The organism is Arthrobacter zhaoxinii (assembly GCF_025244925.1).
GTDB lineage: Bacteria > Actinomycetota > Actinomycetes > Actinomycetales > Micrococcaceae > Arthrobacter_B > Arthrobacter_B zhaoxinii.
Window position 1 is genome coordinate 3246758 of sequence record NZ_CP104275.1, and the last position, 55228, is coordinate 3301985.

Annotated in this window: 57 protein-coding genes, 1 pseudogene and 1 riboswitch (2 of these 59 cut by a window edge); of the genes and pseudogenes, 22 read left to right on the forward strand and 36 right to left on the reverse strand. The window is 65.9% G+C overall.

The window, feature by feature from the left end; genetic code table 11:
- The 4 genes in view from N2K95_RS15150 to N2K95_RS15165 are tightly spaced (at most 58 nt apart) and all read left to right on the forward strand, a layout consistent with a single transcriptional unit that may run on beyond the window.
- Positions 1–231 carry the end of a hypothetical protein gene (locus tag N2K95_RS15150; RefSeq protein ID WP_260652221.1) on the forward strand. 381 nt of this gene lie to the left of the window's left edge, so 231 of the gene's 612 nt are visible here — the last part of the coding sequence; its start codon lies off the left edge, out of view; it ends in the stop codon at positions 229–231.
- Between the two features lie 58 nt (positions 232–289).
- Positions 290–634, forward strand: coding sequence for a hypothetical protein (locus N2K95_RS15155; RefSeq protein ID WP_260652222.1), 345 nt, complete (start codon positions 290–292; stop codon positions 632–634).
- Positions 635–665: 31 nt separating this feature from the next.
- Positions 666–914, forward strand: a complete 249-nt coding sequence (locus N2K95_RS15160) for a hypothetical protein (protein WP_260652223.1) — start codon at positions 666–668, stop codon at positions 912–914.
- Positions 911–1477 carry a hypothetical protein gene (locus N2K95_RS15165; RefSeq protein WP_255791122.1) on the forward strand — a complete coding sequence of 189 codons (567 nt, stop codon included), beginning with the start codon at positions 911–913 and terminating at the stop codon, positions 1475–1477. The genes N2K95_RS15160 and N2K95_RS15165 overlap by 4 nt, the downstream gene beginning before the upstream one ends.
- Here N2K95_RS15165 and N2K95_RS15170 read toward each other — a convergent pair.
- Positions 1464–2309: an aldo/keto reductase gene (locus tag N2K95_RS15170; protein ID WP_260652224.1), complete on the reverse strand. Its 846-nt coding sequence runs from the start codon at positions 2307–2309 to the stop codon at positions 1464–1466. The two genes, N2K95_RS15165 and N2K95_RS15170, sit on opposite strands and share 14 nt — an antisense overlap.
- A gap of 396 nt (positions 2310–2705) precedes the next feature.
- On the opposite strand from N2K95_RS15170, the gene N2K95_RS15175 reads away from it, so the two are divergent.
- Positions 2706–3587, forward strand: a complete 882-nt coding sequence (locus tag N2K95_RS15175; RefSeq protein ID WP_260652225.1) for a CPBP family intramembrane glutamic endopeptidase — start codon at positions 2706–2708, stop codon at positions 3585–3587.
- 33 nt (positions 3588–3620) lie between these two features.
- On the opposite strand, the gene N2K95_RS15180 is transcribed toward N2K95_RS15175, so the two are convergent.
- Positions 3621–4022, reverse strand: a complete 402-nt coding sequence (locus N2K95_RS15180) for a VOC family protein (protein ID WP_260652226.1) — start codon at positions 4020–4022, stop codon at positions 3621–3623.
- 165 nt (positions 4023–4187) lie between these two features.
- On the opposite strand from N2K95_RS15180, the gene N2K95_RS15185 reads away from it, so the two are divergent.
- Positions 4188–4940 (forward strand): glucose 1-dehydrogenase, encoded by a 753-nt coding sequence (locus N2K95_RS15185; RefSeq protein WP_260652227.1) that lies wholly within the window; start codon positions 4188–4190, stop codon positions 4938–4940.
- A 47-nt stretch (positions 4941–4987) separates the two neighbouring features.
- Here N2K95_RS15185 and N2K95_RS15190 read toward each other — a convergent pair whose 3' ends face one another.
- The 3 genes from N2K95_RS15190 to N2K95_RS15200 all read right to left on the reverse strand — a co-directional run bounded on the left by N2K95_RS15190 (position 4988) and on the right by N2K95_RS15200 (position 6748).
- The gene (locus N2K95_RS15190; RefSeq protein WP_260652228.1) at positions 4988–5791 is read right to left on the reverse strand and encodes a MerR family transcriptional regulator; all 804 of its coding nucleotides are present in this window, start codon (positions 5789–5791) and stop codon (positions 4988–4990) included.
- Positions 5792–5885: 94 nt separating this feature from the next.
- Positions 5886–6128, reverse strand: a complete 243-nt coding sequence (locus N2K95_RS15195) for a hypothetical protein (RefSeq protein WP_260652229.1) — start codon at positions 6126–6128, stop codon at positions 5886–5888.
- 245 nt (positions 6129–6373) lie between these two features.
- Complete coding sequence (locus tag N2K95_RS15200; RefSeq protein ID WP_260652230.1) at positions 6374–6748, reverse strand: hypothetical protein; 375 nt, start codon at positions 6746–6748, stop codon at positions 6374–6376.
- A 399-nt stretch (positions 6749–7147) separates the two neighbouring features.
- Between N2K95_RS15200 and N2K95_RS15205 the strand changes: the two genes are divergently transcribed.
- The 3 genes from N2K95_RS15205 (at position 7148) to N2K95_RS15215 (ending at position 8912) form a co-directional block, all read left to right on the forward strand.
- The gene (locus N2K95_RS15205; RefSeq protein WP_260652231.1) at positions 7148–7702 is read left to right on the forward strand and encodes a hypothetical protein; all 555 of its coding nucleotides are present in this window, start codon (positions 7148–7150) and stop codon (positions 7700–7702) included.
- An 85-nt stretch (positions 7703–7787) separates the two neighbouring features.
- Positions 7788–8117 carry a hypothetical protein gene (locus N2K95_RS15210; protein WP_260652232.1) on the forward strand — a complete coding sequence of 110 codons (330 nt, stop codon included), beginning with the start codon at positions 7788–7790 and terminating at the stop codon, positions 8115–8117.
- Positions 8118–8183: 66 nt separating this feature from the next.
- Positions 8184–8912, forward strand: coding sequence for a GAF and ANTAR domain-containing protein (locus N2K95_RS15215; RefSeq protein ID WP_260652233.1), 729 nt, complete (start codon positions 8184–8186; stop codon positions 8910–8912).
- A 36-nt stretch (positions 8913–8948) separates the two neighbouring features.
- On the opposite strand, the gene N2K95_RS15220 is transcribed toward N2K95_RS15215, so the two are convergent.
- From N2K95_RS15220 to N2K95_RS15230, 3 genes are all read right to left on the reverse strand, one after another.
- Positions 8949–10076, reverse strand: coding sequence for a serine hydrolase domain-containing protein (locus N2K95_RS15220; RefSeq protein WP_260652234.1), 1128 nt, complete (start codon positions 10074–10076; stop codon positions 8949–8951).
- Between the two features lie 97 nt (positions 10077–10173).
- On the reverse strand, positions 10174–10740 hold the full coding sequence (locus tag N2K95_RS15225) for a GNAT family N-acetyltransferase (protein ID WP_260652235.1): 567 nt from the start codon (positions 10738–10740) through the stop codon (positions 10174–10176).
- Positions 10741–10796: 56 nt separating this feature from the next.
- A complete protein-coding gene (locus N2K95_RS15230) occupies positions 10797–11204 on the reverse strand; it encodes a RidA family protein (RefSeq protein WP_260652236.1) in 408 nt (135 codons plus the stop codon).
- Positions 11205–11287: 83 nt separating this feature from the next.
- Between N2K95_RS15230 and N2K95_RS15235 the strand changes: the two genes are divergently transcribed.
- From N2K95_RS15235 to N2K95_RS15260, 5 genes and pseudogenes are all read left to right on the forward strand, one after another.
- Positions 11288–11662, forward strand: coding sequence for a winged helix-turn-helix transcriptional regulator (locus tag N2K95_RS15235; RefSeq protein ID WP_260652237.1), 375 nt, complete (start codon positions 11288–11290; stop codon positions 11660–11662).
- A gap of 79 nt (positions 11663–11741) precedes the next feature.
- The gene (locus N2K95_RS15240) at positions 11742–12362 is read left to right on the forward strand and encodes a hypothetical protein (RefSeq protein ID WP_260652238.1); all 621 of its coding nucleotides are present in this window, start codon (positions 11742–11744) and stop codon (positions 12360–12362) included.
- 271 nt (positions 12363–12633) lie between these two features.
- Positions 12634–12738 (forward strand): annotated as a pseudogene (locus N2K95_RS15250) (sulfite exporter TauE/SafE family protein); the annotation flags it as partial.
- A gap of 160 nt (positions 12739–12898) precedes the next feature.
- Positions 12899–14629 carry an MDR family MFS transporter gene (locus tag N2K95_RS15255; RefSeq protein ID WP_407080094.1) on the forward strand — a complete coding sequence of 577 codons (1731 nt, stop codon included), beginning with the start codon at positions 12899–12901 and terminating at the stop codon, positions 14627–14629.
- Position 14630: 1 nt separating this feature from the next.
- Positions 14631–15095, forward strand: a complete 465-nt coding sequence (locus N2K95_RS15260) for a MarR family winged helix-turn-helix transcriptional regulator (protein WP_260652240.1) — start codon at positions 14631–14633, stop codon at positions 15093–15095.
- Here N2K95_RS15260 and N2K95_RS15265 read toward each other — a convergent pair.
- The 3 genes from N2K95_RS15265 to N2K95_RS15275 all read right to left on the reverse strand — a co-directional run bounded on the left by N2K95_RS15265 (position 15079) and on the right by N2K95_RS15275 (position 18282).
- Positions 15079–16695 (reverse strand): ATP-binding protein, encoded by a 1617-nt coding sequence (locus N2K95_RS15265; RefSeq protein ID WP_260652241.1) that lies wholly within the window; start codon positions 16693–16695, stop codon positions 15079–15081. The two genes, N2K95_RS15260 and N2K95_RS15265, sit on opposite strands and share 17 nt — an antisense overlap.
- Positions 16692–17504, reverse strand: coding sequence for an alpha/beta fold hydrolase (locus N2K95_RS15270; protein WP_260652242.1), 813 nt, complete (start codon positions 17502–17504; stop codon positions 16692–16694). Before N2K95_RS15270 ends, N2K95_RS15265 begins: the two co-directional genes overlap by 4 nt.
- A gap of 295 nt (positions 17505–17799) precedes the next feature.
- Positions 17800–18282, reverse strand: coding sequence for a MarR family winged helix-turn-helix transcriptional regulator (locus tag N2K95_RS15275; protein WP_260652243.1), 483 nt, complete (start codon positions 18280–18282; stop codon positions 17800–17802).
- A gap of 94 nt (positions 18283–18376) precedes the next feature.
- Between N2K95_RS15275 and N2K95_RS15280 the strand changes: the two genes are divergently transcribed.
- Positions 18377–20260, forward strand: coding sequence for an ABC transporter ATP-binding protein (locus tag N2K95_RS15280; protein ID WP_260652244.1), 1884 nt, complete (start codon positions 18377–18379; stop codon positions 20258–20260).
- On the opposite strand, the gene N2K95_RS15285 is transcribed toward N2K95_RS15280, so the two are convergent.
- The 9 genes from N2K95_RS15285 to ctaD all read right to left on the reverse strand — a co-directional run bounded on the left by N2K95_RS15285 (position 20257) and on the right by ctaD (position 31535).
- Positions 20257–20622, reverse strand: a complete 366-nt coding sequence (locus tag N2K95_RS15285) for a VOC family protein (protein ID WP_260652245.1) — start codon at positions 20620–20622, stop codon at positions 20257–20259. The two genes, N2K95_RS15280 and N2K95_RS15285, sit on opposite strands and share 4 nt — an antisense overlap.
- Before the next feature lie 33 nt (positions 20623–20655).
- The gene (locus tag N2K95_RS15290) at positions 20656–21015 is read right to left on the reverse strand and encodes a VOC family protein (RefSeq protein WP_260652246.1); all 360 of its coding nucleotides are present in this window, start codon (positions 21013–21015) and stop codon (positions 20656–20658) included.
- A 192-nt stretch (positions 21016–21207) separates the two neighbouring features.
- Entirely contained in the window at positions 21208–23724 is a 2517-nt protein-coding gene (locus N2K95_RS15295; protein WP_260652247.1) for an MMPL family transporter, read from the reverse strand.
- Positions 23717–24415 (reverse strand): TetR/AcrR family transcriptional regulator, encoded by a 699-nt coding sequence (locus tag N2K95_RS15300; protein ID WP_260652248.1) that lies wholly within the window; start codon positions 24413–24415, stop codon positions 23717–23719. Before N2K95_RS15300 ends, N2K95_RS15295 begins: the two co-directional genes overlap by 8 nt.
- A 58-nt stretch (positions 24416–24473) precedes the next feature.
- On the reverse strand, positions 24474–25451 hold the full coding sequence (locus N2K95_RS15305; RefSeq protein ID WP_260652249.1) for an aldo/keto reductase: 978 nt from the start codon (positions 25449–25451) through the stop codon (positions 24474–24476).
- 32 nt (positions 25452–25483) lie between these two features.
- Positions 25484–26368 (reverse strand): DUF2231 domain-containing protein, encoded by an 885-nt coding sequence (locus N2K95_RS15310; protein WP_260652250.1) that lies wholly within the window; start codon positions 26366–26368, stop codon positions 25484–25486.
- A 143-nt stretch (positions 26369–26511) separates the two neighbouring features.
- Positions 26512–27915 carry an FAD-binding oxidoreductase gene (locus N2K95_RS15315; RefSeq protein ID WP_313771113.1) on the reverse strand — a complete coding sequence of 468 codons (1404 nt, stop codon included), beginning with the start codon at positions 27913–27915 and terminating at the stop codon, positions 26512–26514.
- A 61-nt stretch (positions 27916–27976) separates the two neighbouring features.
- A complete protein-coding gene (locus N2K95_RS15320; protein WP_260653839.1) occupies positions 27977–29626 on the reverse strand; it encodes an L-lactate permease in 1650 nt (549 codons plus the stop codon).
- A 154-nt stretch (positions 29627–29780) separates the two neighbouring features.
- Positions 29781–31535, reverse strand: a complete 1755-nt coding sequence (gene ctaD / locus N2K95_RS15325; protein WP_260652251.1) for an aa3-type cytochrome oxidase subunit I — start codon at positions 31533–31535, stop codon at positions 29781–29783.
- A gap of 212 nt (positions 31536–31747) precedes the next feature.
- Between ctaD and N2K95_RS15330 the strand changes: the two genes are divergently transcribed.
- Positions 31748–32518, forward strand: coding sequence for an SDR family oxidoreductase (locus N2K95_RS15330; RefSeq protein ID WP_260652252.1), 771 nt, complete (start codon positions 31748–31750; stop codon positions 32516–32518).
- A 60-nt stretch (positions 32519–32578) separates the two neighbouring features.
- Complete coding sequence (locus N2K95_RS15335) at positions 32579–33232, forward strand: hypothetical protein (RefSeq protein ID WP_260652253.1); 654 nt, start codon at positions 32579–32581, stop codon at positions 33230–33232.
- A 36-nt stretch (positions 33233–33268) separates the two neighbouring features.
- On the opposite strand, the gene N2K95_RS15340 is transcribed toward N2K95_RS15335, so the two are convergent.
- The 8 genes from N2K95_RS15340 to gcvP all read right to left on the reverse strand — a co-directional run bounded on the left by N2K95_RS15340 (position 33269) and on the right by gcvP (position 43108).
- The gene (locus N2K95_RS15340) at positions 33269–33691 is read right to left on the reverse strand and encodes a ChaB family protein (protein WP_260652254.1); all 423 of its coding nucleotides are present in this window, start codon (positions 33689–33691) and stop codon (positions 33269–33271) included.
- Positions 33684–33899: a hypothetical protein gene (locus tag N2K95_RS15345; RefSeq protein WP_260652255.1), complete on the reverse strand. Its 216-nt coding sequence runs from the start codon at positions 33897–33899 to the stop codon at positions 33684–33686. Before N2K95_RS15345 ends, N2K95_RS15340 begins: the two co-directional genes overlap by 8 nt.
- A 167-nt stretch (positions 33900–34066) precedes the next feature.
- Positions 34067–35617 (reverse strand): alanine/glycine:cation symporter family protein, encoded by a 1551-nt coding sequence (locus N2K95_RS15350; RefSeq protein WP_260652256.1) that lies wholly within the window; start codon positions 35615–35617, stop codon positions 34067–34069.
- 130 nt (positions 35618–35747) lie between these two features.
- On the reverse strand, positions 35748–37163 hold the full coding sequence (locus tag N2K95_RS15355; protein WP_260652257.1) for an L-serine ammonia-lyase: 1416 nt from the start codon (positions 37161–37163) through the stop codon (positions 35748–35750).
- A gap of 11 nt (positions 37164–37174) precedes the next feature.
- Positions 37175–38482: a serine hydroxymethyltransferase gene (gene glyA, locus N2K95_RS15360; RefSeq protein WP_260652258.1), complete on the reverse strand. Its 1308-nt coding sequence runs from the start codon at positions 38480–38482 to the stop codon at positions 37175–37177.
- Positions 38479–38856: a glycine cleavage system protein GcvH gene (gene gcvH, locus N2K95_RS15365; protein WP_227919961.1), complete on the reverse strand. Its 378-nt coding sequence runs from the start codon at positions 38854–38856 to the stop codon at positions 38479–38481. The genes glyA and gcvH overlap by 4 nt, the downstream gene beginning before the upstream one ends.
- Positions 38857–39115: 259 nt before the next feature.
- Positions 39116–40246, reverse strand: coding sequence for a glycine cleavage system aminomethyltransferase GcvT (gene gcvT, locus N2K95_RS15370; RefSeq protein ID WP_260652259.1), 1131 nt, complete (start codon positions 40244–40246; stop codon positions 39116–39118).
- A 12-nt stretch (positions 40247–40258) separates the two neighbouring features.
- The gene (gene gcvP / locus N2K95_RS15375; RefSeq protein WP_260652260.1) at positions 40259–43108 is read right to left on the reverse strand and encodes an aminomethyl-transferring glycine dehydrogenase; all 2850 of its coding nucleotides are present in this window, start codon (positions 43106–43108) and stop codon (positions 40259–40261) included.
- Between the two features lie 142 nt (positions 43109–43250).
- Positions 43251–43356, reverse strand: a riboswitch (glycine riboswitch).
- A 293-nt stretch (positions 43357–43649) separates the two neighbouring features.
- On the opposite strand from gcvP, the gene cycA reads away from it, so the two are divergent.
- Entirely contained in the window at positions 43650–45128 is a 1479-nt protein-coding gene (cycA, locus tag N2K95_RS15380) for a D-serine/D-alanine/glycine transporter (RefSeq protein ID WP_407080151.1), read from the forward strand.
- 7 nt (positions 45129–45135) lie between these two features.
- On the opposite strand, the gene N2K95_RS15385 is transcribed toward cycA, so the two are convergent.
- The 5 genes from N2K95_RS15385 to N2K95_RS15405 are packed head-to-tail and all read right to left on the reverse strand — an operon-like array spanning position 45136 to position 47482.
- A complete protein-coding gene (locus N2K95_RS15385) occupies positions 45136–45759 on the reverse strand; it encodes an alkaline shock response membrane anchor protein AmaP (protein WP_260652262.1) in 624 nt (207 codons plus the stop codon).
- Positions 45760–45804: 45 nt separating this feature from the next.
- Positions 45805–46419: a DUF6286 domain-containing protein gene (locus tag N2K95_RS15390; RefSeq protein WP_260652263.1), complete on the reverse strand. Its 615-nt coding sequence runs from the start codon at positions 46417–46419 to the stop codon at positions 45805–45807.
- A complete protein-coding gene (locus N2K95_RS15395; RefSeq protein ID WP_260652264.1) occupies positions 46416–46817 on the reverse strand; it encodes an Asp23/Gls24 family envelope stress response protein in 402 nt (133 codons plus the stop codon). Before N2K95_RS15395 ends, N2K95_RS15390 begins: the two co-directional genes overlap by 4 nt.
- Positions 46814–46993, reverse strand: a complete 180-nt coding sequence (locus tag N2K95_RS15400) for a hypothetical protein (protein WP_255791169.1) — start codon at positions 46991–46993, stop codon at positions 46814–46816. Before N2K95_RS15400 ends, N2K95_RS15395 begins: the two co-directional genes overlap by 4 nt.
- A 30-nt stretch (positions 46994–47023) precedes the next feature.
- A complete protein-coding gene (locus N2K95_RS15405) occupies positions 47024–47482 on the reverse strand; it encodes an Asp23/Gls24 family envelope stress response protein (protein ID WP_260653840.1) in 459 nt (152 codons plus the stop codon).
- A 305-nt stretch (positions 47483–47787) separates the two neighbouring features.
- On the opposite strand from N2K95_RS15405, the gene N2K95_RS15410 reads away from it, so the two are divergent.
- Complete coding sequence (locus N2K95_RS15410; RefSeq protein ID WP_260652265.1) at positions 47788–48426, forward strand: RNA polymerase sigma factor; 639 nt, start codon at positions 47788–47790, stop codon at positions 48424–48426.
- A gap of 96 nt (positions 48427–48522) precedes the next feature.
- A complete protein-coding gene (aceB, locus tag N2K95_RS15415) occupies positions 48523–50121 on the forward strand; it encodes a malate synthase A (protein ID WP_260652266.1) in 1599 nt (532 codons plus the stop codon).
- On the opposite strand, the gene N2K95_RS15420 is transcribed toward aceB, so the two are convergent.
- Positions 50118–51134, reverse strand: a complete 1017-nt coding sequence (locus N2K95_RS15420; protein ID WP_260652267.1) for an alpha/beta hydrolase — start codon at positions 51132–51134, stop codon at positions 50118–50120. The genes aceB and N2K95_RS15420 overlap by 4 nt on opposite strands.
- A complete protein-coding gene (locus tag N2K95_RS15425; RefSeq protein WP_260652268.1) occupies positions 51131–52276 on the reverse strand; it encodes an alcohol dehydrogenase catalytic domain-containing protein in 1146 nt (381 codons plus the stop codon). Before N2K95_RS15425 ends, N2K95_RS15420 begins: the two co-directional genes overlap by 4 nt.
- A gap of 158 nt (positions 52277–52434) precedes the next feature.
- Between N2K95_RS15425 and N2K95_RS15430 the strand changes: the two genes are divergently transcribed.
- Entirely contained in the window at positions 52435–52863 is a 429-nt protein-coding gene (locus tag N2K95_RS15430; protein WP_255791175.1) for a helix-turn-helix domain-containing protein, read from the forward strand.
- A gap of 81 nt (positions 52864–52944) precedes the next feature.
- On the forward strand, positions 52945–54063 hold the full coding sequence (gene ald / locus N2K95_RS15435; protein ID WP_260652269.1) for an alanine dehydrogenase: 1119 nt from the start codon (positions 52945–52947) through the stop codon (positions 54061–54063).
- Positions 54064–54117: 54 nt separating this feature from the next.
- Here ald and N2K95_RS15440 read toward each other — a convergent pair whose 3' ends face one another.
- Positions 54118–55228, reverse strand: the 3' portion of a protein-coding gene (locus tag N2K95_RS15440) for an MFS transporter (protein ID WP_260652270.1). The gene runs 197 nt beyond the window's last position; only the last 1111 of its 1308 coding nucleotides appear in the window; its start codon lies beyond the right edge, outside the window; its stop codon occupies positions 54118–54120.

The window sequence follows — 55228 nt, forward strand, 5'->3', positions numbered from 1 at the left end:
GCATGGGTTTTCACTGTGGCCTCTCCGGTTCTGCTCACCGGGGCGTACTGGGGCATCGCCTGGGGGTGGATCCCCGCCCTCGTGTCACTGGCCGCCCGCACTCACGACGACGACGCCCTGCCGCCGGAGGCGCGCGGCACGGGACCGCGGCGCGGGTGGGCCCTGGGCGCCTTCGTCCTGTTCTCGGCAGCCGTTCTGGTGGCACTGCCGCTCACCGCCCGAAGCCTGTAGCGACGCCCCCGAACCCTCACAGCCGAGGCGCCCGCCGGGCTAGGCCTTTCCGGCGGCCATGACCCCGGCCTTGGACCGCGAAGACATGATGGACCCGACGGACAGCCAGGACATCACCGCCACCGCGGACAATGCCGATCCGATGGACAGCGCCGACCCGAAGGACCCGATCGAGCCGATGGAGCACGCGGAGCCCACGCTGCCGATCGACAACACCGAATTCTGCGATCCGATGGACAACACCGAACCGGATGACCACAACGACAGCACCGAACGTTCCATGTCCGCTCCTCTTCTGGAGAGTGCACCGCTGATGGCGCACCATTCCCAGCACCCTAGCCGCCGCGGATCGGCCATGCCCGGGTACCGGGAGCCGAAAAAGAAAGTGTCAACAAACTGTTGACATGCCGTTCGTGTCAAGCTTTTATTGACACATGAAAACTTCTCGTAGCTACCTGATCGCCATGGCGTCAGTTTTCCTCCTGTTGGGTTTCGTCCTGGGTGGGCTGTATCTGTGGCTCGATCTGAACGGATTCGTGGGCGGCATGTTCACCGGAGCGTCGGTGATGCTGATGATCTGCGGCGTCTATGTCCTGGTGCGGTATGTCTGGTGGGGACGCGGACGAAACGGTGCCGACCGCGCCGACTGGCTGCCCAGCCGGGAACGGACGGATAAGCCGTGACGGACCGGAACGGCACAAACCCCGGCCAGCCCGGCCCGGACCTGCAGGAACAGATCGGCGCATTGATTCTCGGCGCCTACGACGACGCCGGGAACCTCACCGAGGCGGACCACCTTGCCCTGGTGGCGCGGGCGGGTGCCGCCGAGCAGGCCAGCCAGCAGCTGCAGCACCGGGCGGTTGCGGCAGCGCGACGCGCGGGGGTCAGCTGGGCGGCGCTCGGCCGGGAACTCGGCATGACCCGGCAGGCGGTGCAGCAGCGTTTCGGCGGTCAGCAGGAGGAGCCGGCCCCGGGATCCCGGGAACGCTGGCTCGGCCCCGTCACGGCCTTCGACGAAATGAACGAGTTGAAGGTGGCCGGGCAGCTGGGTTGGCGCACCATCGGCGTCGACCTGCTGCGGCACCGGATGCTGCAGACCGACACCCAGTGGGAACACCGCCGCGTGCTCTGGACCCGGCCGTCTTCCCACTACGAAACGGACGGTTGGGAGGTGGGCAGCCGGTCCTTCCCGTGGCTCTATCTGGTGCGGGACCTGCAGCGGGCGCCCGAACCTACTCCAGTGTGACTCCGCTCAGCCGGGCCACGGCCTCGGGGTCCCGGTGGTCGAAGAAGAGGGATTTGCCGGTGTCGAGGTCGGCGATGGATGCCATTTCCTGGGGGCTGAGCTCGAAGTCGAACACGTCGAAATTCTCCGCCATCCGGTCCGGGCGGACAGATTTCGGGATCACCACTACCCCGCGTTGGATCAGCCAGCGGAGCACCACCTGAGGGATGGACTTCCCGTGGGCGGCACCGACGGCCGAGAGCGTGGGATCCGAGAAGAGGTTGTTCTTCCCCTCGGCGAACGGCGCCCAGGACTCATGCCGGATGCCGCGGTCGGTCATCAGCTGGTTTTCGACCGCCCGCTGGTAGAACGGGTTGGTTTCAATCTGGTTCACGGCCGGAACCACGTCGTGGTGCAGGATCAGATCGATCAGCCGGTCCGGGGTGAAGTTCGAAACCCCGATGGCCCGGGCGGCGCCGTCGTTGTAGAGCTGTTCCATGACCCGCCACTCGCCGTAGACGTCGCCGAAGGGCTGGTGGATCAGGTACAGGTCCACATACTCCATGCCCAGGTTCTGCAGCGAAGTCTCGAAGGCGCGCGTGGTGGTGGCCTCTCCGTTGTCCTGGATCCAGAGCTTGGTGGTGATGAACAGTTCGTTGCGCGCCAAACCGCTCTTCTGCACGGCGCGCCCCACGGCGTCTTCGTTTCGGTAGGCCGCGGCAGTGTCCAGCGAGCGGTATCCCGCGGCCAGGGCATTGGTTACGGCCTCTTCGGTCTCATCCGGCGGGACCTGATACACGCCGAAGCCCAGGATCGGCATTTCGACGCCGTTGTTCAGCGTGACGTTCTCCATCGGTTTTCCTCTCGTAGGTCATCCGAAATCAGGACCGGGCACCGTGGGCCCTTGGTGCCGGGCCTGCACGGTTCGAGTTGCATGAGGTCTCCCTGGGGCCAACGGGATCGGTGCGGTGCCCGCGTGGATACCGGGGTGCGGCGCTTAGTCGGATCCGCCGTCGACCCTTCGAGGGTACAAGCGGTGAACCGCAGGCGGGAGGGTCTCCGCGCGGACTCGGCACCGGACGGTGACATTAAAGCTTCGATAAAACCTGTAGCGTGCGTACCCAAAAGTATTTCCGCATTTATTCCGCCGCCTCTAAAAAAGGAAACTGATGGAAAACACCGCCGCGCATACTTCCTTCACGGAATTGTTTTTGTGAGACCGTCGACGTCAAAGGCCGACCACCAGCCCGTGAATAAGCAGGGATTGCTTGCCCGGCATCCAATAGCGGGCTTTTTTGTCCTCGCCTATGCCTTCTCCTGGATCGCGTGGAGTCCGTGGTGGCTGGGGCAGGACGGGTTGGGGGTGCTGCCGATACCGGGTGCGCTTGAGGTAGTGGCGGTGGTCAACCCCCTTGGAATCTTCGGCCCTGCCGCTGCCGCCCTCGTCGTCATCCGCGCAACAGAGGGAAGCGCGGGCGTCCGGCGGTTCTGGGCAAGCGTGACCAACGTTCGTCTGGGCCTGCGCTGGTGGGGCGTAGGGCTGCTTGGCATTCCCGCGTTGCTGCTCGCAGGGGCGGTGCTCCTGCCCGGCACGCTGAGCTCGTTCTCTTCCCAAGGTTTGGCTGGCGTGCTGATGATTTACCCGCTGCAGCTCCTGGGCATCATCTTCCTTGGCGGCGGGCTGGAGGAAGTGGGCTGGCGCGGTTTTGCCCAGCCCAGGCTCCAGCAGCGGCATCCGCCACTGGTGGCCGCGGTTGCGGTGGGCATCATCTGGGCCGTATGGCATGCGCCGCTGTTTCTGACGCGGACCTGGGACACACCCCGCAGCAACGCCGCGGAAATTTTGCTCTACGTGGTGGTCGTCATCGGACTATCGATCGTCTTGGCTTGGATCCGGAATGCAAGCGGCAGCATGCTTGCCGCCGTGGTGGCCCATGCATCGGTGAACGGCTTCCTCGGGGTTCTGGTGGTCACGTTCCCCGGTTCCCTGGTCGAAACCGCAAATTGGTGGGGCCTCGGCGTCCTTGTGGCCGCGGTCGTCGTTGCGCTCGTGACAAAGGGCCGGCTCGGAGCAACAGACCAGCAACTGGATAGCTCCACCACAACGGTGGCAGGTGCGGCGAGCCGCTAGGGAATCCCGGACACCCCAGCCGCACGTGGCCGGTTAGAGGACTGCCGCCGTCGCCCGGCGCTCCTCATCGCTGCGCAGGATGCAGAATTCGTTGCCCTCCGGATCTGCGAGCACCACCCACCCGGTGCCGTCCGCGTTGCGCCGGTCGTCGACTTCGCGGGCCCCCAGCCCCAGGAGGCGCTCGAGTTCCTGATCACGGGTGCCCTCCGCGGGCTTCAGGTCCAGATGCAGGCGGTTCTTGATCTGTTTGGCGTCCGGAACCTCGATGAACAGCAGCCGCTGCGTGCCGTCCTCCGAGAAAATCATGCATTCCTCCTCCCCCGGCCGGTTCGGGTCCTCCGGGTCTTCCCGGAAGCCGAGGATCCGCCGCCAGAACACGGACTGGCCGTAGGCGTCGAGACTGTCGAAGGATGTGTGGGAGATCAGGGATGCCATGGGGAGGAGCCTATTGGGTTTCCTGCGGATATGACACTGCCCACAACGGGGCCCCTCCGTCGGATTTTGCCCGATTCCGCCGCCGTACGATCGAAAGCGGGCCCCGCCCCACCCCAGCACCGAACGTGCCGTGGAAACCGGCAATCCAACCAGGAGGATGCAACCGTGAGCGAACGACTCAAAGACAAAGTAGCCCTGATTACCGGCGCAGCCAGCGGGATGGGCGCCTCCCACGCGCGGGCTTTCGTGCGTGAAGGCGCCAAGGTGATGATCGCGGACATCAACGACGACGCCGGTGCCGCCCTGGCCGCGGAACTGGGCGACGCAGCCCGCTACGTTCATCTGAACGTCACCAGCGCCGAGGACTGGGCCGCCGCCGTGGCAGCCACCCTGGATACCTTCGGCGGGCTCAACATCCTGGTGAACAACGCCGGCATCCTCGACGGCGGTCCGCTCGGCCAGTACCCGGCGGAGCGCTGGCAGCGGGCGCTGGACATCAACCTGACCGGCCCCTTCCTGGGCATGTCCGCAGCCGTTGAGGCGCTGAAGGCGTCCGCGCCGGCGTCGGTCATTAACATTTCCTCCACCGCCGGGCTCGAGGGCATCGCCGGTATGCACGGTTACACGGCGTCGAAGTTCGGTCTGCGCGGCCTGACGAAGTCGGCCGCACTGGAGCTGGCCGCGTCCCACGTGCGGGTCAATTCGGTGCACCCGGGGTCCATCCAGACCCCGATGACCGCCGTGATGGGTAGGCAGAAGCCGATCGACTTCACTGAAACCACCCTCACCCGACCGGCCGCGCCGGAGGAGGTCACCAGCGTTGTCCTCTTCCTCGCCAGCGACGAGTCCAGCTTCTCCACCGGCGCGGAGTTCGTGGTCGACGGCGGGATCACCGCCGGGAAGATCTACAACGTCTAAACCTGCAGTGTTCCCCGGACCGGCACCCGGTGCCGGTCCGGGGCCCCCTACGCCGGCTGGACGGGCTGCTGCAGCTCCGTGACCCAGTCCGCCTGGTCATCGGAGGCTGCACGGATATACACCTCGCGGCACGGGCCGGAGAGCACAAAGCCGCGGGCAATGGTCTCCGTGTGCACGGCCTGCCAGCTTTCCCCGATGCGGTCCATGGTGCCAAGGTGGATACCGCAGATGGCCGTCGGGACGGACGGCAGATCCACCATCTCCACGCCGCCGGGACCGGCAGAGGAGACGGCATACCCGGCCACGATCTGCATACCGTCTTCGCTCACCTCGTACTGGGCGACCGGCTGATCCAGGGATGCGCCGGTGGGTGCCAGCGCATCCGCGACGGCGTCGAACAACGGCCCGACGACGCCGGCCACTTCAGCCTGTTCGGAGACAACGGCGGTGCGGGCGGCCAAACGGACCGCGGGCAGTGACTTCTGCACAATTTCGATCTGGGACATGGCATTTTCCTTTTCAATGAGGTGGAGCCGCCGTTCCACGTCGAGGAGCCGCGCGGCCGCCGTCCGCTGTTCGCTCTCCACCTCGGCCCGCCGGATGCGGAGCATCTGGGCGATCCGGGCGGCGTCGACTCCTGCGTCGAGAATGGAGGCAACTTCCTCCAGGCCGAAGCCGAGCTGACGGAGGGCAACAATCCGGTGCAGCCGTTCCAGCTGGGAGGGATCGTAGGAGCGGTAGCCGCTGAACTCGTTCACGTGGGCCGGTACGAGCAGTCCGGCGGTGTCCCAGTGCCGCAGCATGCGGTGGGTCACCTGGCCGATCTGCGCGAAGGCTCCGATGGATAACATGTCTCAGTTCTCCTGCCTGCCACTGTGTCAGGGTCAAGTTTCACGCCGAAATGATTTTCCCCTGCAGTGCGAACACCACGGCACACCGCCCTGGTCAGGTCGCGAGGCCGCCACCCCATACATCATTGGGCTCGCTGTACAGGATGAAATCGAGCACCACCCAGGAAAAGTAGAGGAACAATGCCAATCCCGTGACGTTGAGGATTGTAGTGATCCAGCCGAGCACCTTTCCGGCAGTCGCCGGTGCGTTCAGCTTCTCGGCCTTTCGGGCGTAGTAAATGGCGAGCGGGCCAAGAATGATGCCTGCCGCGAACAAGCCCACAGCTCCAAGAATCATTGCCTGCTGTGCAAGGTGTTCCCCGGGAGTGCGCTCCCGGGGAACGGAACCTGCGTACCCGGGATCTATAAACCCGGGATACGGCGGCGGCGCCCCCGGGTAACCACCCGAATACGCCCCCGGGTGTGGTTGGGCATGCTCCTGTGGCGCGGAGTTCGATGCGGACACGTGGGCCTCTCCTCTTCGGTGCTGATTCCGATCATCGTAAGGCTTTTACCCGAGCCGGGGGGCAGACGGCCGTTCGCCTAGATGGCTCCGTCCCCGTAGCCGGTGAGCGAGGCGAGGATAAGGAAGTAGATCAACGTCTGGAAGAGGGCCGCGTAAATCGCGTAGATGACCACGGTGACCCAGCCGAGTACCTTGCCCGCAGTTGCCGGCACCTCCAGTTCCTCCGCCTTTCGGGCGTAGTAAATGGCGAATGGCGCAAGCACGAGGCCGGCCACAAACAGGGCAAGCACCCCAAAAAGGAGTGACTGGTTCTTAAAGCGCTCCCCTTCAGCCCGCCCGCCGGGCCGCTGGACCGACCCCGGATAGGGCGGCAGTGCGGTCGACGGTTTCCCTTCGGCCGTTGAAGGGTAGGGATACTGCTCGTCCTGCGGGGCGGAGTGGGAGGTGGACACTGGAGACTCGTTTCTACGGTGTTGCGGAATTCCGTTCGTCGGGGGGCTGGTGGTTGATGATGCCCCGGCGGAAGAAGGCTACATGACGATGGACAGCCGCCCGCATCCCCGGCGAAGCCGCAGAGTTGTGAGACCCTTCCCCTGTCGGGCAGGCGCCAATGCCGGACATCGGTTTTGGTCTGCGGCCTAACGCCCGGACTGCAAATATGGGGGAAATTAATGTATAAGTCCGCGAAAGCCGGAGCTATTTTGGTCGGTGCCCTGGTTCTGGGCGGGTGCGGCTCAACTGAGCCAGCCTCCGCTCCGTCTGCTCCGTCCAGCCAGCCCGCTGCTGACTCTCCAACGTCGCAGCCCGCCAAAGAGCCTTCACCTACGCCGTCGTCCGAGCCGACTGCACAGATGAAGACGTATACGACGGCGGACGGCGTGCTCGAGTTTGAGCATCCTGCGGACTGGACCGTGGTTGACGTACCTCCTCCTGCGGTGGGTGCAGGACAAGCGGTTAGTGTTCTTGACGGCGCGGGCCGAACCATGGCGACCCTCAGCACCGGATACCCGGGCGTGCACGACGCGGCCATGATGAGCCCCTCGCAGCCAACCGAACTGGACTATCAGGAGATGCCCGCAGACCAGCTGCCGTTGGTCTTTGCGGACTCGGTCAACGCCTTCAACTTCCAGGTTGTCTACAATCCCAATACCGATGTGACCGGAGCGGTGATGAGCATCAACAACCTCGCGGCAGGCTCCGATCACGGATGGCTGCGCGGCTTTGACCTGGACGCAGCCACGGGCGCGTCATTCTCCCGATGGATAGACGGCTCGGAGACCCTGATCGGTCTGGACCCCGAGCTGTCGGCAGTCGGCGGTGCGGCAGCGTACGAGGCCTACATCGCGACGCCGGAATACCAGGCAGTCAAGACCATGCTCCTGTCCCTCCGCCAAACGGCAGGCTAAACAGCGTACGTGCAGAATCAGCCCGAATGCTATTAGTGCCCCTGGTGTCGCAGGAAGAATCAACCGCGTAGAGGAGTAACCCGGATTGAAGAAGAAAATGGCCGCCGCCGTCCTTGCGGCAGGAATGCTCGGCACCTCGGCATGTTCGGACTCCCGGATGTCCACTGAGGAGACCTGCCAGGAAATCAGTGACCTTGTTTTGGCCAGCTCGTTGTCCTGGGAGCCTGAAACACTCTATGAGGGGTTCAAGCCCATCGAAGCTCGGGCTTCCAGGGAGCTGCGGAAGCCGACTAAAGCCGTCTTGGATTACGTGGAAGCAGCAGCCAAAAATGAATCGGATACGGAACGCATGTCCGAGCTGGAAGCCGACTTTGATGAGGCCGAGGCCCAGATTGACGAAGTCTGCATCAAGTAATCCATCCGAATACGCCGGGGACCGCTCGGCAGAAAGGCGGAGGTGCCTTTTGGGTAAGCTGTTGCAATGACAGCCCTTACTCGTGGAACCTCAGTTGCGGCACAGCTGCAGCAACTCATTCTGGACAACCCGGGCATGGAGCTTTTTCTTGAAGCCTTCGCCGGGCAGGCTGCTGAACTTTTCAGCGACCCGAACCAGCTGCTCTGCAGCATCACCCTGAAGCGGGAAAAACACGCCCAGACCGTGGCCAGCAGCAGCAACGAGGCCAATAAGCTCGATGAACTCCAGTACGGCTACGGCGACGGACCGTGCCTATACGCAGCGGAGAGCGGAGAACTGACGCTGGTGGCGGACACCCGCACCGGTTCCCGCTGGATCGAGTATTTCGAGGCCATCCATGGCCTTGGCTGTTATTCCATGCTCGCCGTACCCCTGCTCATTGGTGACGACGGCGGCGCGGCCCTGAACCTCTATGGCAAGAGCACCGGCATCTTCACCGATGATTTCGTGCGAGCTGTTGAGGACTATGCAGCGGAAGCGGCCGTGACGCTGCAGGTTGCCGTTCAGATCGCGAACCACCAGGACGTCAGCGAGAATCTGCGTAAGGCGATGGAATCCCGGACCGCCATCGACGTTGCCGTCGGCATCGTTGCCGGCCAGAACCGCTGCAGCCAGGAGGAGGCCTTTGCCATCCTCAGCCGCGCGTCGAGCCACCAGAACATCAAGCTGCGTGCCCTGGCCGAACGGCTGGTTGAATCGGTGACGGCGGCCAAGGTGGCAACCCACTTCGCCTAACAGGCCGGGCAGGCAAGCGGCGCCGGGCGGCGCGGATTACAGATTCCCCCGCACCTCCCCGAACGGTTTCCAGAAGTAATCGAAATGCTCCTGCGGGCTGCTCAGGAACCGCTGGGTGAAGACGACGCCGATGTCCCCGTTGGGATAGACGGCGGCGCTGGTCCCGGATCCGCCTGCCCAGCCCCACATGCCCGGCTCGGACCAAGGCGCCCCGCGTCCGGTCTGCACGGCGGTCATGAATCCCCAGGACTCGTCCGGGCCGGCCACTTCAGCCACGCCGACCTGCTGCGGGGAGGTCAGCTGATCCGCGGTCATTTCGCGCCGCAGCTCAGCGGGCAGCACCGTGTCATCCGCGAGCCCGGCGAGGAAGCGCAGGAAGTCCGGCACGGTGGAGACCAGGCCGCCGCCCAGGGACGCGAACTTCGGCGGGCCCGCCAGTGCGTCCCGGTACGACACCGCCTCGAACAGCCCGCCGTCGTCGTTCGCTGCGTACACCACGGGGAAATGTTCGGTGCCAGTGGGGAACCCCGTGCCAGTCAGCCCGAACGGTTCGCTGATCCGTTCCTGCACCAGCTGGTCCAGGGGCGTGACGGCAGCTGCCGCGAGCAGGACGGAAAGCACGTCCGCGCTGGAGTGGTACATCCAGCGCTCCCCCGGCTGATAGGCCAGCGGCAGGCTGCCGAGCCGGGTCAGATACTCCTCGGGAGTCATGTCCGGCGGGTTGGGGCCCCAGAGGAAATCCTGGGTTGCCGCCACATAGGGGGTCGGATCGAGGTCGACGCCGAGCCCGGCGGTGAAGGTCAGCAGGTGACGCACCGTGACGGGGCCGCGGGCCGGGACCGTCAGCGTCAAAGGCGCGTCCGGGGTGGCCAGCACCCGCAGGTTCGCGAGTCCCGGCAGCCAGCGGCCGGCCTCGTCATCCAGCCCGAGCGTACCGTCGCCCACCAGGCTCATGGCCAGGGCGCCGCCGATCAGCTTACTCAGTGAGGAAATGCGGAACGGGGTGTCCTCGGCCATCGGATCGGACTGGTCGAGTCCCAGCGACCCGGTGGCGAAGATTTCGGTCTGCCCGTTGATCCGAACGCCTGCCACCAGTCCCGGGCACCAGCCCGATTGGACGGTCTCGGTCAGCCTGTCCCAGAGGGGTGCGGCGATGCCTGGCATGCTTCTACTGTCCGCTTGTGCGGCGGAGCGCGTCAACGGATGGGGGTCCCGTGCTCTTTACGGGGGATTGATTGCACCCGCACCGTCCCGGCGCCGGTTACTCCCTGCGGTCCCGCACCGCCGCGTAAATGAACAGGTCCCTGCGCTGCCCGGAGATTTCCATGTAACTCCGCAGCAGGCCCTCCCGTTCAAAGCCGGCCAGCTCGGCGGTCCGGATCGAGGCGGTATTCCACGGCTCAATGTACGCCTCCACTCGGTGCAGCTCCGGAAGAGTCCAGGCGAACTCCAGCAGTGCCCGCAGGGCGTGGGTGGCAAACCGGTGGCCGCGGGCGGTCGGCATGATGCCGTAGCCGGCCTGGGTACGGCCGTGCTGCAGCTCCCATCCCCAGAGTCCGATCTGCCCCACGCACCGGTCCGTGCCGGCGTCGGCCACCGCGAAGGAAAAGCCTGTTCCCGCGGCGTGCCGCTCCCGCTGCCGTTCCAGCCACTCCAAGGCCTGCCCGTGGGTCGCCCGCGCCGGAAGGCTTCCTACCGTGGGGATGTACTTGTCCTGGGCCAGCTCCATGGCCATCCCGACGTCGGTGTCCCGGAACGCGCGCAGCCTCACGTCGGCATACTGCGGCTCGACCGAAGGCCACGGGGGAATGCCGGTGCTGGTTTCCATGGCGACAGCCTGCCACAGCCGCGCTTCCGGTGATCGGAGGCACGGCTCACCGCGGACTAATCCAGCACGGCCGTGGCTTCGATTTCCACCAATACGCCGGGCTCGTAGAGCTGCACCACCTCGATCAGTGATGCCGGCGGCAGCGGTGTCGGCAGTCCGATCTCTTCGGCCACAGCTTGGATCCCCGCCATGAATTCACCGATCTTCTCCGTCTCCCAGTCGGTGACGTAGAAGGTCAGGCGAACCACGTCACGGAACCCCGCTCCGGCGCCTGCCAGTCCCCGGGCCACATTGCGCAACGCCTGCGAGACCTGCCCGGCCAGATCTGCGGGGATGGGTGAACCGCCTGCCATGTGCGCCACCTGCCCGGCCACATAGACAAAGCGCGACCCTGTAGCCACTGCAACGTGGTGATAGGGCGCGTCGGGAAGCATTCCTTCGGGGCTGAAGAGTTGCACGGGCATTTGGGTCCTCCGGATTCGCGAAATGGAATAAGGAGTCTGTTTATACTTGCTATCTTCAGGGAACTTCAACGAAACCAGGTGTCATGACGGATACTTCCATGCCCTTGGAACCGGCATTAAGCATGGATGCCCCGCACCGTGAACTGCTGGCCCAGGTTCTGGATAAGTGGTCCTTGAGTGTGCTCAACGAACTGTGCCAAGCACCCTGCCGTTTCAATGAACTCCGCCGGGCAATTCCCGAAGTTACGCAGAAATCCCTGACCACTACCCTGCGCCGGCTGGAGCGCAACGGAATCATCGAACGCCGGATTCTGGCAACTCGGCCGGTCGCCGTCGAATACCGGATGACTCCGCTGGGCAAGTCGATACGTGAACCTGTAGACGCACTTCTGCGGTGGTCCGCCGGGAACCTTTCCCGAATTGAACAGGCCCGTGCAGTGTTTGACGAGGGGCTGTAAAAGAATGTTTTGATCCGGCCCGGTATTTGCCGTCGGAGACAATGTACGGATATCTGCCCCATACGGAAATAGAGGAAGTATGACCACCGTCAATCTCAGCGTCAGTATTCAGCGGAAAAAGCTAATGCCCTGGCAGCGGCCGGATGCCGTCTTCAAAACCGGCATGGACGTGGAATCCGTGGACATCTCCGAAGCTCCGGTCGCCGGCGTCTATGAGCCGGGAAGCGAATACTCCGGCGAATCGCTCCGAATCCGGGACGGAAACTGGTTCGTCAGCCTGGGCCAGAACGCACGGGAGGTCATAGACCTTTCCGCCCATCTCCACGGACTCTCCCGGACGAAGGACCAATCAGCGGCAGAGGAGGCCGCCCGCAACGCCGCAGACCAGTTCCTCGTTATTGCAGGCACCGTCTGGAAGAAGATCGGTGAGCCCTACTACGAGATCATCGACTCCAGGGCGGACGGTGAGCGCGGCACCACCATACTGGCGAACTGCAACGCCAACTCCCCTGTCGAGGACACTGCCTACTGCTACGGTGCCGACGAACGTGAGCAAGCCGCGAAGGACGCAGCGGACCTCGCCGACCGCCGGGGACGCAGCAAAGAGGTCTGCCTGGCGCTGCAGGACTTTGCCGGCATCGCCGTGACCCCCGAAGCCGTCCTGACCATCAGGCACGGGATACAGCTCGGCGGCGACTAGGCCGCTGCGCCTATTTCCGGCCGAACAGCTTGCCGAGCCAGCCGCCGGACGGCTGGGCGCCGGCCCCAGCTTTTGCAGTGTCCGCGCCGCAGCTGCAGCGGTCCGCCGTCGGCACCCCGCGCATCACCTGGTCAACGTGGTTTCCACATCCGGTCCACGTGGTCTTGCCGCATTTGCGGCACCTTACTGCTCTGCACATTCTGCTTGTTCCTTGGCTCGAATTCCCACCGGGCATTGGCGCCCCTCCACCATTGGAGCAGATACCCCCTCGGCCCGGCTGGTCGGACGCATTCCGGAGGCCGCACTGCGCCGGGGCTTCGGGTTCTTCGTGCTGGCCATCGGCGTTTTCGTCCTGGCCATGGAACTGCTGCCCTAGACAGACCGGGCCGCCACCCCCCCCAATTCGGCAGCAAAACGTCGACGGCGTCACGTACCTGCATGAGATCCCTCACGGACGGGCACATATCGGCGGGACGGCGGAAAACCCGGACGTAACGTTGATTTAAATCAACCTTCGTCAGCTTTTTGGAGTGCGCATGTCCGTTTCCCCTGCCCGGGAGGGCGCTTCCCCCTCAACGCGAGCCGAGGTGCGCGCCGAGGCAAAACGCAAGCACCGCGCCATCCTCCAGGCCCTGACCGGCCTGCTGCTGGGCATGTTCGTCTCGATGCTGGCCAACACGGTGGTCAGCACCTCGCTGCCGGTGATCATTTCCGATCTCGACGGCGACCAGGCCGCCTTCACCTGGGTGGTCACCGCCACCCTTCTGGCCACCGCGGTCTCCACCCCGGTCTGGGGCAAGCTCGCGGATCTGCTTAACCGCAAGGTCCTGATCCAGCTGGCCCTGATCATCTTCATCGTGGCCAGTGCCGCGGCAGGTTTCGCCCACAACACCGACTGGCTGATCGCCATGCGTGTAATCCAGGGCATCGGTGCCGGCGGCCTCGGTGCGCTGACCCAGATTGTCATGGCGGACATTGTTTCCCCGCGTGAACGCGGCCGCTACATGGGCCTGTTCGGGGCCGTGATGGCCCTATCCACGGTGGGTGGCCCGCTGATCGGCGGTGTCATCACGGACACCGTCAACTGGCGCTGGAACTTCTACGTCGCGGTGCCGCTGGCCGTCGTCGCACTGGTGATGATCCAGAAGACCCTGCACCTGCCCCCGCTGAAGAAGCGAAAAGTCCAGATCGACTACGCCGGCATCGTGCTGCTTTCGGCATCCGTGTCCTGCCTGCTCATCTGGGTCTCACTGGTGGGCAGCGACTTCGGCTGGGCCAGTGCCGCCACGGCATGGATGGTGGGCGGCTCCTTGCTGGGCCTCGCCGCGTTCGTGGCCGTGGAGTTGAAGGCGGCGGAGCCGCTGATCCCGCTGAGCCTGTTCCGCAACCGGACCTTCACCTTCTCCGTGATCGGATCACTCTCCGTCGGCGTCGCGATGTTCGGCACCACCGTCTTCCTGTCCCAGTACATGCAGCTGGCCCGCGGCGCCTCCGCGACCATGTCCGGGTTGATGACCATCCCGATGATGGCCGGCCTGCTGATCATCTCCACACTCGTGGGCCGGATGATCACCAAGACCGGCAAGTGGAAGGCCTATGTGGTGGTCGGGTCCGTGCTGCTGACCGTCGGGCTGGTCCTGATGGGCACCATCGAATACGACACCGACTTCTGGCTGGTCTCCGTGTACATGTTCCTGCTCGGCGCCGGCGTGGGCATGGTGATGCAGAACCTGGTCCTCGTGGTGCAGAACGACGTTCCCACCCGGGACCTCGGCGTCGCCAGCTCCAGCATCAACTTCTTCCGCACCATCGGCGGCACCGTCGGCGTCTCCGCCCTCGGCGCCGTGCTGGCCACCCAGGTGACGGACCGGCTGGCCGCGAAACAGGGCGAGCTGATGGCTGCCATCGGCGCACTCGGCGCGGAGGGCAAGGAAGTGTCCGCTTCACTGGCCTCCGGCACCATCCCGGATGTGAACTCGCTGCCCGAATCGGTGCGCTTCATTGTGGAATCGGTCTACGGCTCCTCCGTGGCGCACATCTTCATGATCGCAGCCCCGCTGGGAGTCCTGACCCTGTTGGCGGTGCTGTTCCTGCCGAACCTGCCGCTGGGCAGCCTGACCCGGCACGAGAAGATGCAGGCCGAGGAATCCGCAGTGGCCCCTGCCGGCTCCGCGGAAACGGTAGCCAACGTATCCGAACACGCCGCCGGGCAGAATCCCGCTGTTCCGTCCGGAAAGGATGTTCCCTCCGGAAAGGACAACAGCTAGCGTGGCGACGCCGACGGCCGGGGACTCTGAGAACATCACCTTCGAGTCCTCGGTCCTGGAGGTGGAGCACCAGTTCTCGATGATGCTTGCCGCTGCCCGGCGGTCCGTTAAGCACGCCGCGGCAGCCGTCCACCCAGCCCTGCAGCCGCTGGGGTTCACGGTCCTGATGACCCTGTACCGCGGTGGGGAATGCCAGCAGGGCAGTGTTGTCGAAACCCTTCACGTGGACAAGGCACTGCTCAGCCGAACGGTGTCTCAGCTGGAAGCCCTGGGTCTGGTGGTCCGCCGGACCGATCCCGCCGACGGACGGGTCCAGCTGCTGAACCTGACCGCCGAAGGCCGGGCCCGCTTCGAAGGAGCGAATACAGCCAAACGGTCCAAGCTGCGCGCCCGGCTGAGGAGCTGGACCCCGGCCGAGCTTCGGAACCTCTCGGACCTGCTGCACAAGCTCAACGAGCGGGACTGATTTCCTCAGCGTTTACCGCGTTCAGGGGCAGGGACACCGTGAACTCGCTCCCCTGCCCCGGGCTGCTAATGAAGCTCAGCTTCCCGCCGTGCGCCTCCACGATGTTCTTGGTGATGACCAGCCCCAGCCCCACGCCGGGGACTGCTGAGGCGACGGCACGGCGGGCACGGAAGAACTTGGTGAAGACCTTTTCCTGCTCGGCAATGCTCATTCCAATCCCGGTATCCTCCACCCGGAGATGGACTGCCTGCGCGTCCTGCCACAGCCTCACGGTCACCGTTCCGCCGTCGGGGGAGTACTTCACGGCATTGGAGAGCAGGTTATCCACCACCTGGCTCATACGCTGCGGATCCACGTCCGCGGTCAGGGAAGCCGGGATGTCCGATACCAGCTCCACCCGGCCGGCATCCGCCTTCGGTTCCACTGACTCCACCCCGGCCCGCACAATCTCAGCCAGGTCCATCGGACGGCGGTCCATTTTTGTGGCACCGGACGCAACCGACAGCAGATCGGACACCAGAGCCAGCAGCCGCTCCGAGTTACGCAGCGCGACGTTCAGGGCCGACTCCACCTGCGGGGGCAGGCCGTCCTCGTCCAGGGCAAGGTCGAGGTACCCCATGATCGAGGTCAGCGGGGTCCGCAGCTCGTGGGACACGCTGGCTACGAACTCGTCCTGCGCCGCCTTGGCACGGACCAGCTTGGTGACGTCGCTGAAGGCAAGCACGGATCCGGAGAAGGATCCTTCGGTTTTAATGGGCCGCGCGGACACGTTGAGGGCCAGCTCGTGTTCACCGGTGCCGAACCACACCAGCTGGTCCGAGAATGACTCGCCGGCGGCGGCCCGCTGAGCAGGGCTGTCGGCGTCGTCGACGAGGGTGACCCGGTCCGGCCCGAGAACCGATTGTCCTTTTGCCGTGATGGGAATGTCCCCCATGGCCCGGCGCCAGTTGGAGAGCAGGTGCGCGTTGCTCAGCAGCGTGTTCCCGTCCGGATCCACCACCAGCAGGCCCACGTCCACGGCATCCAGTACGGATGCCAGCAAGGCCTCCCGCTCCCGGCTCTCCACCAGGTTTGCCTGCAGGATGCGGTCCTTCTCCACGATGGCTGCCTGCTTGTGCCGGAGTTCTTCCTCCGCTGCGGCCCGTGCAGCTTCGGCCGCTTCGGCCTTCCGCAGTGCCTCCACGAGCTCGCGCTCGTAGAGGGTGCGTTTGGCGGCCTTGAAGGCTGCGATCCGGTCCACCGAGGTGCCGTCGCTGTCTTCGGAACGGACACCGGACAGGAGTACCGGAACCGGCTCCCCGTTCACGGACAGCAGCTCCGCGGCCATTTCGTTGAAGCACCCGGACACGGCCAGCTGGGACACCGCATAGGAAGCAAAAACCACCCGGTCACCCACGGGCATCAGGTCGGTAACGTTGCTGCCGAGCAGCGCTTCCCGCGAACGCCCGGTCCAGGCGGCAAGGGTCTGGTTGACCTCCAGGATGGTTCCATCCGCAGCCAGGACGAGGTGTCCGGAAGGCGCCGCGTGGAAGTGCTCCTCGTACGCGCTTCCATGCGGCTGCGGTTGGTTTGCTCCCCGGCCGGTACCGGCGCCGGTCATGAGCGAACCACCGGCAGGTGTTGGAGGATGGCCTCAACCGTCTCGCGGGGAGCAATGATGTGCGGCATGCTTCCGCGGACGTTCAGCTCCGCCAGCGTACTGCCGGGAAGGAACCGGTGAAGGTACAACGACGCCGCTTCAGGAGCAAGCGGGTCGGCCTGGGACTGCAGAATCAGGGCCGGGACCGATACCTGGGGCAGCAGGTGCCGGATGTCCGTGGCAAAGGTCATCCGCAGGAAATCCCGCACGTATTCCGGGTGTAGCCGGCACATCTGCTCGGCCATGGCAGCTTCACCCTCCGGGCCGGCGTCCGGGCCCGCTATTCCCGGAGCCACCATCCGTGCCCAGAGCGGATAGTTTGCCTCCACGGCATCCATCACTCCCTGGATATCCTCCTCCGAGAACCCGCCGGCATATCCGTCGTCGCTGACGTAGCAGGGCGCGGCGCAAAGCAGGACGAGGCGTGCAATCCGTGGAGTCTGCACCGAGGCGGCCACTGCCATCGCGCCGGCGATGCTGTGCCCCACGATGATGGCCTGCTCCAGGTCCAGAGCATCCAGAATTTCCACCAGGTCCTCCGCATAGCCTTCGAGGACGGCATACTTGGCCGGGTCATAAGCCTCAGGGTCGGCACCGCCGGTTCCTGCGTGGTCAAACAACACCACCTTGTAGGAGTCCGTGAATGCCGGCAGGATCGGATTCCAGATCACCTGGTCGCAGCCGAAACCCTGAACGAGCAGCAGCACCGGACCATCGGCACGCCCCAGCACCCGGACGTTGTTTCGACGGATTACTGTCTGCGCATTCATCCTGCTTCTGCCTTCGTCGGGTCCCTGATGAGACCCGGAATCGGAAGAAATGCCGGTCGTATTGCACATGAAGTTGAGGCCTTATATCGAGACTGTTTCAAGTACCGGCGAAATTACCGGAGAGAGAAAGCGGCACGAAAGCGCAGAGATTCCCCGTTGCAATCTAACAGAGCTGGAGGTGCGGAAGAAATCAATGCAATGGCATGTACTGCTAATTGGCAGCATCCTTGCCTTTCGTGGGGCAGCTGCCGTTACGGCTCCCGTCATGAAGGAGATTTCGCCGTCATGCACGGTCTTATTCCTCCCCGTTCCGGCCAAGCTTTCCGAGGATCCGCGCCAGATCCGCCCGGTCTCCGGGCGACAGGACGGAAAAAAATTCATCCGCCTCACGCTTCCGCTCCACCAGGACTGTTTCCCGCAGGTGCTCGCCGGCCCCGGTGAGCGACAGCAGGGCAGCCCGCCGGTCGGTCGGATGTGCCCGGCGCTCCACCAGCCCCTTTGCGGTCAGCTGGTCCACTACCTCCGTGGCGGATCGCGGCGCAATACGCAGCCGTTCCGCCAGCTCCTTCAGCCGCAGCCCGGGCTCACTGCCCGGACGCACGTCGGCGTCCCCGCCGCCGCTCTGTCCGGCGGCCCGCGCCACCGCATTCATCGCCCGGAACTGGTGCGGCGTCAACTCATACGGAGCGAGCTGCTGCATCCAGCGTTTCCGCAGCCCGCGGAACGCGGCATGCATCAGGTCACCAAGGGCAGCCGGATCGGCAGAGGCATTCATCATGGAGATCAGTCTACTCGTTTTACAGGTAACCACATAATGAGGTAACCTCTGCATTAGCTGCCGATTCGCATCTCCCGGCAGCACAGGAGGAACCATGGCTATTCCCGAAGCGGCCCCGGAGGGCCCCGGAAGCGGTAGAGGATCAGGCGGCGGCCGCGGCCCCGCAAAACTGAATCCCGCCGACCAAAAACAACTGACCCGGCATCCGGTTCACCTGCGGCGCATCGCCGCCCTGTTCGCCCCGCACAAGGCGACGATCGCCGTCGTCGTTCTGCTGATCACCGCATCGTCGGTGGTCGGCCTCGCGCAGCCGTTCCTGGTCCGCGCCGTGATTGACGACGCGCTGCCGCACGGCAACACCCGCCTGCTGCTGTTCCTCACCGCGTCCATGGTGGGGGTGGCCGCGCTGACCGCCGCGATCGGCGTCGTCCAGACCTGGCTGGCCACCGGGATGGGCCAGCGCGTAATGCACACCCTGCGCGTCCGCCTATTCACCCACTTGCAGGCCCAGTCCCTCGGCTTCTTCACCCGCACCCGCGGCGGGGAGGTGCAGTCCCGGCTCACGCACGACATCTCCGGCATGCAGTCCGTGGTCACCACCACCGCCACCGGAGTCGCCTCGAACCTCACGACGGCGGTGGCCACCGCGGTCGCAATGGTGGCCCTCTCCCCCGGGCTCACCCTCATCTCACTGGTCGTCCTGCCGCCGGCCATCTGGCTTTCCCGCCGCGTGGCCATCATCCGCCGCGACGTCACCGACGAACGCCAGCGCGAACTCGCCGCTCTGCACACCCAGGTGGAGGAAGGCCTGTCCGTGTCGGGGGTGCGGCTGGCCAAAACGCTGGGCACAGTTCCACGTGACGCCGAACGGTTCCGCGCCCGCTCCGAGACCCTCGTGGGACTGGAGATGCGCAGCCAGCTCGCCGGCCGCTGGCGGATGGCCACCATGCAGATTGTCTTCGCAGCCATCCCGGCCGTCATTTACCTCGCCGCCGGGTTCCCGGCCACCAGCGGCGGCATGACCATCGGCACCCTGGTGGCTTTCACCGGACTGCAGGCCGGCATTTTCCGGCCGGTCATGGGCCTGCTGAACATCGGCGTGCAGTGGGTGACCGCGCTGGCATTCTTCAGCCGGATCTTCGAATACCTGGACCTCGAGCCGCAGATCCGGCCGTCCGCGCATCCGGTCCGGCTGGATCCGGGCGCGGTGCGCGGCGACGTGCGGTTTGAGGACGTGCACTTCGCGTACGACGACGGCACCGAAGTCCTGCACGGCATCGACCTGACGCTGCCCGCCGGGACGACCACCGCCGTCGTCGGCCCCACCGGCTCCGGCAAAAGCACCCTCGCGTCCCTGTTGCCGCGGCTCAACGACACAGGTTCCGGCAGCGTGAGCATCGACGGCGTGGATGTACGCGAACTGGCGCCGGAGGACCTGGCCCGGATTGTCGGCGTCGTCTCGCAGGAGACGTATCTGATCCATGCCTCCATCCGCGAGAACCTGCTGCTGGCCGATCCGGAGGCGAGCGATGAGCAGCTTTGGTCCGCCCTGGCCGCGGCACAGATGGCCGACACCGTCGGTGCCCTGCCCGAGGGCCTGGATACCCTGGTGGGTGCGCGCGGCCACCGCTTCTCCGGCGGCGAGCAGCAGCGCCTGGCCATTGCCCGCACCATCCTGCGCAATCCGCCGGTGCTGGTGCTGGACGAGGCCACTTCGGCGCTGGACAACACCACCGAGGCACAGGTGCAGCTCGCCCTGGAGCGGCTGTCGGCAGGCCGGACCACGCTCACCATCGCGCACCGGCTCTCCACCGTGGAGAACGCGGATCAGGTGGTGGTGCTCGACGCCGGCCGGGTTGTCGAGGCGGGCACGCCGGCGGAGCTGCGGGCGGCCGGGGGCGCGTTCGCCCGGCTTGCCGCGCACACCGCCCTGCTGGAGGAGGCCCTGCTGCCGACGGACGCCCCGGCCGGCCGCTAAGCCTGGCAGAGGCAGAAGGGGTGACCCGCCGGATCCAGGAACACGCGGAAGGTCCTTCCCAGCTGGTGCTCGTGCTTGGTTGCCCCAAGCGCGAGGACAGCGGCTTCCCCCTCGTCCAGATCGTCAACATCGACGTCGATGTGCATTTGCTGGGGAGCATCCTGGCCGGGCCAGACCGGAGGCGTGTAGTTCTTCACCCGCTGGAAAGCGAAGCGCTGGCCGGTGCCGTCGGAGATTTCGGTCCAGTCGCCGTCGTACCCGTCCAGGTTCACCTTCCAATCCAGGAGGGCGCCGTAGAAGGTGGCGAGTGCCTCGGGATCCGGGCAGTCAATAACTGTGCTGGGTACTCGTGCGATAGCCATGGCTGGAACCTTAGCCGGGCTTCAGCCAGCCTGCTAGCCGACACAGAGGCAGAACGGGTGGCCTGCCGGGTCCAGGAACACGCGGAAGGTCTCCCCCGGCTGGAACTCGTGCTTGGTCACGCCAAGGGCAAGGACCGCCGCTTCCCCCTCGGCCAGATCGTCCACGTCGACGTCGATATGCATCTGCTGGGGAACATCCTGGCCGGGCCAGACCGGCGGCGTGTAGTTTTCCACCTTCTGGAAGGCGAAGCGCTGGCCGGTGACACCGGTGATGTCCGCCCATCCGTTGTCGTCCACCGACACCTTCCAGTCCAGGAGGGCGCCGTAGAAGGTGGCGAGTGCCTCGGGGTCCGGGCAGTCGATGACAGTGTTGGGAACTCGTGCGATAGCCATGGCGGGAAGCTTAGGGCGCTGCGAGGCCGGCTGTCACGCGAAATTCTGCTGCCGACACGCAGGAACAAGGCTGCTCCAGGCTCCGGCAGAAGAAGCCGCCACCGTCTAGGCATGCTTCGCGGGAACGAAAAAACGTGCCGCCCTTCCGGAAGGAAGGACGGCACGTTCTTTGTTCTTCGGGAACGGGTGGAACTAGCTCCGGACCGGTTCCTCCACTTCTGAGTGCTGCTCGTCGACGTGCGGGTGGCGGCGTTCCAGGGAGGCGCCCTCGACGTCGACATCCGGCAGGATCTTGTCCAGCCACTTCGGCAGCCACCAGGCCTTGTCGCCGGCCAGGTGCATCAGGGCCGGGACCAGCAGCATCCGCACCACGAAGGCATCAACAAGGACACCGAAGGCCAGCGCGAAGCCGATCGGCCGGATCATCGTGCTGTGCGAGAAGATGAAGCCGCCGAACACGGACGCCATGATGATGGCCGCGGCGGCCACCACCGAGCGTCCCGCGCGGAAGCCCTGGGCGACGGCGAGGCGTGCCGGTGCGCCGTGGACGAAAGCCTCCCGCATGCCGGAGCCGAGGAAGAGCATGTAGTCCATGGCCAGGCCGAAGAGGATGCCCGCCAGGATGGTCGGCAGGAAGCTCAGGATCGGGCCGGGGGTTTCCACCCCGAAGATGCCGGACAGCCAGCCCCACTGGTAGATGGCCACCACGCCGCCGAGGGCGGCGAAGTAGGACAGGATGAAGCCGAGAGTGGCGATCACCGGAACGAAGATGGACCGGAACACCAGGATCAGGATCAGCAGGGACAGTCCCACCACCACGCCGAGGTAGAGCGGCAGGGCGGAGCCCAGCTTCTCGGAGATGTCGATGTTGCCGCTGGCAGAGCCGGCCACGCCGATCTCGTAGTCGCCGTTCTCGCCCTCAACCGGGGACATACCGCGCAGCGAGTTCACGAGTGTTTCGGTGGATTCGCTCGTGGGGCCTTCTTCCGGAATGACCTGGAAGGCAGCCACGCTCCGGTCTTCGGAGGTACCGATGGGGGCTACTGCCGCCACGTCGTCCTGCTCGAAGATGGCGGTGGCAATCTCGTTCTGGGCCACCAGCGCTTCCTCTTCGCTGGGCTCGCCGGGCAGCTCGGCCACGAGCAGCAGCGGACCGTTCTGTCCTTCACCGAACTTCTCGGAGACGGCCGCATAGGCCCGGTACTGGGTGGTGTCGTGCGATTCGGCGGAACCGTCGGGCAGGTTCAGCCGCAGGTCCATCGACGGCACGGCCAGCAGCAGCAGCGCGGCAATGGAGCCGACAACCGTCACCACGGCACGGACGGAGGACATGGGCTTGGCCGACGCGAGCTGCGGGCGGCCCTCCTTGGAGTCGGCGCCGGCGGGAGTGATGGCCGCGCGTTCCTTGCGGCTGAGGATGCGCATGCCCACGAGCTTCAGCAGTGCCGGGGTCAGCGTGACGGCAACCAGCACGGCGATGGCAACACAGGCCGCACCCACGGTGCCCATGAGGCCCAGGAACGGGATTCCCGTGACGTTGAGCGCCAGGAGTGCAATGAAGACGGTTGCACCGGCGAACACCACGGCGTTGCCCGAGGTGCCGTTGGCCAGCGCAATCGACTCCTGCAGGGAGAGGCCGGTCTTGAGCTGGCGACGGTGCCGGTTCACGATGAACAGGGCGTAGTCGATGCCCACGGCGAGGCCGAGCATCAGACCCAGCACCGGGGTTACGGAGGCCATTTCGACGACGCCGGAGAAGGCGAGGCCGCCCAGGGCACCGATGCCGACGCCGATCAGCGCGGTCAGCAGCGGCAGCCCGGCAGCGATCAGGGTGCCCAGCATGACGAACAGGACGACGCCGGCGATGACGAGGCCAACCACCTCGCCGATGCCGAAGAGGGCCGGAGTCGCAGCCGAGATTTCAGCGGAGAAATCCACCTTGACCCCGTCGATGGGCTCATCCTCGAAGAGGGCCACCACGGCATCCTTGGTTTCCTGCGTAATTTCCATCTGCGACTCAGTGAAGGTCACATTCAGGATCGCGGCGCTTCCGTCCTCGGAAACGGTGCGGATTTCCGTGGCCATGTCCAGCAGGGCTGCGCCCTGTTCGGCCTGCACGGCGCCGGCTTCCAGCTCTTCACTGCCAGCGTCCAGCTCCGCCCGCTTAGCATCCAGTTCGGCCTGCTGTGCGTCCAGTCCGGCCATCATTTCGGCGGGTGCGCCCGCCGCTTCGGCCTGTTCCCGCGCGGCGTCGAGCTGTGCCTGTCCGGCCTCCAGCTGGGCGCGGCCGTCCTCGATCTGGGTGCGGCCTGCCTCAACCTGCGCCAGGCCCGCCTGCAGTTCCTGCCCCTGCTTGGCCCGATCCGCCTCGGTGGCGAACGGATCGATGACGTTTTCCACGCCGTCAATCTCGCCGGCCTCGTTAACCCACTCGGAGATTTCCTGCTGCTGGGTATCGGTGAAGCGGGAGCCGTCCTCCGTCTGAACCATCACGGAGCCGGAGCCGCCCGATGCCTGCGGAAGTTTTTCCTGCAGCCGCTCGGTGACCTTGGTGGTGGGCGTATCGGGAATGGAGAACGCGGTGGTGAGGGTGCCGCTGAAGAGCGTGTAGGCCACACCGGCCACCACGAGCACAGCGAACCACGCCGCCAGGACGGTGCGCGCACGGCGTGCGGCCGCCGCACCAAGGCGGTAGAGGAATTCAGCCATTGAGAGTCTGTCCTTTAGAGGGATGGTTGGGGGAAACTGCGGAACTAGGGCAGGCTTGCCCGGCCGGTCCGGCGGCATGGCCGGTACGGACGGTGTCGAGAAGCTGGTCCAGCATCCGGGCCCAGCTTCGTCGGGACTGCGGAGTGTCAACGGCACCGGTGGCGCAGTGCCAGTGGTGGTACAGCACCCCCAGTCCGCTGGTGAGGGCGCCCACCAGCAGGTGCACGCTGAGCTTATCGGCCTCGGGGTGGCGGCTGAGCATCACGGCGGAGAGCCGTTCGCTGAGCTCGGTGAAGGCCCGCAGGGCCATGGGGTGTGCCGTCGCTGCCGGCCCCCCGTCTCCGAGCACGCGGTTCAGGTAGGCCATGGGTCCCACCAGGTCCGCGTTGCGGAAGGCCTCGGCAATTTCATCCAGCACGGCCGGGCCGTCGGACGCAGGGACGGCGGTCAGGCTTGCGACGGCGGAACTGAGCACGTCACTGCAGACCTCGGACACGATGTCATTGATGGAGCCGAAGTGGTTGAACACCGTGCGGCGGGAAACGTCGGCGCGCTGCGCCAACTCGTCCACAGTGAAGTCTGTGGTCTGGCGCTCGTCCATCAGCGCGGCCGCGGCAGCCACGATTTCCTGCCGGTGGCGGCTTTTGAGCGCTTTGCGGCGGTCTTCAACCGGGAGGGTGGTGGTCAGCACGTTCCTACACTACGTGCATCATTGCACTGGGTGCAAACGGTTGGCGGCAGGCGTTCCGTCAGTACCGGGCGCCCTCCGGCTGCGGTGCGTTATTGAGCATTGCCAGGTCCTCATCACTGAGCATCAGGTCTCCGGCAGCGACGTTTTCGCGCAGGTACTTCGGCGTCTTGGTGCCGGGAATCGGGATGACCCGGCGGCCCTGGGCCACTACCCAGGCCAGTGCCACCTGCGCCGGCGTCGCGCCCACCCGTTCGGCGACGTCGTGCACCCGCTGCACAATGGCCAGGTTCGCCTTGATGTTCTCCTGCTGGAAGCGCGGGAGCTTCCGGCGCATGTCATCAGCCGGCAGCTGGTCAAAAGAGGTGAACCGGCCGGTGAGGAACCCGCGGCCCAGCGGTGAGAAGGGCAGGAACGCCATGCCGTGCTCCTCGCAGTAGGGCACGACGTCGGACAGCCGGTCCCGGGTCCAGAGCGAGAGTTCGGACTGCACCGCCGTCACCGGATGCACCGACTGCGCCAGCTCAATCTGCTCCACACTCGCCTCGGACAGCCCGATGGCGCGGGCCTTGCCGTCCGTGACCGCCTGTGCCATCGCTCCCCAGGAATCCTCCAGCGGCACCTCCGGATCCACCCGGTGCAGGATGTACAGGTCCACGTGATCGGTGCCGAGCCGGCGCAGGCTCGCATCAATGGATGCACGGATGTGCTCGGGTCGGCCGTCCTTCTTCAGTCCGGGCATCGTCCCGGCGGCGGGAGCCTCGGTGCTGATCTCCAGCCCGACCTTGGTGGACAGCACCACCCGTTCCCGGTAGCCGTCCTTCAGTGCCCGGCCCACGAGTTCCTCGTTGGTGTAGGGGCCGTACACGTCCGCGGTGTCGATCAGGGTGCTTCCCAGCTCGACCGCTCCGCGGATGACCGAGACCGACGTTTCATTGTCGCGTTCGGTATCCATGTCGTAGGCGTAGCTCATGCCCATGCAGCCCAGCCCGATGACGCCGACCTCGGGCCCGTTGATTCCCAGATGTGTTGTACGCACGGCACTCTCCTTGCGTGGCGGAGCGGACAGGTTCAGGGTTTAACGCTTATCTCCAGCACACCGTCCCGGATACGGGTGGAAAAGGACGGCTGCGGGGCGGTCGCCGGCCCGTGCACCACTTCCCCCGACTCCACGGAGAACGTGCTGCCGTGCCAGGGGCAGACGATGCACAGCTCGTTCGCCACCTGCCGCAGCTCGCCGTCGTGGAGAGGGCCGCCGAGGTGGCTGCAGCTGTCCACCAGAACAGAGACCGCGCCGTCCGCGGCACCGTCGGTGCGCTTGAGCACCATCAGGTTCACCGGTCCGAGGCGGGCCGGCTGCGGAACTCCGGACGCGAATGCCCCCGCGGGTCCCAGCGAGTGCCAGCCCGCCGGGATCTGCTCGGGGAAGTCATCGTTGCGGTTGACCCCGGCGCCCTGCCGGTACGACAGGTGTCCGCCCAGGAAACCGCCCGCACCGGAGACTGCGAGGCCGGTGAAGGCCAGGACGCGGCCCAGGTCCGTGCGGCCCCTACCGCGCACCAGCCAGGAGGCGGAGTAGAGGCCGACGGCGAGCACGTTCGCAGCCTGGTGCACAATCCCGGTGCGCTGCTGTTCGGTATCCAGCTGCGAGAAGTCGACGGCGCCTGCGAGCGCGGTGGGACCCGCGGCAGCTACACCCACGCCCACCAGGGTCCGGGCGGCCCGCTCGTTGCCCGGCACCAGGTCCAGCACGGCTGCGGACACCCACGCACCCAGCGGCACCACAATCATCAGCGGATGAAGCGGGTGCCCCAGGGGCACTCCGTGCAGGATGTCTTTCACGGCAGGCCAGGGCACACCGGCCTTCACCGCCTTCGACACCCAACCGGCTGCGGGGTCCAGCCAGCCCGTGGTTTCCAGTTTGTCGGCAACGGTCACTAAGGGCAGTCGGCGCATGGCCTCTCCTCACGGAAATGATCACCTGATTGATCCTGCACAGGCTAGGTGCCGGCCCGTGCGGGCGCCACCGAAACCGCCGTACCGTCCGGTTTGGGCGGCACTGTTGCACGCCGGCCCGGGCCGGCGGCAGCGACCCGGGGCTAGAGCGCCTTGCCCGGGTTGAGGATGCCCAGCGGATCAAGGGCGGTGCGGATGGTATTCATGATCTCCAGGGACACCCCGCCCAGCTCCTCCTCCAGCCAGTCCCGCTTCAGCAGCCCGATCCCGTGCTCGCCGGTCAGGGTGCCGCCCAGCCGGTGCGCCAGATGGAACATCTCCCCCAGCGCCGCTTTGGCCGGACCGGTGGTCACGGAGTCCTCCGGATCCAGCACAATCATGGGGTGCAGGTTCCCGTCCGAGGCATGCGCGATCGTAAAAATACGGACCCCGGTACGTGCGGAAATCTCCTCAAGCCCGCTCACCACTTCCGCGAGCCGGCCCCGCGGTACGCCGATGTCGCCGATGGACACCCGCCCTAGCTTTTCCAGGGAGGGGATGGCCTCCCTGCGGGCGGTGATCAGGGCGGCGGCGTGCTCGTCGTCGACGGCCTTCTCGCAGCTGCCCAGCGTTGTCAGGACCTCCATCACCACGTCCTGTTCGAGGAACGCCCCGTACCCGTCCGTCTGCACCAGCAGGAACGCTCCGCCCTTCGACCGGTAATCGGTGCCCATCGCCATATCCACGGCTTCCAGTGTGGGCCCGTCCATCAGCTCCATCACGGAGGGCTGGATCCGGGCGGCAATGACGGCGGAGGCGGCCTGGGCGGCAGTAGTAACGTCCGGGAAGAACGCTGCCACCGTGGCAGTGTGCACCGGCATGGGGCGCAGCCGGAGGGTGGCTTCGACCACTACCCCGAGGGTTCCTTCCGAACCGATCATCAGGGCATTGAGGTCATAGCCGCTGACGCCCTTGATGGTCTCGCGGCCGGTGCGCAGTTCCCGGCCGTCCGCCAGGATCACGCGCAGGGCCAGCACTGATTCCCTGGTGACACCGTACTTGGCGCAGCGCATGCCGCCGGCGTTGGTGGCGATGTTGCCCCCGATGCTGCAGATGGCGGTGCTCGCCGGGTCCGGTGCGTAGAAGAGTCCGTATTCCGCCGCCGCCGCGTTGAGGTCGGCGTTCAGCACCCCGGGTTCCACCACAGCCAGCTGCTCCCGGGGGTCGATGCGCAGGATCCGGTTCATGCCCGAAACGTCGAGGACCAGTTCGCCGGCCCGGGAGGACGACGCCGCGGCGAGCCCGGTGCCGGCTCCCCGGGGAACCACGGGTATGCGGTGTTCGGTGGCCAGCTGGAGGGTGGCGACGACGTCGTCCGCGGTGCGGGCGAACACCACGCCGTCCGGCAGCGACTCCGGAACAAAGCCGGACCTGTCGGTACTCACCCGTTGCCGGTCCGCTTCCAGGAAGGAGACGGAGGGGAAGCCGCTCAGGACGGAACCGCCCGGGCCGAAGGTGACGCCGGCGGGAACGGGAACGGGAACGGGATCGAGGGAGTGCGTGCTCACGGAATTTCTCCTTGCAGTTCGGGGACGCGGACGCCCCGGGAAACCGGAATCTCGAGCGGTTTTAAGGGACCATCCAGCCAAGAATCGAGGTGGACTGCAGCCAGATCAGCACGGTGATGAACGCCAGCAGGCCAAGGCTCCAGCCGATGAGTTTGCGCAGCAGTGTCCCTTCCGCCCCGTCGAGGCCGACGGCGGCGGAGGCGATGGCCAGATTCTGCAGCGAAAGCATCTTGCCCATGACCCCGGCCGAGGAGTTCGCGGCGGCCATGAGCGTGGGCGACAGACCGGTCTCATTCGCCGCGGCAACCTGCAGGGCACCGAAGAGGGAGTTCGACGACGTGTCAGACCCGGTCAAGGCCACGCCGATCCAGCCGAGCAGCGGAGAAAGCAGGGCGAAGAAGCCGCCGGCGGAGGCCAGGGCGACCCCGAGGGTGGTGGTCTGCCCGGACAGGTTCATCACAAAGGACAGCGCCAGCACGGAACAGACCGTCAGGATGGTCCAGCGCAGCTGGACCAGGGTTTCGCCGTACACCTTCACCCCGCGGCGCGGTGCAATCCGATACAGCACCATGGTGACGATTCCGGAGAAAAGCAGCAGGGTGCCGGTTGCCCGGATGTGGTCAAAGCGCAGGGTCTGGGCAGCCACCGGTTCGCCGTTGTTCCCGACGACGTCGAGTCCCGGCCACAGGAACGTGGTGCTCCCGATGCTGGTCAGCCAGGTCTTGACCACGGGGATCTGGGCGATGGAAAACACCACAATGATCACCAGATACGGGGCAATGGCCATCCAGACGTCGTGGCCCGAGGGCCGGCCGCCGGATCCGGTGAGGGTGTCCGTTCCGGTCCGGGTGTCCGTTCCGGCCGCTCCGGTCCCCGACGCCGACGCCGCTTCCCCTGCGTTTTCGGCCTCGCGGGATTCGCCTGTCATCCCGATGATCTCGGCCGGCTGCCAGACACGGAGCATCAGCAGCACTGCGATGACTGTCACCACGGCGGCAACGACGTCGGTCAGTTCCACGATGAAGAAGTTGGAGGCGGCGAACTGCGCCAGTCCAAAAGCAGCTCCGGCCACCAGCGCCACGGGCCACGTTTGCCGCAGCCCGCGCTTGCCGTCCACCAGGAAAACCAGGATCAGCGGAACCACCAGGGCAATAAAGGGTGTCTGCCGTCCGGTCATGGAGGAGAGTTCCTGCAGCGGGATGCCGGTGACACCGTTGAGCGCAATGAGGGGAGCCGCCATCGCACCGAAGGCCACCGGCGCCGTGTTGGCAAGGAGGGCGACAACGGCGGATTTCAACGGCTTCATGCCCGCGGCCATCAGCATGGCGGCCGCAATAGCCACCGGGGCACCGAAGCCGGCCAGGGATTCCAGCAGGGCGCCGAAGCAGAAGGCGATGAGGATCGAGAGGATGCGTAGGTCGTCGGAGATTGACCGGATGGTGCGGCCGAGGACCTCGAACCAGGGCGTTGCCACCGTGAGTTTGTAGATCCACAGGGCGTTGATCAGGATCCAGAGGATGGGAAAGATGGCGTAAAAGGCTCCCAGTCCCGTGGCCGAGAGGACCTGCCCCACCGGCATCCTCCAACCGACCACGGCGAGGATGATGGACAGCGCCAGACTGATCAGGGCCGCCTGGTACGCCTTCATCCGGAAGACGCCCAGCAGGACGAACAAAATCAGCAGGGGCAGCGCCGCCAGGATGGCGGACATGGCCAGGGAACCGGCAATCGGGTCGAGAGGCTGTTGGAAGGCAGCAGTCGTCACAAAAACTCCTTTGTTTTTGTTTCCACATCCACGGTGATGATGCGTTGACCCTAGGCCCGCCCCTTCGCAGGGTCAACGGTTTGGCAGTTTCTGCTTCCTGCTATTGCCGGGGATCGGGATTTCGCGGCTGTTCGCTGCCCATATCCGCTGCTCCAAAGAGTTTCTCGGCGGGTGAATCCGTGTCGGAGTTCGCCCGCGCCATCAGCTCCGGATGATGGAGATCCAGGGCGGGGCGTTCCGAGCGGATCTTGGGCAGCGAGGTGAAATTGTGCCGCGGCGGCGGGCAGGAGGTTGCCCATTCCAGCGAGCCGCCGAAGCCCCAGGGGTCATCCACTTCGACTTTCTTGCCATGCCGCCAGGTGATGTACACATTCCAGGCGAAGGGAATCATGGACAACGCCAGAATCGCGGAGCCAATGGTGGAGAGCTGGTTCATTCCGGTGAAGTTGTCCTCCACAAGATAGTCGGCATACCGCCGGGGCATACCCAGCACACCCAGCCAGTGCTGGATCAGGAATGTGGTGTGGAAACCGAAGAACAGCAGCCAGAAGTGGATCTTGCCAAGACGTTCGTTGAGCATCTTTCCAGTGAATTTGGGCCACCAGAAATAAAATCCCGCAAACATTGCGAAGACCACGGTGCCGAACACCACGTAGTGGAAATGCGCCACCACGAAGTACGTATCCGAGACGTGGAAGTCCAGCGGCGGCGAGGACAGGATGATGCCGGTCAGTCCGCCGAAGAGGAACGTGATCAGGAAACCGAGGCTCCAGAGCATGGGGGTTTCAAAAGTGATGGATCCGCGCCACAGGGTGCCGATCCAGTTGAAGAACTTCACGCCGGTGGGCACTGCGATCAGCATGGTCATGAAGGAGAAGAACGGCAGCAGCACCGCGCCGGTCACGTACATGTGGTGCGCCCAGACCGTGACGGAGAGCGCCGCAATGGCAATGGTGGCGAATACCAGGCCCTTGTAGCCGAAGATGGACTTGCGGCTAAAGACCGGGAAGATCTCGGACACAATGCCGAAGAACGGCAGCGCAATGATGTAGACCTCGGGGTGGCCGAAGAACCAGAAGAGGTGCTGCCAGAGGATGGAGCCGCCGCGTTCGGGATTGTAGATCTCCGCACCGAAGCGCCGGTCTGCGCCGAGGGCAAAGAGTGCTGCTGCCAGGGGCGGGAACGCCATCAGGACCAGGATGGCCGTCACCAAGGTGTTCCAGGTGAAGATCGGCATCCGCCACATGGTCATGCCGGGGGCCCGCAGGCAGATGATGGTGGTGATGAAGTTGACGGCACCGAGGATGGTGCCGAACCCGGAGAGCGCCAGTCCGAAGACCCAGAGGTCTCCCCCGAGCCCGGGGCTGAAGGCAACATTGGACAGCGGTGTATACGCCGTCCAGCCGAAGGACGCGGTGCCCTGCGGGGTCAGGAATCCGGACAGTGCCACCAGCGAGCCGAACAGGAAGAACCAGAACGCGAGTGCATTCAGGCGCGGGAACGCGACGTCGGGCGCCCCGATCTGCAGCGGCATGATCACATTCGCGAAGCCGGCGAAGAGCGGGGTGGCGAACATCAGCAGCATCGCCGTGCCGTGCATGGTGAACAGCTGGTTGTACTGCTCCCGGGTCTGCAGGATCTGCATGCCGGGCTCAAACAGTTCGGCACGGATGAGCAGTGCCATCACGCCCGCCAGCGAGAAAAAGACAAAGGACGCGATCAGGTACATATACCCGATGGTTTTGTGGTCGGTGGAGGTGATCCAGTTGACGACGATCCGCCCTTTGGACACCGGAACCACCCGGGGTGCTACAAACGTTCCGTCCGGTTCCGCGGTGTATTTCACTGTCGACATGGAACTATCCCGATCCGCCGAAGGGTACTGCCCTGCCAGGAACACGAGACTGTGCTTGGTATCGTAGGGCGGCTTGTTACAGCCCGCCAGACCCTCCGGACAATCCATCGGCCGGCCCCGCGGGATTCGCGCGGAACGGCGGCACTGCCGCCGGTTACCGGACTGTCCCGATACCGGTGCCGTATGCGGGAAGGGCAGGGCACAATCGGAGGATGGACCATCACGCCCCCTCAACCGAAATGCCCCGGACCGCTGTGATTACCGGGGCAGGCTCAGGGATTGGCCGGGCTACAGCCCGGGCCTTTCTGGCTGCCGGCTTCCGGGTGGCCCTGGCAGGACGGCGGGAGGCTGAACTGCGGGAAACGGCTGCCGGATCCGCGTCGGCACTTGTGGTGCCCACCGACGTCACCCTGCCCGACGACGTCGAACGGCTTTTCGCCGCCGCTGCGGGGGCGTTCGGACGGGTAGACGTGTTGTTCAACAATGCCGGGACCTTTGGCCCCACGGGCAGCATTGACGAGCTGAGCGTCGAGGACTGGAACCGGACCCTGGCGGTGAATGTCACCGGCACGATGCTGTGTTCAGCGGCGGCCGTACGGCACATGAAGGCTCAAACACCGCAGGGCGGCAGGATCATCAACAACGGCTCCATCTCGGCGCATACGCCGCGTCCGCTCTCGGCGGCGTATACGGCCACGAAGCACGCCGTCACCGGCCTGACCAAAGCAATCGACCTGGACGGGCGGCCCTTCGGTATCAGCTGCGGACAGATCGACATCGGCAATGCGGCCACCGAGCTGCTCACCGGGATCGGCGGCGGGCCGGGTGCGCTGCAGGCCAACGGCACCCGGGCCGTCGAACCTTCGTTTCCGGCCGGGGAAGCCGCTGCCGCGGTGCTGTTTATGGCCTCCGCTCCGGCGTCCGCGAATGTCCGTTCCCTCGTGGTCACCGCGGCCGGCATGCCCTTCGGCGGCCGCGGCTAAGGGTGTTTCATCCGGAGTCTTAGCCCTCTGCGCGGTCGCTTTCCACGTATGCTGGCGGCCATGGGGATACAGAACACCGGGCCCGGGTATTGGCGGGCGGCACAGGACAAGGTTGAACTCTTTCAGCGGAACCCAAGCGAACCTGCGCCGCCGTTCCGGCTGAGCGGTGTGTGGGTGGCACTGTGGATTTTCCTGCTGCTGTTGGGCGGAGTGGTGGCATACCTGGCGTTCGACTCCCTTCAGACCGGAAGGCCGTGGAGGCGGGGCGATAGTGTGTCGAGCTCATGGATCCCCCTCATCCTCGGTCTCGGCCTTATGTCCGCGCCTATCTGGCACTACCCCCAGGTCCGTAAGGACTGGGGCCAGCTGTCTCCCAGGATGACCGTCACGGCCGCCGGCATGGACATTTACGTCATGGCGGCGCCGCGTTCCCTAGGCTGGGAAGCCGTCCGCGGGTTCCGGGTGGACACCACCGGCAGCTGGGACCAGTTGGTAGCCGACCTCACCAAACCGCACCCCAATCCGGTGAAGAAGGGTCCGGCCCAAGTCACCTCGTATCCTGGCGTCTCGTGCCTTGAGCCGCACAGTACCGCCTACGTCCTGAACTCTCTGCTAGCCAGGCCCGACCTCCGCGCGGACCTCGGATCGCCCCGCTCGGAAGCGGAAATCAACGCACTCATGGTCAGCGCAGTTCCGGCAAAGCCCACCGCCTAGGCCCCTCCTCCACCACAGGAGCGGCAGGCCGGGTTCCTAGCCCTCCCGGGCCTTCCGGGTCTGCTTCTCGCTGGCCTTCTGCAGCGCCGCCACCAGCTCATCCTTGGTCATCTTGGAGCGGCCGGAGATTTCCAGACGGGACGCGAGTTCATACAAGTGGTCCTTGGACGCGTTCGCGTCCACTCCCCCGGCGGTGCCCCTGGACGAGTTGCGGCCTTCGGCGGCCCGGGCATCGGAGGGGCCGTTCTGCTCCTTTTCCTCCCAGTGGTCTCCGACCTTTTCGTGGGTGTGCTTGAGCGAGGCGTACGCCGTCCGGGCCGCCCGCTCGCCGTCGCCGTATTCCTTTACCGCGGAGTCGTAAGTCTTGGCAAAGGTGTCCTGCGCCTTGGCATCCGAGCGCTGCAGAGTCGAAGGCAGTTCGCTCTTCACTGCGTGGTCATTCCTGCCGGTCTTAGGCATCCTCGTCCCTGTCCGTAGCGTTCTCTTCGACTCCGTTCGGGTCCATTGCCTCCAGCACCTCGTCCGGATCGGTGTCGTCCGGCAGTGGTTCGGGTTGGCGCCATTCCTCGAGGTGGCCAGGGCGCGTGGTCTTGGTCAGGTCCTCGGTCTCGAGCTTCAGCTCCTCATCGAGGCGGCGCCCGTGGGTGCTGTTTCCGCGTTCAGCCATGATGCGTTCCTTTCGGTCCGTCGGCAGTGAGCGTCCTTACGGTCTACCACCCTTCCCGGCACGGGCTCAACCAAAAAAACTTCTTCGCCGCTCCCGGCAGTGCACGGGAGCGGCGAAGAAGTTTTTTGCAGGACCGGGGGCGATGATTGGTGCCCGGAAAACAGGGGTTAGGCGGTGGCGGCGGCGGCCTCGATGTCGTCGTCGTCGATGCCCAGCATCTCCAGCTTTCCGCTCTTGCGGTCTGCCAGGTACTGCTTCATTTCCTTCTTGATCACGGGCAGCAGCAGGTACACGCCGAGCAGGTTCACAAACGCGCAGACGAACAGTGCGGCATCGGCGAAGCTGATGACCTGGCTGAAGGACAGGACGCAGCCGGCCACGGTGAACGTCAGGAAGATGACCTTGTAGGCGATCTCGCGGCGCTTGCCGCGGCCGAAGAGGTATTCCCAGGACTTCAGACCGTAGTAGGACCAGGTGATCAGGGTGGAGTAGGCGAAGAGCGCCACGGCGATGGAGAGCACGATCGGGAACCATGGCAGGACGGTGGCGAACGCATCGGAGGTGAGGATGACGCCGTCGGGCGCGTCGCCGCCGGCCTGGACCTGGTCAATCCCTGCCTGCAGGCTGGGGGTGGAGGCCATGATGATGGCCAGGGCGGTCATGGTGCAGATGAGCACGGTGTCCACGAGCGGTTCGAAGAGCGCCACGAAGCCTTCGCTGACCGGGCGGCGGGTCTTGACCGCTGAGTGCGCGATGGCTGCGGAGCCGACGCCGGCCTCGTTCGAGAAGGACGCCCGCTGGAAGCCGACGATCATGACGCCGATGATGCCGCCGGCGAAGCCCTCGGGACGGAACGCGCCCTCGATGATGGCACCGAAGGCTGCCGGCACGTTCTCGAAGTTGACGATGATGACGAACAGGCAGGCCAGAATGTAGATGCCGCCCATGGCCGGCACCAGCTTGGAAGTGGTGGCACCGATCGACTTGATGCCGCCGAGGATCACCACGGCCACCAGGGCCGCCAGGACCAGGCCGAAGATCAGGGCCGCGCCCGCGCTGCCGAGGAGCCCGTCGTCGCCGCCCGTGACGTTCTGGATCTGCGCGAAGGTCTGGTTGGCCTGGAACATGTTGCCGCCGGCAATGCCGAAGATCAGGATCGCTACCGCAAAGATCCCGGTGAGGATTTTAGCCGGCCAGTGGCCCAGGCGCCGGAAGGCTACCGGCAGGTACTTGAACGGACCGCCGCTGATGGAGCCGTCCTCGTGGACCTCGCGGTACTTCACGCCCAGCGTGCATTCCGCGAACTTCGAGGCCATGCCCAGCAGTCCGGCCAGGATCATCCAGAAGGTCGCACCAGGGCCGCCCAGGGCCATGGCCGCACCGACGCCGGCGATGTTGCCGAGGCCGACGGTCCCGGACAGGGCCGAGGTAAGGGCCTGGAAGTGCGGCACCTCCCCCGGATCATCTTTGGAGGAGAACTTGCCGCGGACCACCTGGGTCGCCACCTTCAGTCCGCGGAACTGGATGAAACCGAAGTAGAAAGTGAAGACGATGCCGGCGAGGATCAGCCAGGCGACGACTACGGGGAAACTGAAGTCGCCGATGGTGACCGGGAAGAACACGATCCCGGAGAATACGGTGGTAATCGGTTCGAAAAAGGAGTTGACCGCGGAGTCAATGGTGCCGAGCAATCCACCGTCCTCAGATGCCGGTGCCATGGAAACTGCCCGTGCTGCGTTCATTGGTTCGAACCCCTGTTTCAAGTAAGCGTGCTGTCGAATGCGACAACATAGCCTCGCTTAACACAGGGGTATCGCACAAATCACATGCCGTACGTGAGACGGACTGTCAGCACTCCACCACATTGACGGCCAGGCCGCCGAGTGCGGTTTCCTTGTACTTGGAGCTCATGTCCCTGCCGGTTTCCCGCATAGTCACAATGACTTCATCCAGCGAGACCCGGTGTTCGCCGTCGCCCCAGAGCGCCATTTTTGCGGCGTTCACGGCCTTCGCGGCGCCGATGGCATTGCGCTCGATGCAGGGCACCTGCACCAGCCCGCCAATGGGATCGCAGGTCAGGCCCAGGTTGTGCTCCATGGCGATTTCGGCGGCGTTTTCCACCTGCTCCGGCGTGCCGCCCAAAATCTCGGCCAGGCCGGCGGCGGCCATGGACGACGCCGATCCCACCTCGCCCTGGCAGCCTACCTCGGCGCCGGAAATCGAGGCCTGCTCCTTGTAGAGCACACCCACGGCGGCGGCGGCGAGGAGGAAGCGGACCACGACGTCGTCGCGCTGCTCCGGGGTTGCGTTCTCCATGCCGGGGCCGTAGTGCGTGGCGTAGAACATGACGGCGGGGATGATGCCTGCCGCGCCGTTGGTGGGCGCAGTGACCACCCGTCCGCCGGACGCGTTTTCCTCATTGACGGCCAGGGCCACGAGGTTCACCCACTCCTGCCAGAACTTCGGGTCCCGGTCCGGGTCCTCGGCCCGCAGCCGGGTGTGCCAGGCCGGAGCACGACGGCGGACCTTCAGTCCGCCGGGCAGCAGGCCGGTACGGCGGATGGCGGAGTTTTTGCACTCCTCCATAACGTCGCGGATGTGCAGCAGGCCCGAACGGATGTCCGCCTCTGACCGGGAAACCCGCTCATTGGCCAGCATCACTTCGCTGATGCTCAGTCCGCCGGCGGTGCAGTGCTTCAGCAGTCCGACTGCGGTGCGGAAGGGATAAGGCAGATCGGACTTGCTGGCCTCCAGTTCCAGGGCGTCCGCCCGCTCTTCACCCTCGCGGACAATGAAGCCGCCGCCCACGGAGAAGAAGGTGGCCTCCTGCAGCACGGATCCGTCGGCGGCCAGGGCGGCGAACTTCATGCCGTTGGTGTGCCGCGGCAGCACCGTAAGCGGGTGCAGCACAATGTCCGCCTCGCCGTATTCCAGCGGCAAGGCCACGGCGCCGGGAACCTGGGCACACAGCTGCAGTTTCCGGGATGACTCAATATCAGCCAGCCGCTGCTCCACCTGTTCGGGCAGGATCAGCTCGGGAGCGAAGCCTTCCAGGCCCAGCAGCACTGCGGTCATTGTGCCGTGGCCCCGGCCGGTCGCCGCGAGGGAACCGTAGAGGTCCACCCGCAGGCCGGCGACGGCGGCCAGGCTGCCGGCGTCGACCAACTCCGCCGCGAAGACTGCAGCGGCGCGCATCGGGCCCACGGTGTGGGAGCTCGATGGGCCGATGCCCACGGTAAAGAGGTCAAAAACGCCGACTGCCAAGGTATTGCTTCCTAACGGTTTGCCGCAGCGGGGGCAGCGGAGAGGTCCGCTACTTCCGGGTACAGCGGGTGGGCCTGCGCGAGGGCGGTGACGCGCCCGCGCAGCGGTGCCAGGTCCGAGTCCTCGCCTGCAATGAGGGCCTTGGCAATGATATCCGCGACCTCGCGGAACGCGTCTTCGCCGAACCCGCGGGTGGCCAGGGCCGGGGTGCCGATTCGCAGGCCGGAGGTCACCATCGGCGGCCGCGGGTCGAACGGTACGGCGTTGCGGTTCACTGTGATGTCGATCTGCGCCAGCCGGTCTTCGGCTTCCTGGCCGTTGAGGGCGGCGTTGCGCAGGTCAACGAGCACCAGGTGCACGTCGGTGCCGCCGGAGACCACCGAGATGCCGGCCGCGGCGACGTCGTCGGCCAGCAGGCGTTCGGCGAGGATCCGGGCGCCGGCAAGCGTCCGTTCCTGCCGCTCTTTGAACTCAGGGGTGGCGGCGATCAGAAAGGCGGTCGCCTTGCCGGCGATCACGTGTTCCAGCGGGCCGCCCTGCTGGCCGGGGAACACTGCGGAGTTGATCTTCTTGGCAATGTCGGCGTCATTGGAGAGGATGATGCCGCCGCGCGGACCGGCGAGGGTCTTGTGTGTGGTGGTGGTGACCACGTGGGCGTGCGGCACGGGGCTGGGGTGCAGTCCCGCGGCCACCAGGCCGGCGAAGTGCGCCATGTCCACCATGAGGTAGGCACCCACCTCGTCCGCGATGCGGCGGAATTCGGCGAAGTCCAGCTGGCGGGCGTAGGCGGACCAGCCGGCCACAATCAGCTTGGGCTGGTGTTCCTTGGCAAGGGCTTCCACTTCGGCCATGTCCACGCGGTGGTCCTCTTCGGCCACGTTGTAGGGCACCACGTTGTAGAGCCGGCCGGAGAAATTGATCTTCATGCCGTGGGTCAGGTGCCCGCCGTGCGCCAGGGACAGGCCCAGGATGGTGTCTCCCGGCCGGATCAGGGCGTGCATTACGGAGGCGTTGGCCTGCGCGCCGGAGTGCGGCTGCACGTTGGCGAAGCCCGCGCCGAAGAGGGACTTGGCCCGGTCGATCGCCAGCTGCTCAATGACATCCACGAATTCACAGCCGCCGTAGTAGCGGCGTCCCGGGTAGCCTTCGGCGTACTTGTTGGTCAGCACGGAGCCCTGGGCCTCCATGACGGAAACCGCGGTGTGGTTCTCGGAGGCGATCATCTCCAGGCCCTGCTGCTGCCGGCGGAGCTCGTTGTCGATCTGCTCCGCGACCTCGGGATCGACTACAGCCAGCGAATCGTTGAGGTAATCGCTCACAGGTCGCCGCCGTTCTTCTCTGCGTATTCCTCGGCGCTGAGCAGTGCGCCCTCGCTCGTGGCGTTCACGGTGAACAGCCAGCCGGCGCCGTACGGGTCCTCGTTGAGCAGGGCCGGGTTGTCGATGGCCTCCTGGTTGATCTCCACGATCTCGCCGGAAACCGGGGCGTAGAGGTCCGAGACGGACTTCGTGGACTCGACCTCGCCGCAGGTTTCGCCGGCGGTCACTGTGTCGCCGACGGCGGGCAGGTCAACATAAACGACATCGCCGAGGGCGTCGGCGGCGACAGCGGAAATGCCGACACGGACGGGGCTCGAGGAGTCTACCCACTCGTGTTCGGCGGAATAGCGGAGTCCTGCGTTTACTTTGCTCATCTGTTTGCCTCTCGAAGCTGAGTCGGGTGCGTTCGGGTCTGGTTCAAAGTCTAGGTTCCGAGTGCCCGCGGGGCGGCATTCGCCGCCCCTTAGACACCTCGCTCGTTCCTCGCTCGGCGATGCGGGGCTACACGAACGCCGCGCCGCGCGCACCGTTCAAAGGTGTCAGAAACGTGCTCACCTACACACGTGAGCCGCTGTCTGTGCCTTGCCCACAGCGTCACCCCGCGCCGCCGTCGTAAGAATCTTTGGTCTTTCGTTACTGCTTGCTGCGCTTATAGAACGGAAGCTCGACAACCGTGAAGGGTTCGGGCTTGCCACGAAGGTCGACAGAGAGCTCGGTGCCGGGGGCGGTGTAGTCCTGGTCCACGTAGGCGAGGGCGATGGGGAAGCCGAGGGTGGGGCTGGGGGCGCCGGAGGTGACTTCGCCGATGACCGTTTCGCCGTCGCTGCCGAACACCGGGTAGGAGGAGCGGGCCGAACGGCGGCCGGAGCCCTTCAGACCCACGAGGCGGCGGGCCGGGCCTGCTGCCTTGCGGGCTTCGAGCGCTGCCCGGCCCACAAAGTCGCCCTCCTTGGAGAGGGCGACGACAGGCCCCAACCCGGCGGCATACGGATCGGTGTCGAGGGTGAGCTCGTTGCCGTACAACGGCATCCCTGCTTCCAGGCGGAGTGAATCGCGGCAGGCCAGGCCCGCCGGGATCAGGCCCCGGCCCTCCCCGGCGGTGAGCAGCGCGGACCAGAGGGCCGCGGCGTCGTCGTTGGGGACGTAGATCTCGAAGCCGTCCTCGCCGGTGTACCCGGTGCGGGCCACAAGCAGGTTCAGGGTCCGCTCCCCCGTCCGGATGCCTACCGTGGCGGCAGCGTAGTACTTCATCCCCGTGACCAGGTCCTGCCGGCCGTCCAGAACCAGGTCCAGCAGGATGGCTTCGGCAACAGGGCCCTGCACGGCCACCAGCGAGGTCTCCGCCGACACGTTGTTCACCATAACGTCGAAGCCCTCGGCACGGGACGCCAGTTCGGCGGCCACGGTATCGGCGTTGCCCGCGTTGGGCACCACAAGATAGGAATCGTCCGCGAGGCGGTAGCTGATCAGGTCATCAATTATGCCGCCGTCGTTGTTGGTGATCAGCGAATACTTGGCGCGTCCCGTCTTCACCGCGGAGAGCTTGCCCACCAGGGCGTAGTCCAGGAACGCCCCGGCGTCGGGCCCGGACACCTCCACTTCACCCATGTGGGAGAGGTCGAACAGCCCGGCTGCACCGCGTACGGCCTTATGCTCGGCCAGTTCGGAGCTGTATTTCAACGGCATCTGCCAGCCGCCGAAATCGGTGAAGGAAGCACCCAGCTGTTTGTGCGCTTCGTAAAGCGCCGTGTATTTCTCAGTCATGGAATGGTCCTTCTAGTTTTCGAAGTCTTCGATGGGCGGGCAGGAGCAGATCAGGTTCCGGTCTCCGGCGGCGCCGTCAATGCGGCCCACCGGCGGGAAGTATTTGTCCATGCGCAGGGTGCGCAGCGGGAAGGCTGCCTGTTCACGCGGGTAGGCGCGGTCCCACTCGTTGGCTGCCACGACGACGGCGGTGTGCGGGGCGTTGCGCAGCGGGCTGCCTTCGAGGGTGAAGTCCCCGGCGGCCACCTGGTCGATTTCGGCGCGGATGGCGATCATCGCGTCGATGAAGCGGTCCATCTCGCCCAGATCCTCGGACTCGGTGGGTTCCACCATGAGGGTGCCCGCCACCGGGAAGGACAGCGTGGGGGCGTGGAATCCATAGTCCACAAGGCGCTTGGCCACGTCTTCGGCGGTGACGCCGGTCTTCGCGGTCAGCTCGCGCAGGTCCAGGATGCATTCGTGCGCCACCAGCCCGCCCTTGCCCGTGTACAGCACCGGGAAGTATTCGTTCAGGCGGGCAGCCACGTAGTTCGCCGCGAGCAGGGCGTGCTTGGTGGCGCTGGTGAGCCCCTCGCCGCCCATCAGGCTGACGTAGGCCCAGGAGATGGGGAGCACGCCGGCGGAGCCGAAGCGGGACGCGGAGACGGGAATGTCCTCGCCGCCGGTCCAGGTGGCGGCGTCACCGGGCATGAACGGGGCCAGGTGCGCCTTGGCCGCCACGGGTCCGACGCCGGGGCCGCCGCCGCCGTGCGGGATGCAGAAAGTCTTGTGCAGGTTCAGGTGGGAGACGTCGCCGCCGAACTCGCCGGGCTGCGCCAGCCCCACCAGGGCGTTGAGGTTGGCCCCGTCAATGTAGACCTGGCCGCCGGCCTCGTGGATGGCTTCGCAGACGTCGCGGACGTCGTCGTCGAACACGCCGTGGGTGGAGGGGTAGGTGATCATGATGGCGGCGAGGTTCTCGCGGTGCGCGTCGATCTTGGCGCGCAGGTCCGCGTGGTCGATGGCGCCGTCGTCGGCGGTGGCCACAACCACCACCTTCATGCCGGCCAGCACCGCGGAGGCAGCGTTGGTGCCGTGCGCCGAGGCGGGGATCAGGCAAACCGTGCGCTGTTCATCGCCGCGGGAGTGGTGATAGCCGCGGATGGCCAGCAGCCCGGCCAGTTCACCCTGCGAGCCGGCGTTGGGCTGGATGGACACGGTGTCATACCCGGTGATGACCGCGAGCTTCTCTTCCAGGTCCGCAATCAGTTCGCGCCAGCCCTCGGTCTGGGAATCCGGAGCGAAGGGGTGGATGGAGGCGAACTCCGGCCACGTCATGGCCTGCATTTCCGCGGTGGCATTGAGCTTCATGGTGCACGAGCCCAGCGGAATCATGGTGCGGTCCAGGGCCAGGTCGCGGTCCGAGAGGCGGCGCAGGTAGCGCAGCATCTGGGTTTCGGAGCGGTAGGAGGAAAACACCGGGTGCGTCATGAACTCCGAGGTGCGCAGCAGCCCGCCCGGCAGGTCGAAGCCGTCCGCGGATTCCACGGGCGCGGCGCCGAAGGCTTCGGCGACGTCGGCGATCACGGCCGGCGTCGTCGTTTCATCGGCGGAGATGCCCACGGTGTCCGCGTCGATCCGGCGCAGGTTGATGCCCTTCGCTTCGGCGGCGGCAATCACCTCGGCGGCGCGGCCGGGAACGCGTGCGGTCACGGTGTCGAAGAAGGACTCGTGCAGCAGTTCGACACCGGCGTTCTTCAGTGCGGCGGCCAGGGCCCGGGCGGAGTCGTGGGCGCGGCGGGCAATCGCGGTCAGGCCTTCGGGGCCGTGGTAGACGGCGTACATGGAGGCCACGATGGCGAGCAGCGCCTGCGCCGTGCAGATGTTGGAGGTCGCCTTCTCCCGGCGGATGTGCTGCTCGCGGGTCTGCAGGGCCAGGCGGTAGGCGGGGGTGCCGGCGGAGTCCTTGGAGACCCCCACCAGGCGGCCGGGCAGGGACCGTTCCAGGCCCTTGCGGACGGCCATGTAGGCGGCGTGCGGGCCGCCGTAGAACAGCGGAACGCCGAAGCGCTGCACGGAGCCGACGGCAATGTCCGCGCCCTGCTCACCGGGAGGGGTGATGAGGGTCAGGGCCAGCAGGTCCGCGGCCACCGTGACCAGCGCGCCGCGGTCCTTCGCGTCAGCGATCACCGGGCTCTGGTCGCGGACCACGCCGGAGGCGCCCGGCTGCTGGAGGACGACGCCGGCCAGCTCGCCTTCGGGCAGGCCGTTGGAGAGGTCGGCAACAATGACGTCGAAGCCGAGCGCCTTGGCCCGGCCCTTGACCACGGCGATGGTCTGCGGGAACAGTTCCGCGTCCAGAACAATGGCACCGTTACCCTTTGCCTTGTTGGACCGGCGCATCAGCAGCACCGCTTCAGCAACGGCAGTGGCTTCGTCCAGCAGGGAGGCATTGGCGATGGGCAGGGCGGTGAGGTCCTGGACCATGGTCTGGAAGTTCAGCAGCGCTTCGAGCCGGCCCTGGGAAATCTCCGGCTGGTAGGGGGTGTAGGCGGTGTACCAGGCCGGGTCCTCCACCACGTTGCGCAGGATCACCGGAGGGGTGTGGGTGCCGTAGTACCCCTGGCCGATCATCTGGACGGCCGTTTTGTTCTTGCCGGCGATCCTCCGCAGCGCGACTAGGGTTTCCTCTTCGCTCTTTGCCGGATCCAGGATCAGCGGAAAGTTCTGCCGGATCGCGGCGGGGACGGCCATGTCCACCAGACCGTCAAGGGAGTCGTAGCCGACAGCCTTGAGCATGGTCTCGACGGCATCGGCGCGGGCGCCGATGTGCCGGTCCGCGAAGGCGGCGGGATGAGCGGCGGAGGACGGTTCTACAGACATAAGAGGCTCCAGGAAAGGCAGACGGGGGTGCGTCGACGGCTCCTCCCCGCTCTGTATTGGACCTGAGAGATTCCGCGGGTGTACTTCCGCTTGCACCGTCGGTGAGGTCCCGGCACAACCGGGAACTGCTTTCCAGAGTTGCCTCGCTGTGGCGGTTCGGGGGCCTGAGAGATTCCCGGGGAGGGTTTGCTCCTACGGCGCCCGCCGATGCTGCTGCGCATCCGGCGGGACTCTCCCGCCACGGCTGATAAAGGCATGTTCAATTGTGACTGCTGATGTGACACAGCCAACTTTAGCCTGCCCCCGGCTGCGTCTCAACCGGTGAACACGCCCGGCCGCGGGGCGAAGGGACAGGTCCGAACCCCGGTGTGACCTGCGACGTCACACCCCTTGGAATTTGACGGGGCCTGTTGGAGGCTTCCAAACTGAAATGTCGGCGGCAGCGCCAACAACTTAGGACTGCCTCATGGGGTGGCATAGGCGATAACGGCGGATCAGCTGCCGGCGGGTGCCTATTAGAAGGATTTCAATGTCTGAGCGCATGACCCGCCCACCAAGCGGCAGCACTGTTTCCGCGCCGGAAAACAGCGCCGAAGAACCCCATCTGGCCCGCTCCCTGTCCAGCCGGCACATCCAGCTGCTCGCCATCGGCGGGGCCATCGGCACCGGTCTGTTCATGGGCTCCGGCAAGACCATCTCCGCCGCCGGCCCGTCAGTGATCTTCGTCTACGCGATTATCGGCTTCATGCTGTTCTTCGTGATGCGGGCCATGGGCGAACTGCTGCTCTCCAACCTTCGTTACAAGTCCTTCACCGACTTCTCCGCGGACCTGCTGGGCCCCTGGGCCGGCTTCTTCACCGGCTGGACCTACTGGTTCTGCTGGGTGGTCACCGGCATTGCGGACGTGGTGGCAATTGCGCACTACGTCACCTTCTGGTGGGGCAACGCTCCCCTGTGGATACCCGCCCTGGCTTGCATCCTGCTCCTGCTGGCGCTGAACCTGCCCACCGTCAAGGCGTTCGGTGAGACCGAATTCTGGTTCGCGCTGATCAAGATCGTTGCCATCCTGACGCTCATTGTGGTGGGCCTGGTGATGATCCTGACCGGCTTCACGCACGGCGACGGCGTCACCGCCAGCTTCGGCAACCTCTGGGAACACGGCGGATGGTTCCCCACCGGCCCCATGGGCTTCATTGCCGGATTCCAGATTGCCGTGTTCGCGTTTGTCGGGATTGAACTCGTGGGCACCACCGCGGCGGAAGCCAAGGACCCGGAAAAAAACCTGCCCCGGGCAGTGAACTCCATTCCCATCCGCATCCTGCTCTTCTACGTAGGCGCCCTGGTAGTGCTGATGGCAGTCATTCCGTGGGACGAATTCAGCGCCGACGAGAGCCCGTTTGTAGGCATGTTCACCCTGGCCGGGCTGGGCACCGCCGCTGCCATTGTGAACTTCGTAGTGCTGACTTCCGCGGCATCTTCGGCGAATTCCGGGATATATTCCACTTCGCGTATGGTTTTCGGCTTGGCGCAGGACGGTGATGCCCCTCGCCCGTTCGGCCGCCTTTCCGCGCGGAAGGTTCCGCAGAACGCCCTGTTCTTCTCCTGTACGTTCCTGCTTGCCGGCGTCGTTCTGCTTTACGCCGGCCAGTCCGTGAGCGCCGCTTTCACCATGGTGAGCACCATTTCGGCCCTCTGCTTTATGTACGTCTGGTCCATCATCCTGATCAGCTACCTGGTGTACCGCAAGCGCCGGCCGCAGCTGCACGCGGCCTCGAAGTTTAAGATGCCGGGCGGCGTCGTGATGTCCTACGCAGTGTTGGCTTTCTTCGCCTTCATCCTGTGGACGCTCACCACCAATGCGGACACCCTGCAGGCCCTGCTGGTCACCCCGGTCTGGTTTGCCCTGCTGGGCATTATCTACACCGTCCTGCGGCGGACCCCCGTGCACCAGGCGCGGGTGGCTGCGCACCGGAACGACGTCGCCCGCGAGCGTGCGGCGCTCACCGCCGGCAAGCCGTGAGCAGCTCCTAGTAGACGACCGTCCCCCGGGAGCTGACCGTAGCGCCGCCTCCGGGGGCTCCGGCTTTGCTGCTGGCGTCGATCTCCAGTCCGAACGTATTGAGCGGCACTTCCAAAGCGGACACCAGGTGCGGCACCACCTCCTGCTGGATCCGGGCAATCACTCCCTGCACGTCGGCGTCGGAATTCACCGTTACCTTCATGGCCAGGTCAGGTTCGTCCGCGGTGCCGCGCAGGCGGACGCTGGAGTTCACCACACCGGGCAGCTGCTCGGTCTCGTGGCCGACGGCGGCGGCCAGGACCTGCGGATCGCACACGGTGACACCGTGCGCCGGGTCCTCCTGGAGCCGGAAGGTTCCTGCCGCCCGGGCGCGGGGAACCTGGGCCAGAAGCCACCACAGTCCCAGGATGCCCAGGATCAGCCCGGCCAGCAGCATTCCCCACGAGGTGTACTCCCCGGCCAGGAATTCCCGGCCGTTGGACAGCACCCGGTCCGAGCGTCCGGGGCTGCCGCCAATGAGGCGTGCCAGCGTCCCGCTGGCAACCAGTACGGCCAGCACTCCGGCAGCGAGGAAAAGAATCCCCAGGATGATCAGCCACGTCCGGTTGGCTTTCCCCGAATGATGTCTCATTTTCCGCTGCCTTCCCTACTGGTCCGCGCCATCGGTTCCACGCCGTCAGTTCCGCATCCGGACCGATGCCGTGACCTCAGGCACCGGATCCAGCCCGGTCGCGGCGAGACGCGAGCGCACCCCGTCCACCACCCAGTGCTGCACATCGGAGGTGCCGTGCAGCGCCGTCGTAACGTCCACATGGACCTTGCGCGAAGAAGCAGTCGCTGATGCAGAAGCCACTCCGTCAATGTGGTCGCAGGTGGACGCTGCAAGCCGGGCAACTGCCCGGCGGCTCATCACCACGTTTTCCCCGCCCCGGACCGACGGCACGCCCCCGGATTCCGCCGCACCGGGCAGCCCAGGCATGTTCACCGGCTTGGCCTGCAGCGGCAGCGCGGAGAAGTCGCCGGGGATCATCCCGCACAACAGCAGGATCACCCCGATCAGCAGAAGCACAACCGCCCCGGTCCAGCCCCGGCTACTGTCCCATCCGGTTTCGGAGAGCCAGCGCAGCGGTTCCGTCACGAACACCGGCCAGGAGCCCTGCGTCAGGCGGACGACGGCGGCCCAGACCAGCGCCACGCCGAGGGCCAGCAACAGGACAGCGGCAATCGTTGCGGGAACGGACCGGCTGGGCCGGCGCCGCATGGAGACCGGCGGCGGAATCTTCGCGCTCACTGCAGTTTCCTTCGCCGACGCAGCTCACGCTGCGGCGGCTTCAGCCAGGAAACCGTAATGTCCACCTGCCGCACCTGGACTCCGGTCAACTCGGTGACCCGCTCGGTGATCCGGCGGCGCAGCTGTTCGGTGGCCTGCCGCAGCGGCATCGGATACGGAAGCCCCACGGTGACCTTGAGGCTGGCCACGTTTCCGGCCAGTTCCACGCTGGCGTCCGGACGTGCAGAAAGGTCAGCCCGGCTGCCGATGCCCAGGAATCCGCCCGAGCTTCCGCCGGCGAAGGTTTCGTCCCGGGCCACCTGACTGGCAGTTTTCTCAAGTACCTTCCGCGCCAGGACGGTTTCCCCGCGGCCTTCGATATCCCAGGGCTGATGCATTGCTGCCGAAGGAGCGGTCATCGGCTTGTCGCTTTACCGAGCATTCCGGGAACGTCCACCTTCCCGTCTGCCACCAGCCCCACCAAAAGCCCGATCAGACCAAACAAGACCGTTATCAGGAAGGCCAGCCAGCCGCCGAAGGCCAGCACGATTCCCAGTACCAACCCGACTGCCAGGCACCACTGTGTTCCGGACATGGAATCCTCCTCTTGGTTGTTGTGCTGCCGTTACTCAAGGCTCTTGGACTGGCTGGGCGCCGACTGTCCGTCCTGGTCCTCGTTCTCGTCCGGCAGGTGCACGTCGGTGACGTTGACGTTCACCTCCAGCACTTCCAGTCCGGTGGCGTTTTCCACCGACCGGATGACGTTGCGCCGGATACCCTGGCTCACTTCAACCACGGAATAGCCGTACTCCACTACGATGCTGACGTCGATCGCGGCCTGCCGTTCACCCTTTTCCACGGTGACCCCGTTGCTGACGTTGGTCTGCGACCCCGGAATCCGTTCGGTCATCGAGCTGAAAGCACGCCGGGCGGCATTACCCATGGCATAGACACCAGGAACCTCCTTGGTCGCCATCCCGGCCAGCTTCTGCACCACGGTTTCTTCAATGGTTGTGTCCCCCCGGGGTGTCTGCAGCGGCCCCGCCCGTCGGTCGGCCTCAACGGACGGCGATCCCTGCGACATACCCTGTCCGGGATCTGAGCCCTGCATGGTCTGCGTGCTCTGGGCACTCTGTGGACTGGTCGAAGCGGACGTTGCCCCCGCTGCCTTTGATGGATCTGCCATAAGAATCATCTCCTGCGTCATTCAATGCGGATACTCCGCGCACGTCCCTTACAGAGTTAATGACGGGCCGGATCCGGAATCGTCACAGCCTTTCGGTAAGTTCCACCGACTTTCCGCTATCCGGTCCGTTGATATTCCGCTTCAGCTCCGGTTCTGGGAAGATCACTGCACGTCCGGCCGCCGCCGGACGGGACAGGGACACCATGGCAGGATCCGAGCTGCCGCAGGCGGCGTATAACGGCAAAAGTTTTCCCCGGCACACGCAACCGGGGAGCGTCAACGAGGCGGGCCTGGTTGCGCTGGCACGTGACGGAGACCTGACCGCCTTCGAATACCTCGTGGCCATTTACCAGCGCCGGCTGTTCCGGCTCGCTTACCGGATGCTTCGGGACCGGGGGGACGCCGAAGACGTCGTCCAGGACACCCTGACGGCCGGCTGGCGGATTCTCCCCACCTTGAACCGGGAAGAAGCATTCGGCGGCTGGGTCTACCGGACGGCCACCAACCGCTGCCTGGATGTGCTCCGGCACCGCACCTCCCACCCCCAGGACCTGCCGGGCGCCGATCCGCTGGCCGACGTGGCAGCCGCCGTCACCGCCCGGGAATCGGACCGGGAGTCGGATCCGCACCACACTGCAGAGATGGCCGCGGAGCTGCAGGCGCTGCGGAGGGCCCTCTCCGTGCTTCCGGCCGACCAGCGGGCCTGCTGGCTGCTCCGTGAGGTCCACGGCCAGAGCTATTCGGAGATCGGTGCCGCCCTGCGGATCAGTCCGCAGGCGGTGCGCGGCCGCCTGGCCCGGGCCCGCCAACGCCTGACAGCTGCCATGACGCAGTGGCGGTAGTCCCTTGTTATTCCACTAGTTAGACAATAATATCCACGATACGGAAGAAGTTGCCGACGTCACGTTGTTCACGGCATTGCCACAGGGAGACCCATTATGGCCATTGAAGTAACCGACTCCTCACCCGCCGAAGGTGCGGAACACATCCTGACCCCCGAGGCGCTGGAATTCATTGAAGAACTCCACCGCCGCTTCCGAAGCATCCGGGATGAGCGCCTTGCCGCCCGTTCCGTCCGGCGGCAGGAAGCCGCCACCACCGGCAGATTGGATTTCCTGCCCGAGACTGCCGACATCCGCAGCGGGCAGTGGACGGTGGCCGAGGCGCCCGCCGCACTGCAGGACCGCCGCGTGGAAATGACCGGCCCGGCTTCCCCCGCCAAGATGGCCATCAACGCCCTGAACTCCGGCGCCAAGGTCTGGCTGGCGGACCTTGAAGACGCCTGCACCCCCACCTGGCACAACGTGGTGGATTCCCAGGTGAACCTCTACCGCGCTGCCCGCGGCAATCTGTCCTTCACCTCACCCGAGGGCAAGGAGTACGCGCTGCGCACCGATGCGCCCCTCGCCGTCGTCGTGATGCGTCCGCGCGGCTGGCACCTGCCGGAAAAGCACGTGCTGATCGACGGCGAACCCGCCGTGGGTGCACTGGTGGACTTCGGTCTGCACTTCTTCGCCAACGCCCGGCAACTGCTGGACAACGGGCAGGGCCCGTACTACTACCTGCCCAAGATGGAAAGCCATCTGGAGGCCCGCCTCTGGAACGATGTCTTCACCTTCTCCGAGGAGTATGTCGGCGTACCGCAGGGCACCGTCCGCGCCACCGTCCTGATCGAGACCATCCCGGCCGCCTTCGAAATGGAGGAGATCCTCTACGAACTGCGCGACCATGCCTCCGGCCTGAACGCCGGACGCTGGGATTACCTGTTCAGCATGATCAAGGTCTTCCGTGACGCGGGGAAGGCCTATCTGCTGCCGGACCGGGCCGACGTCTCGATGACCGCGCCCTTTATGCGCGCCTACACCGAACTGCTGGTGAAGACCTGCCACCGCCGCGGGGCCTTTGCCATGGGCGGCATGGCGGCGTTCATCCCCAACCGCCGGGAACCGGAAATCACGGCGAGCGCGCTGGAGAAGGTAAAAGCGGACAAAACCCGCGAAGCCGGCGACGGTTTTGACGGTTCCTGGGTGGCCCACCCGGATCTGGTGCCGGTCTGCCGGGAGGTCTTCGACGGCGTGCTCGGCGACAAACCGAGCCAGGTGGACCGCCAGCGCGAGGACGTCGCCGTGACCGCCACGGACCTGCTGGATGTCAGCACGGCGGAAGGCTCGATTACCGAGGCCGGGCTACGGTCCAACCTCTATGTCGCCGTCAATTACGTTGCCGTCTGGCTCTCCGGCAACGGAGCAGTCGCCATCCGGAACCTGATGGAGGACGCCGCCACGGCGGAGATTTCCCGCTCGCAGGTCTGGCAGCAGGTGCGCAACAACGTGGTGCTGGAGGATACCGGCGAGACGGTCACCGAGGAACTGGTCAGCAGGATCCTGGCCGAAGAAACGGAACGGCTGCGCGGGGAAGTGTCGGAGGAAATGTTCACGGGCTACTTCGAGCCGGCCAGCCGCATCATCGGGGAAATCAGCCTGTCTCCGGACTACACGGACTTCCTGACTCTTCCGGCCTACGAGCTGATCGACTAGCCCTCCGGCAGGCGGGCCTTGCCGAAGTGCGGCAGGGCCCGCAGGTAACCGCTCCCCCAGCGGGTGATTGCGTTGTACGCCCGGGCCCGAACCGCCGGTGCGGACAGGAACACGTCGTGCATGGCGTCCGGGATCCGGTCCACGCTCACGGTGGAGCCCAGCGAGAGCGAGCGGTGAGCCACCACGTTGACGTCCAGCACGACGTCGGAGCGCGCCGCATCTTCGGACCAGCGCGGATGCAGGTAGCTGTTGTCCGACAGCAGCACCAGGACGGGCAGCTGCAGGTGCAGGCCTGCCGCCACCGTTGCCTGGGCGGAGAACACTGCATGCAGGAAAGCGACTGTGACCGGGAACCCCCGCACGGGACGCCATTCGGTGTCGTACTGCCATTCCCCGCCGAACGCCGCAGACACCGTCCGGGTGTAGATTCCAGGGTCAACCGGCGGCAACGGCCTGCGGGGATGGTGCTGTGCCTCCAGGCTGACCAGCGGGGAAATGACCCGGCGGGCCAGTTCCGTGGCCTGGAATTCCAGCCAGGGGCTGTTCAGGATCAGGGCTGCGGCCCGGCCGGGGTTGCGGTGCGCCCAGACCGCCAGCGTCAGTCCGCCGGTGGAGTGCCCGAGCAGGATCAGCGGCCGCGCGTCTGCGGCGTTTTGCCCCATGGCCTGCAGTGCGGCGTCCAGATCTGCGTCGTAGTCGCTGAGGTCCCGGACATATCCGGGTTCCTCCCCCGGGCGCAGGCTCCGCCCGTAGTTGTGCAGGTCGACGGCGAAGAACCGGGCTCCCTGCCCGGCCCAGTAGCGTGCCAGTTCGGTCTGGAAGAAATAGTCGGACCAGCCGTGCACATAAAGAACATCCGCCGTTGGGCCGGGCGTTGGCCCGGACGGCGGATCTGACGGCGTGTAGCGGACCAGGGTGGTAACCCTGCCGCCGGGCAGGTCCAGGGTCAGCTGGTCGAATCCCTCGCCCAGGATGTCCGGTTCCCACCGGCGCCGGGGGCGCGGTCTGCTCATGCGGAACCACCGTCCGTTTCGAAGCGGATGACCTGGCGGATGGCCTGGCCGTCCGCCAAAGTATCCATGGCCGCGTTGATGTCCTCCAGGGCAATGGTGGAGGAGACCAGTTCCTCCACCGGCAGCTTCCCTTCCCGCCACAGCTGCGCATAGACGGGGATGTCGCGGGACGGAACGGCGGATCCGAGGTAGCTGCCGATGATGGTCCGCGCCTCAGCGGTAAGAGTCAGCGGTGCAATTTCGGAGGTCTGGTCCGGGGCGGGCAGCCCGACGGTGACGGTGGTGCCGCCGGGAGCGGTGATCCGTACAGCCGTTTCGAAGGCGCGGGGATGCCCGGCGGCTTCGATGACCAGGGCGGGGCGGATGCCGGCGTCGAGCGCCTCCTGCGGAGTGTAGACCGCGTCCGCTCCGAGTTCCCGGGCGCGGGCCAGCTTCCCGGGCAGCGCGTCGATGCCGATCACGCTGTGCACGTCCAGGGACAGTGCCGTCAGCAGCGCCGCCATGCCGACGCCGCCCAGCCCGACGACCGCGACGTCGTCGTCCTTCCCCGGACGGGCCGGGTTCAGCACCGCGCCTCCACCGGTCAGCACCGCGCAGCCCAGCAGGGCAGCCACCTCCGGCGGGATGTCGTCCTCCACCGGGACCACGGACTTCCGGTTGACCACGGCGCGGGTGGCAAAACCGGAGACGCCGAGGTGGTGCCGCACTTCTTCGCCGCCCTTACCGTGCAGCCGCATGCCGCCGCCGAGCAGCGTGCCGGCGTTGTTGGCCGCGGACCCGGGAATACACGGCATTTTGCCCTCGGTCCGGCAGCCTGCGCATTCGCCGCAGCGGGGCAGGAAGGCCATCACTACCCGCTGCCCGACGGCGAGGTCCTCCACCCCTTCACCCAGCTCCTCCACCTTGCCGGCGGCTTCGTGCCCGAGCAGCATGGGCAGCGGCCTTCTGCGGCTTCCGTTCACTACCGACAGGTCCGAATGGCACAGGCTTGCCGCCTCGATGCGCACCAGGATTTCCCCCGGTCCCGGCGGCTGAAGCTGAAGGTCCCGGACCACAAGCGGCCGGGACTGCGCGTAGGGACGCGGAGCACCGATGGTCTGCAGGACCGCGCCGCGGATGGACCTGGTGCTGTCGGTGCCCATGAACTCTCCTTTGAGTATTCGCCGAACCGGATTCCGGCGCCCCTTTTCAACACAACAGCCCTATTCCACCACGCCTGTTCCGCACCGTCCCGGGTTCCGTCCGGACAACACGGTGCCGGTGGCTGCCCAGCCGCCATTCCTTTGGCAGGATTAGGACCATGAGGAACAGTTCCAGGACCGTACCGGCACTGCCGGACAAAGACACCCTTGCGCTGAAGCGCGCGCTGGCCGCCGGGGACGTCACCGTCTTCGTGGACGGCACCGCCCTGCGCCTGCCTGAGGCCGCCCGGGATGCGGTGCTGGACCTGCTGTCCCGCCTCGCGGAGGGCAACCCGGTGACCGTGTCCTCCGAGCCGTCCGTGCCGGCCGATCCGCCGTTCCCCGCCGGACCGGTACCGCTTCTGACCACCTCCCAGGCAGCCGCGGCCGCCGGCATCTCGCACACCTACCTGCGGAACCTGACGGATGCCGGCATCATCCCGGTCCAGTACCGGGGTTCGCACCGCCGCATCCGGATGGAAGACATCCAGTCCTGGCTCGAATCCCAGCAGGCCGCGAAAGCAGCCAAAGCGGCAGAGGAAGCCTGACCTTAAGTCCGGCGGGGGGATCTATGCTGGGGCTGTGTCGGCGGACACCTCGCCGGCTGAACCTACTGACGGAGCAATACTGTGATCATCGGTATCCCCAAGGAAATCAAGAACAATGAATTCCGCGTAGCAATTACGGCTTCGGGCGTGCACGAACTGCGTGCCCATGGACACCAGGTGCTGGTACAGAGCGGTGCCGGCACCGGCTCGAACATCACCGACGCGGAATACGCCGCTGCCGGAGCGCAGATCCTGGACTCAGCCGACGACGTCTGGTCCCGGGCCGCTATGGTCCTCAAGGTCAAGGAGCCCATCGCGTCCGAATACCGGCATTTCCGCCCCGGCCTGATACTCTTTACGTACCTGCACCTGGCTGCGGAGCCGGAACTGACCGCCGCCCTGCTGGACAGCGGCGTCACCGCGATTGCCTATGAAACCGTGCAGCGCGGCCGCGCCCTCCCGCTGCTGGCACCCATGTCCGAAGTGGCCGGACGGCTTTCGGTCCAGGTGGGGGCGCAGTCCCTGATGGCTCCCGCCGGCGGCCCCGGACTGCTGCTGGGCGGCGTGCCGGGGGTCCGGTCCGCGAAGGTAGTGGTGCTCGGAGCCGGCGTGGCCGGAACCAATGCCGCCGCCGCCGCCGTCGGCGCCCATGCCGACGTCACGGTCCTGGACATCAATATCGACCGGCTGCGTGAACTTGATGAGCTGTACGCGGGCCGGATCAAGACCGTGGCCTCCAATTCCTTCGAGATCGAACGGGCCATCGTGGACGCTGACCTGGTCATCGGCTCGGTGCTGATTCCCGGCGCCCGGGCGCCCAAGCTGGTGACCAATGACATGGTTTCGCGGATGAAGCCGGGAAGCGTGCTGGTGGACATTGCCGTGGACCAGGGCGGCTGCTTCGAAGACAGCCATCCCACGACGCACGAGGATCCCACCTTCCGTGTGCACGGGTCGCTGTTCTACTGCGTGGCCAACATGCCGGGAGCGGTCCCCAACACGTCCACCTACGCCTTGACCAACGTGACGCTGCCGTACGCGGTGGCGCTGGCCAGCCTCGGCGTGGCGGGCGCCTTCGAGAAGTACCCGGACCTCGCCCACGGCCTCAACATCGCCGGCGGCCGTGTCACCCATTCCTCGGTCTCTGCTGCCCACGGTTTGGAACTGGCCTCGGACTGGCCGGATCTGGTGGCTTCCTAGCGGTTCGGCAGCCGCCGCCCGGTCCGCCGCTTTCCGCGGCGGACCGGGCGGCGCCTAATGGGCCGGGGCCGGCGCCGGCTCCTTGGAGGCGGATCCGCGCAGGACCGGCTGGCCCAGCAGCGAGATAATGACCGCCCCCAGGGCCATCGGAATAACGAACAGGAAGTAGAGGTCGCCGGCCGTCCAGCCGCCGTCGATCAGCGCTCCGGCCAGGATCGGGGAGATGATGGCACCCACGCGCCCCATCCCGATCACCAGTCCCAGGGCGGTGCCGCGGACCTCGCTGGTGTAGTAGGTGGGGCTGATCGCCAGCATGCCGGCGATTGGTGCGTTCGAGCCGAAGCCCACCAGCGCCGCCGCGAACAGGGCCCAGCCGAGCGGGCCGGTGGTCGAGTTGGCAAACACCACGAAGGTGGCGGCGCCGATGACAAAGAACACGGCCAGGACCTTGCGCATGGGGAAGCGTGCACCGAACAGGCCCAGCAGGACGCCGCCGATAATTGCGCCGACGCTGAAGAGCACTCCGGCGTTGATGCCGTCCTGGGCGGTGAATCCGCTGGCGGTAATCAGTCTCGGAGTCCAGGAATTCGCGAAGTAGAAGCTCGCCATCAGCACAAAGTAGGCCAGCGCCAGCAGGATCGTGCGTCGGGCGTTGTAGCCGGTCAGGATGTCGGCGAAACGGGACTTGCGCTGATCCGCGGCCACGGTGTCGGGCAGGACATCCACCGCGGGCTGCCTGATGGCTCGCAGGCTGTGGTTGACGCGGGCCAGGGCGTTGGCCGGACGCCGCACCAGCAGATAATCCACCGATTCCGGAAACACCTTCATCACCAGCGGGATCATCAGGAAGGTGACGACGGCGCCGAACAGGAATGCCGAACGCCAGCCGTACTGGCTGATCAGAACGCCGCTGATCAGGCCGCCCAGGACTCCGCCGATCGGCTGTCCGATGCTGACGATGGACAGGGCAGTGGAGCGGCGCTTGGCGTTGGAGAACTCGGACGCGAAGACGCTGATGGTGGACTGCAGCGTTCCAATCGCGATACCCGTGAGGAAGCGCAGGATCACCAGGACGGCGTAGCTGGGGGCGAAAAAGGAGGCCAGCATGCCGGCGGCGACAATGCAGACGCCGATCAGCACTGTTTTCTGGCGCCCGATGATGTCG

Coding starts and splice junctions, on each gene's coding strand:
- N2K95_RS15345 (WP_260652255.1), bottom strand. CDS start 33,899: ATGGCTGAACGCGGAAACAGCACCCACGGGCGCCGCCTCGATGAGGAG.
- N2K95_RS15190 (WP_260652228.1), bottom strand. CDS start 5,791: ATGTTATCCATCGGAGCCTTCGCGCAGATCGGCCAGGTGACCCACCGC.
- N2K95_RS15265 (WP_260652241.1), bottom strand. CDS start 16,695: ATGACCGGCGCCGGTACCGGCCGGGGAGCAAACCAACCGCAGCCGCAT.
- N2K95_RS15270 (WP_260652242.1), bottom strand. CDS start 17,504: ATGAATGCGCAGACAGTAATCCGTCGAAACAACGTCCGGGTGCTGGGG.
- N2K95_RS15410 (WP_260652265.1), top strand. CDS start 47,788: ATGGCAGGATCCGAGCTGCCGCAGGCGGCGTATAACGGCAAAAGTTTT.
- N2K95_RS15275 (WP_260652243.1), bottom strand. CDS start 18,282: ATGATGAATGCCTCTGCCGATCCGGCTGCCCTTGGTGACCTGATGCAT.
- N2K95_RS15230 (WP_260652236.1), bottom strand. CDS start 11,204: ATGCCCGTGCAACTCTTCAGCCCCGAAGGAATGCTTCCCGACGCGCCC.
- N2K95_RS15430 (WP_255791175.1), top strand. CDS start 52,435: ATGAGGAACAGTTCCAGGACCGTACCGGCACTGCCGGACAAAGACACC.
- N2K95_RS15420 (WP_260652267.1), bottom strand. CDS start 51,134: ATGAGCAGACCGCGCCCCCGGCGCCGGTGGGAACCGGACATCCTGGGC.
- gcvT (WP_260652259.1), bottom strand. CDS start 40,246: ATGACTGAGAAATACACGGCGCTTTACGAAGCGCACAAACAGCTGGGT.
- N2K95_RS15240 (WP_260652238.1), top strand. CDS start 11,742: ATGACCACCGTCAATCTCAGCGTCAGTATTCAGCGGAAAAAGCTAATG.
- N2K95_RS15235 (WP_260652237.1), top strand. CDS start 11,288: ATGACGGATACTTCCATGCCCTTGGAACCGGCATTAAGCATGGATGCC.
- N2K95_RS15320 (WP_260653839.1), bottom strand. CDS start 29,626: ATGTCCGCCATCCTGGCGGCGCTGCCCCTGCTGATTTTGTTCGTCCTG.
- N2K95_RS15225 (WP_260652235.1), bottom strand. CDS start 10,740: ATGGAAACCAGCACCGGCATTCCCCCGTGGCCTTCGGTCGAGCCGCAG.
- N2K95_RS15195 (WP_260652229.1), bottom strand. CDS start 6,128: ATGATTCTTGGAGCTGTGGGCTTGTTCGCGGCAGGCATCATTCTTGGC.
- N2K95_RS15330 (WP_260652252.1), top strand. CDS start 31,748: ATGGACCATCACGCCCCCTCAACCGAAATGCCCCGGACCGCTGTGATT.
- N2K95_RS15170 (WP_260652224.1), bottom strand. CDS start 2,309: ATGGAGAACGTCACGCTGAACAACGGCGTCGAAATGCCGATCCTGGGC.
- N2K95_RS15335 (WP_260652253.1), top strand. CDS start 32,579: ATGGGGATACAGAACACCGGGCCCGGGTATTGGCGGGCGGCACAGGAC.
- N2K95_RS15155 (WP_260652222.1), top strand. CDS start 290: ATGACCCCGGCCTTGGACCGCGAAGACATGATGGACCCGACGGACAGC.
- N2K95_RS15340 (WP_260652254.1), bottom strand. CDS start 33,691: ATGCCTAAGACCGGCAGGAATGACCACGCAGTGAAGAGCGAACTGCCT.
- gcvP (WP_260652260.1), bottom strand. CDS start 43,108: ATGTCTGTAGAACCGTCCTCCGCCGCTCATCCCGCCGCCTTCGCGGAC.
- N2K95_RS15395 (WP_260652264.1), bottom strand. CDS start 46,817: ATGACCGCTCCTTCGGCAGCAATGCATCAGCCCTGGGATATCGAAGGC.
- cycA (WP_407080151.1), top strand. CDS start 43,650: ATGACCCGCCCACCAAGCGGCAGCACTGTTTCCGCGCCGGAAAACAGC.
- aceB (WP_260652266.1), top strand. CDS start 48,523: ATGGCCATTGAAGTAACCGACTCCTCACCCGCCGAAGGTGCGGAACAC.
- N2K95_RS15350 (WP_260652256.1), bottom strand. CDS start 35,617: ATGGCACCGGCATCTGAGGACGGTGGATTGCTCGGCACCATTGACTCC.
- N2K95_RS15215 (WP_260652233.1), top strand. CDS start 8,184: ATGACAGCCCTTACTCGTGGAACCTCAGTTGCGGCACAGCTGCAGCAA.
- N2K95_RS15285 (WP_260652245.1), bottom strand. CDS start 20,622: ATGGCTATCGCACGAGTACCCAGCACAGTTATTGACTGCCCGGATCCC.
- N2K95_RS15205 (WP_260652231.1), top strand. CDS start 7,148: ATGAAGACGTATACGACGGCGGACGGCGTGCTCGAGTTTGAGCATCCT.
- N2K95_RS15385 (WP_260652262.1), bottom strand. CDS start 45,759: ATGAGACATCATTCGGGGAAAGCCAACCGGACGTGGCTGATCATCCTG.
- N2K95_RS15160 (WP_260652223.1), top strand. CDS start 666: ATGAAAACTTCTCGTAGCTACCTGATCGCCATGGCGTCAGTTTTCCTC.
- gcvH (WP_227919961.1), bottom strand. CDS start 38,856: ATGAGCAAAGTAAACGCAGGACTCCGCTATTCCGCCGAACACGAGTGG.
- N2K95_RS15180 (WP_260652226.1), bottom strand. CDS start 4,022: ATGGCATCCCTGATCTCCCACACATCCTTCGACAGTCTCGACGCCTAC.
- N2K95_RS15290 (WP_260652246.1), bottom strand. CDS start 21,015: ATGGCTATCGCACGAGTTCCCAACACTGTCATCGACTGCCCGGACCCC.
- N2K95_RS15400 (WP_255791169.1), bottom strand. CDS start 46,993: ATGTCCGGAACACAGTGGTGCCTGGCAGTCGGGTTGGTACTGGGAATC.
- N2K95_RS15280 (WP_260652244.1), top strand. CDS start 18,377: ATGGCTATTCCCGAAGCGGCCCCGGAGGGCCCCGGAAGCGGTAGAGGA.
- N2K95_RS15220 (WP_260652234.1), bottom strand. CDS start 10,076: ATGCCAGGCATCGCCGCACCCCTCTGGGACAGGCTGACCGAGACCGTC.
- ctaD (WP_260652251.1), bottom strand. CDS start 31,535: ATGTCGACAGTGAAATACACCGCGGAACCGGACGGAACGTTTGTAGCA.
- N2K95_RS15255 (WP_407080094.1), top strand. CDS start 12,899: ATGTCCGTTTCCCCTGCCCGGGAGGGCGCTTCCCCCTCAACGCGAGCC.
- N2K95_RS15425 (WP_260652268.1), bottom strand. CDS start 52,276: ATGGGCACCGACAGCACCAGGTCCATCCGCGGCGCGGTCCTGCAGACC.
- N2K95_RS15295 (WP_260652247.1), bottom strand. CDS start 23,724: ATGGCTGAATTCCTCTACCGCCTTGGTGCGGCGGCCGCACGCCGTGCG.
- N2K95_RS15310 (WP_260652250.1), bottom strand. CDS start 26,368: ATGCGCCGACTGCCCTTAGTGACCGTTGCCGACAAACTGGAAACCACG.
- N2K95_RS15405 (WP_260653840.1), bottom strand. CDS start 47,482: ATGTCGCAGGGATCGCCGTCCGTTGAGGCCGACCGACGGGCGGGGCCG.